Origin of the sequence: Micromonospora sp. WMMD1219, from assembly GCF_049315215.1 — a bacterium.
GTDB classification, from domain to species: Bacteria; Actinomycetota; Actinomycetes; order Mycobacteriales; family Micromonosporaceae; genus Micromonospora; species Micromonospora tulbaghiae.
Genome location: NZ_CP186057.1, coordinates 4,438,914 through 4,496,584, shown reverse-complemented (window position 1 = coordinate 4,496,584; position 57,671 = coordinate 4,438,914). Strand labels below are relative to the sequence as shown.

Here is a 57,671-nt window from a genome sequence, read left to right as displayed (position 1 = left end):
CGCCGGAAGCCGTGGGAGCTTTCGTCCGCAAAGCCTTCGCCGGCATACCCGACGTGACCCTCCGAGTGCCCAGGTCCAACCTCACCGCACCCCCAGCCGGACAGCCCGAACAAGCCTCATACGACTTCCACACCACCAGCACTGCCCGACCGACCCTCACACCTATAGAGATTGACGCCACACTCCGAGGAGTAGGAGAGCCAGGACGCGTAAGCGAGACCCGCTTGGGCCGGGAGATGGTCGAGGAGGGCGATGTCATCTACATCTCCCCCCAGATGGGGCGGCCGCCCACTGCTGAGGCTCTGGCACCGCGGCCTGGTCAGGGCCGGACCGTTGTCGTCGACGGCCCGGTGTCCGACGTGCCGGAACTCCGGGACTTCCTGATCAAACTTGACAAGGCGCGTACGGTGTCAGCCGTCGAGTTGAGTCCGGGTCTGCCAGGCATCCCGCCGATCATCCTGCCCGCGTCCATGTTCATCGACCCCCCGGCCGAGCAGTCAGCCGATATTTCGTCCGAGCTCGGCACCAGCAACAACGCTCCAATGAATCCGCCGGAAGACGTCACGACGGTTCTTCCGGACGACGTCACGTCAAGGTCCCCACAGCCCGCCGTCGTGACGGCGGAAGGGCAGCTGCTCGATCCCAGGGTGCCCGATGAGCAGCTCGAGATGAGCCAGCTCAGCGACTCCGTGCTGACTGGTCTCGCGCCCGATACGCCCACGGCAGCGGACCAGGCGGCCGACACCCTGACCGCGGCCGGGCACCCTGAGATTCCCGAAGCCTTCCCCACTGAGCCGGCAGCAGCGCTCACCACCACCCCAACCGTCCCCACAATGCGCTTGACCCAGGAGATGGCCGAGGAGGGCGATGTCGTCTACATCTCCCCCCAGGACGCACGGCCGCCCACTCGAGCGGACCTGGCACCGCGACCCGGCCCAGGCCGGACCCTTGTCGTCGACGGCCCGGTGTCCGACATGGCGGAGCTCCGGGAATTCCTGATCGAGCTGAGCAAGTCGCGCCCCGTATCATCCGTCGAGTTGACCAACACCGATCTGATCACGCCGGAGGTGGCACGGGGTTACACGCGCTTGCTTGCTGACGTCCCCGGTAACCCGACCTTCAGCCTGTCCGAGACCACGATCACCGACGCCTCGGCCGGCCAGCCAGCCCAGGAATTGTGGCAACTCGACACCAGCAACAACGCTCCGACGAGTCTGCCCGAAGACGTCACGCCAAGGTCCCTACAGCCCGCCGTCGTGACGGCGGAAGGGCATCTGCTCGACCCCGGGGTGGCCGGTGAGCAGGTCGAGGTGAGCCAACTCAGCGGCTCCGAGCCGACCGGTCCCGCGGCCGATGCGCGCACGGCAGCGGACGAGGCGGCCGACATCCTGGCCGCAGCCGGGCACGCTGAGATCCCCGAGGCCTTCCTCACCGAGCCCGACCCGGCCCGCCGGACCGAGCTGCTCATCGGGTTGCTCGACCGAGGCGACGCGGTGCTGAGCGCCCTGCCCGCGCTACACACCGCGCTGCCGGCCGCGACTGCTTCGGACAAGGCAATCGCCCAGATGCTGGGATACGCCTACGGTGCCGCCCAGGGTGAATCGCTGCCGGTCGCCAAGGTGCGCGCCGCGGCAAAGGATCTGCGCCCCGAGACGAAGCTGATACTCATAGACAATCTGAGCCTGTTGGCCGTCGCCGACCCGGGGTGGAGGCCGGTGGTTGAAAACCTTGGCCCGTTGATCCTGGACTGTTGAACCTAGCGCAACCACCAGCAGGACACGTGGGACAACTTGGTCCAGCAACTGCCCAACCCGGTCTTCGATGCGGACCGCGACGGCTCTTCCGGCTTCGGGCAAAGCGCCATCGTGTTGCGCTGTGCTTACCAGGGCCGAGGCAGCGCCAATTGCGTTCCGGGCCACGCAGCCGGTCGTCGTGGCCGGTGTGGCCTGGGTGGCCCGTCTTTGGCCCGCCGGCCAACCCGGTTACCGGTGCGTCGAGCCCTGGCAGGTACGTCCGCACGCCGTCGCAGCGCCACGTCCACCAGGGCGCCCTTGCACCGCTCAGGCCGGTGGTGATGACCGTACGGCGGTACTGCGCGGGCGTGGACCGTCAGATCCGGCGGGTGGGCTCGCGGGACCTCCGGCAGGCCACCAGACAGGTACGCCCCGAGCAGCCGTCGGCCATCCGCGCCCGGGCGAGCCCGGCCAGAGACAGCGCACGCTCAACCCGCGGCCCCGGCGCCAGCGCCAGCCGTGCTCGCCCAAGCAACTCGTGGGGAACGCCCACGGCATGCAGCAGCCCCCGGTGCAGTTACGCACCGGGGGCGGGGCAAAGTCCACGGCGGCATGCCGCCGGCTCCTTGTTCTCCAACCGGCTACTGCTGGATCGACGACTGGAAGATCTCGTTAAGCGAGCCCATCCGGCGCTCGGTCATCTCACGCAGTTGTTCGCCGGCATCCCGCAGGGCGGTGAGCATCAACTCCTCCAGCTCCTCCGGGTCGGTATCGGCGATGAGATGTGGATCCAGGCGTACGGCGGTGAAGGTGCCGGCGGCGGTCATGGAGACCCGTACTGCACCGCTAGCAGCCGTGCCGGTGACTTCAGTGGCCGACAATCGGTCGCGCATGTCGGCCATCTGGTCCTGTAACGCCTGCGCCTGTTCCAGCATCCGGTCCAAGTCCGACACGGGGTTCTCCATCAGGGCCTCCAAGTGCGCACGTTAGCCCATTCGCCCTCCATGTAATTGTTCCACGAAAGGTTCAGCGCCGACGCGATCACGCCGAGTACGCCAGTTTCGCCGAACAAACCGTTAGCGGCGATATTCCACTCGCCTTGCAGACCGCTGTAGTAGGACTGGGCCGAGCCCTGCCAACCGTCGGCTGCGGCGGCGGCGTCGTATTTCGCGCTTGCGGCTTCGTCCAGCAGCGGCGACAGCGTACGGATCAGTGTGTCGAGCTGCTCGACGATCACTTCCGCTTTGTTGTTGAGCGTCTGCCCGGCCAACTCCAACTCCGCCGGGACACGCAGGTTGCTGCCGCTCGGATCTACCATTGATCTCCCCTGTCTCGCCGGGACGCCCTAGAGGTGCGCGCCAGGAATGTCCTGGTTCACTGCAATGAGGCTGTTGATGTTGGCGGTCTCAGACTCGACATAGTTGACGTAGTTCGTACGCAGGCCGGAGCCGATGTCCGTAAGAGCGTCGTTCAACATGTTGCCGAACGTATCGAAGTCGTGCATGAGCTGCTCGAACTGCCTGGCCGCGACGCCATGCCACGTCGCTTGCAGACCCACCACATAGTTACGCAGGTCTGCCAGGTCACTCTGAACCGCCGACGCGGTGGCGTCGCAGCTGGCTGCGCCACTATTGAGCATTTCCGGTGTTACGAGAATGTGGTCCATCGCAACTTCTTCCTTCCGACTTCCGTCGGCAGCTGCACTGCCCTGACCAGCATGATGCTGCCGACGCGGACAACGCGAGTGACCTCTTTGCAGGACATCGCGACCGTCCCCGGGTTCAGAGCAGCTTCTCGCGCTCGTCAGGGAGCAGCTTCATGCGCTCGTGAGGGAGCAGTTTCTTCATGCGCCTCTCAGCGAGCATGCTCTTGACGTTCGCGCCCTCGGCCGCGACGTAGTTGTCGTACGACTTCTGCATTGCCCTGATGGCGTCATCGAGCAGGCTGCTGGTGTCGGTGGTGAGCTTCTTGAGGTCGGTGCTGAGTTGTTCGTATTTCGCCCCCGCCGGGCTGTTCCACGCATCGCGGATCAACCCCAGGTGGCTGGCCATCGCTTCGAGGTTGCTGCCGATCGAGTCCCGCTGAGTGCGCACCTTGCTGATCGACTCGCCCAACAGCGCGATCTGCACAGCGTAGTCGTAGCGTTTGCCGTCCACGATGACGGCGACCGGGTTGCCCTTACTGTCGGTGACCAACCCGTTCTTGGGGTCGTACATCATGGTGGTTAGCCCGTCAGCCCCGTATGCGATGGTGACGGTCTGGCCATCCTTGGTCCCGCGCGTGGGGCGGCCCTGATCGTCGAACGCATCGTATATCCACCCGTTCGCCTGCATCAGGACGACGTCCCCGTCGGCGTTGCGGTTGACGGTCGCGCCGTCCTGGTACGTCCACACACTTGAGCCGTCGTCGGAGTACTTGATGTCGACGGCGTTGTTCTTGCCGTCCTCGGTGCCGTGCGTAGGGCGGCCCTGGTCGTCGAACCTGTCGAACGTCCATCCCCCGGCTTGCATCCCCGTGACAGTTCCCGCCGGGTCCCGCCGGATGGTCGTCCCGTCGCCGTACTTCCACGCGCTCGATCCGTCCGGGGCGTACGTGATGTTTACCTGCTGGGCCGGCTCCCCGCTCTTACCCGCCGGCACGGTGCCATGCGTGGGGTTACCGTTCTCGTCGAACCGGTCGAAGACGGTGCCGTCCTTCAACTCCTGCCGGGTGACGTCGCCCTCGGCGTTACGGTAAACCTTGGTGCCGTCGCCCTGGTAGTCCCAGACACTCGACCCGTCGGCGTGGTAGACGATATCGACCTGCTGCGCCGACCCGCCGTCCCGGCCGGGAATCGTCCCGTGGATGGGCCTGCCGTCGGCGTTGAACGCGTCGTAGACCACGCCCTCGGGGGTGACCTGCCGAACCACCGCACCATCAGGGTTCCGGTCGACCTTGGTGCCGTCGGCGTAGGTCCAGGTACTACTGCCGTTACCGCCGTAGGAGATCGTTACTTCCTGCGTGGGCTGACCGTCGACACCAGGGGTGGTGCCGTGCGTCGGCCTTCCCTCACCATCAAACCGATCAAACACCGCACCATCGGCCGTCACCTGACGGGTGACATCCCCGTCGGCGTTGCGCTGCACCGTCGTGCCATCGCCGTAGGTCCACGTGCTCGACCCATCACCGCCGTAGGAGATCGTCACGTCCTGCGCGGGCTGACCATCAACACCAAGGGTGGTGCCGTGCGTCGGCCTTCCCTCACCATCAAACCGATCAAACACCGCACCATCAGCCGTCACCTGACGAGTCACATCCCCGTCGGCGTCACGCTGCACCCGAGTGCCATCGCCGTAGGTCCACGTACTCGACCCATCACCGCCATAGGAGATGGACACGTCCTGCACCGGCTGACCATCAACACCGGGAATAGTGCCGTGCGAGGGCTTCCCATCAGCGGTGAACCGGTCGAACACCGCACCCTCAGCCGTCACCTGACGACTGACATCCCCGTCAGCGTCACGCTGCACCCTCGTGCCATCGCCATACGACCACGTACTCGACCCATCACCGCCATAGGAGATGGACACGTCCTGCACCGGCTGACCATCAACACCAGGAATGCGGCCATGCTCCGGCTTCCCATCAGCCGTGAACCGATCAAACACCGCACCATCGGCCGTCACCTGACGGGTGATGTCCCCGTCCACATCACGCTGCACCCGAGTGCCATCGCCGTAGGTCCAAGTGCTCGACCCGTCGCCGCCGTAGGAGATCGTCACGTCCTGCGCGGGCTGACCGTCGACACCAGGGGTGGTGCCGTGCTCCGGCTTCCCGTCAGCGGTGAACCGGTCGAACACCGCACCCTCAGCCGTCACCTGACGAGTCACGTCCCCGTCGGCGTCACGCTGCACCGTCGTGCCATCGCCGTAGGTCCACGTGCTCGACCCATCACCGCCATAGGAGATCGTCACGTCCTGCGTCGGCTGACCGTCGACACCAGGGGTGGTGCCGTGCGTCGGCCTTCCCTCACCATCAAACCGGTCGAACACCGCACCATCGGCCGTCACCTGACGGGTGATGTCCCCGTCCACATCACGCTGCACCCGAGTGCCATCGCCGTAGGTCCAAGTGCTCGACCCATCACCGCCATAGGAGATCGTCACGTCCTGCGCCGGCTGACCATCAACACCAGGGGTAGTGCCCTGCGTCGGCCTTCCCTCACCATCAAACCGATCAAACACCGCACCATCGGCCGTCACCTGACGGGTGATGTCCCCGTCGGCGTTGCGCTGCACCGTCGTGCCATCGCCGTAGGTCCAAGTGCTCGACCCGTCGCCGCCGTAGGAGATCGTCACGTCCTGCGCGGGCTGACCGTCGACACCAGGGGTGGTGCCGTGCGTCGGCCTTCCCTCACCATCAAACCGGTCGAACACCGCACCATCAGCCGTCACCTGACGACTGACATCCCCGTCAGCATCACGCTGCACCCGAGTGCCATCGCCGTAGGTCCAGGTGCTCGACCCGTCGCCGCCGTAGGAGATCGTCACGTCCTGCGCGGGCTGACCATCAACACCAGGAATGCGGCCATGCTCCGGCTTCCCATCAGCCGTGAACCGATCAAACACCGCACCCTCAGCCGTCACCTGACGACTGACATCCCCGTCGGCGTCACGCTGCACCCGAGTGCCATCACCATACGACCACGTACTCGACCCATCACCGCCGTAGGAGATGGACACGTCCTGCGTCGGCTGCCCGCCAGCGCCGGGAATGGTGCCGTGCGAGGGTTTCCCGTCACCATCGAACCGGTCGAACACCGCACCCTCAGCGGTCACCTGACGAGTCACATCCCCGTCAGCGTCACGCTGCACCCTCGTGCCATCGGTGTAGGTCCACGTACTACCACCGTCACCGCCATAGGTGATGGACACGTCCTGCGCCGGCTGACCATCAACACCGGGAATAGTGCCGTGCGAGGGCTTCCCGTCAGCCGTGAACCGATCGAACACCGCACCCTCAGCCGTCACCTGACGAGTCACATCCCCGTCAGCATCACGCTGCACCCTCGTGCCATCGCCGTAGGTCCAGGTGCTCGACCCGTCGCCGCCGTAGGAGATCGTCACGTCCTGCGCGGGCTGACCATCAACACCAGGAATGCGGCCATGCTCCGGCTTCCCATCAGCCGTGAACCGATCAAACACCGCACCATCAGCCGTCACCTGACGGGTGACATCCCCGTCGGCGTTGCGCTGCACCGTCGTGCCATCGCCGTAGGTCCAAGTGCTCGACCCGTCACCGCCATAGGAGATGGACACGTCCTGCGTCGGCTGACCGTCGACACCAGGGGTGGTGCCGTGCGTCGGCCTTCCCTCACCATCAAACCGATCAAACACCGCACCGTCAGCCGTCACCTGACGACTGACATCCCCGTCCACATCACGCTGCACCCGAGTGCCATCACCGTAGGTCCAGGTGCTCGACCCGTCGCCGCCGTAGGAGATCGTCACGTCCTGCGCGGGCTGACCGTCGACACCAGGGGTGGTGCCGTGCTCCGGCTTCCCGTCAGCGGTGAACCGGTCGAACACCGCACCCTCAGCCGTCACCTGACGAGTCACATCCCCGTCAGCGTCACGCTGCACCCGAGTGCCATCACCATACGACCACGTACTCGACCCATCACCGCCATAGGAGATGGACACGTCCTGCGCCGGCTGCCCGCCAGCGCCGGGAATGGTGCCGTGCGAGGGCTTCCCGTCACCATCGAACCGGTCGAACACCGCACCCTCAGCCGTCACCTGACGAGTCACATCCCCGTCAGCGTCACGCTGCACCCGAGTGCCATCACCATACGACCACGTACTCGACCCATCACCGCCATAGGAGATCGTCACGTCCTGCGCGGGCTGACCGTCGACACCAGGGGTGGTGCCGTGCTCCGGCTTCCCGTCAGCGGTGAACCGGTCGAACACCGCACCCTCAGCCGTCACCTGACGAGTCACATCCCCGTCAGCGTCACGCTGCACCCGAGTGCCATCACCATACGACCACGTACTCGACCCATCACCGCCATAGGAGATGGACACGTCCTGCGTCGGCTGCCCGCCAGCGCCGGGAATGGTGCCGTGCGAGGGCTTCCCGTCACCATCGAACCGGTCGAACACCGCACCCTCAGCCGTCACCTGACGAGTCACATCCCCGTCAGCGTCACGCTGCACCCGAGTGCCATCACCGTAGGTCCAGGTGCTCGACCCATCACCGCCGTAGGAGATCGTCACGTCCTGCGTCGGCTGACCGTCGACACCAGGGGTAGTGCCGTGCGTCGGCCTTCCCTCACCATCAAACCGATCAAACACCGCACCATCAGCCGTCACCTGACGACTGACATCCCCGTCCACATCACGCTGCACCCGAGTGCCATCACCATACGACCACGTACTACTGCCATCACCGCCATAGGAGATGGACACGTCCTGCGCCGGCTGACCATCAACACCAGGGACGGTGCCGTGCTCCGGCTTCCCATCAGCCGTGAACCGATCAAACACCGCACCATCAGCCGTCACCTGACGAGTCACATCCCCGTCAGCATCACGCTGCACCCTCGTGCCATCGCCGTAGGTCCACGTACTACTGCCATCACCGCCATAGGAAATCGTTACTTCCTGATCTCCCGGGAGAGTCACGTGGGTCGGCTTACCGTCGGCATTGAAGCGATCAAAGACGGTTCCGTCGGGGAGCTGCTGGCGCACGGGACGGCCGTTGCTGTCATAGTCGACGACGGTGCCGTCGGCGCTGGTCTCGGTGGGCACGTCGGTCTCCTGGACTGGCGGCAGGGATGCGCTTCGAGCCTAGGAGCGACGACAGAGCAGACGGCAAGACACCCGTTCGGGGACGTCTGGGGCTGTTCTTGCGAGGAACTTTGCCACCTCCTCGAACCCGCACGCGCTTCCGCCCGTTCTATGGCGGAACCTGGTGTGGGAGGTAGCAATGTTCGAGGTCGCTGTCGTCGCGGATCAGCCGATTTGGCGAGCCGGCTTGGAGAAGCTGGCCGGCGATGATCCGGATCTGCTGGTGCTCGCGGCGGTGGCTACGCTGGCGGATCTGCCGGCCGGCGCGACGTACGACCTGGTGGTTCTGGATGCGGCGGAGCCGGATGCGTCAACGCTGGGGCTGGTCCGCGACGCCACGCCGATCGGGCATCTGCTCGTCAGCGCCGACTGGACGGGCCGTCCGGGGCTGATGGCCGCGATCCGGGCGGGCGCACGCGGCTGTGTGAGTCGGCGCGCGGAGCAGGAGGCGGTGCGGGAGGCCATGCGGGTGACCGCGCAGGGTGGCTTCTATCTGTGCCCGCGGCTGGCGGACCGGTTCCCGGCCGAGTTGCCGGGTTCTCCCGGGAACGAGCAGGGCGGGCTCGCACCGCGGGAGGTGGAGACGTTGCGGTGGATCGCGTCCGGCTTCACGCACTCGCAGATCGCCACACGGATGGGACTGTCCCAGGCGACGGTCAACACGTACGCGAAGCGCATCCGAGCGAAGCTGAACGCCAACAACAAGGCCGAGCTGACCCGCCGCGCGATCGAGCTCGGCCACCTGACGTCTGCGCAGCGCTGAAGCGCTAGAAGATCGTGCGTCCAATCATCATCAGGTGGCCGAAGACGCCGAAGACGCCCATGGTCAGCGGCGCGATGACGATGGCCGCGAGGACGCCGAGTGTTTCGGTGCGGCTGCGGCGGATCGGCGGCGTGGGGCCGGGTCCGTGTGGCTTGGCCGGCGGAATGAACACGCTCATCCCGACTCCGATCGCGACGACGAGCAGCCCCGCCCCGAGCAGGATGAACGCTGCCGTACCGCCGGAGGTGGCGAAGGCGCCCGCTGCCACGACCAGCAGCCCGAAGATACCGACGGTTGCCGCACCGCCCAGCAGGTAGAGTTCGGCGGTGAACGCCGCTCCGCGTGCCCGGGCGGCGACGGCGATGCAGACGAAGACGGCGAGGACCACGGCGAACCCACGTCCGGAGAGCGCCAGCACGGGCAGGGCCACGGCGAGGGTGAGGGCTGGGCCGGCCAGCACGATGGGCAGGATCCGGGCCGAGGTGTGCACGAGTTCGGGGATGGGCCGCAGCGGCGTCCAGGCCGTGATGAGGGCGGCGATACGGCGGCTCAGGGCAAGCATGCCAGTGGCGACCGCTGCGGCGATCGCGGCGGATTCGACGCCGTCTGCTTCCAGGCCGGCGGCGAGTGCGATGGTCAGACCGCCTGCGAGCAGGCCGACCTCGACCGCAACGAAGACCATTTCGGGCATTAGGGCGATCGCCATGAGCATTGCGGTGTTGGCGCCGATGGCGGCGCCGCCCCAGGCCCAGTTGCTGCCGCCGAGGCCGTGAGCGATGAGCAGACCGGCGCAGGCGAAGCCGGGTACGGCGGTGAGCGCGATGGTCAGCACGAGGCCGACCGGTACCGCGGTCTGCCGCTGGCGCAACCCCCAAGCGGTGCCGAGCAGAGCCATGCTGGCGACGGTAAGCCCCGCGGCCGCACCGGTGTCGGTGCGATAGAGCAGCGAGAGCAGGACGGCTGCGGCCATCAGCAGGGCGACGCCGAGGACGAGCAAGACGGGACCGGGATGGACGGTGTCCCGGCGTAGCTGCTCGGTTTCGTCGGCCACTGTCTCGTCGATGTCCTTGAGGTCGGGCACGTCGATCGGGTTCGCCGCGACGTCGTACAGGTAGAGCACCTCGCCGTCGACGACGCCGGCCTGCAGCAGTCCGGTATCGAGGGCGAGCGGCCCGGTGCCACCGCGTGTCAGTGACCAGACGGGCGGCAGCTGGTCGGAGCCTTCCTGGCCGCACAGTTCGGCGAGGCGGGGGGTGTACTCACCCAGCGGACTGAGCGACGGCAGGGCGATGTCGACGCTGCGGTAGGTGCCGACCACAGTGACACGGGTGTGTTCGTTCGCCATGCGGCGGCCTTTCAGTTGACGGGTTCGAGCGCCGGCACGGGAACGGCGGTCTGGATGAGCTGCCTGGGATGGCCGCGCCGGACCAGGACGCCACGGCCGGGCGGGCGCTGGGCAGCGCGTTCGTCGCCGATGATGACTCCTTCCCGATGATCGCCGGAGAGCACGAGGCCACCGCAGCCCATGTCGCGGATGCGGCTGGCGAGCTGGTCGGACGCACCGGCGCGGATCATGCCGGTGACCCGACGGGCGAGGACGAGGTGCAGGCCGACCTCGCGGGACTGCGGGACGAACGGTATGAGGGGGGTAAGGACGGCCTGCGGACCGCCGGAGAGCAGGTCATAGTCGTCGACGACGACGTAGATCTCCGTGCCTTCCCACCAGTCGCGGGCTTTGAGCTGGGCGGGGGTGATGCCGGGCGGAGGGATGCGCTCCTTGAGTTTGTCGACGACGCTCTGGACGTAGACCCGCGCGCTGTCGACGTCACCGGCGTACGCGCCGAGGTGTTCGGGTCCGACGGCGTCCATGAGTGAGTGGCGGTAGTCGAAGAGGACCACCCGCATGTCGTACGCGGAGATGCGTTCGGTGAGCCCAGTCAGCCACGTACGCAAGAAGGTGCTCTTGCCGGACCCGGCGTCGCCGTAGATGAGGAAGTGCGGGTCGCCGGTGGTGAGGTCGAGCCCGACGGTGCTCAGGTCGTTCTCGGCGATGCCGATCGGCACCGCCGTGGGGGTGGCGGCCAGGGCCGGCAACTCGGTGATGGTGATGCGCTGTGGCAGCAGCCGGATCGGGGGTGCCGGCGGACCGTTCCAGTGCTCGGCGATCTGGGCGATGGTCGCCTCCTGGGCTTCGCGCAGCCCGTGTGGGGAGTCGACGCCGTCGAGGCGGGGCAGCACGAGCTGGAAGTAGATGCCCGGTGCGCTGACGCCGCGGCCCGGCACCCCGGCGGGCACGCGGGCAGCGATCCGGCGGTTGACGTCGGATTCGCTGGGGTCGTTGAGGCGCAGCTCGATGCGGGTGCCGATGCTGTCGCGCAGGGCGGGCCGGATGTCGTTCCAGCGTCCGGAGGTGAGCACCAGGTGCACTCCGGAGCCCAGGCCGCGCGCGGCGATCTCGTTGACCGCGGCTTCGGCGCCCTCGAACTCGCTGCGCAGCGCACCCCAGTTGTCGATCATCAGGAAGACGTGCGGCACGTCGAGGTCGGCGATGGTTTCGACGCCCTTGGCGCGCATGGTGCGTTCTCGTTCGACGATCAGTGCACGCATCTCGGCGAAGGTGCGGCCGACCAGTTCGGGTTCGGCGCGACCGGCGACCGTGCCGACATGCGGTGCCGCCGCGTACGGGTGAAGCGTCCCGCCGCCGAAGTCGATGCAGTAGAACCGCATCTCCTCGGGGGTGTGGGTGAGCATTCCGGCGAGCATGATCGTGCGCAGCAGTGAGCTGCGCCCGGTCCGCGGCGCGCCGACGGCGGCGAGGTGCCCGTGCGGGCCGGCGAAGTCCATGACCAGTGTTTCCTGGTCCTGTTTGAGCGGCAGGTCGAGCAGGCCGATCGGCACGGCGAGGCGCCCGGACAGCGGCCAGACGCGGGCGCAGTAGCCGCGTTCCTCCTGGACGGAGGGCTGGCCGATCAGGTGGTCGAGGGCGAGCGCGGCGGGCAGAGGCGGCAGCCACACCTGGTGTGCGGGGCTGCTGACCGAGGTCAGCCGGTTCACCACGATCTTCAGCTCGGTCGGGCCGGGCTGGGTGACGAGCGGCGGTTCCTCGGGCTGCTGCACGATCGCGGTGTGGCTGCGCAGGTCGAACGGCAGCAACGTGCCGTCACCGCGGGCGGTGCTGAACCGTTCCTCCGCGCTGACGTAGGGCGCGGAGACGTGCGCGACGCGGAATCGCTGGTAGATCGACTCGTCCACTTTCAGATAGGCCGAGCCGGGAATCGGGGGCAGCTTGTACGCGTCGGTGGTGCCGATAACTGTTCGGCTCTCGGCGGCGCTGAAGGTGCGCAGGCAGATTCGGTAGGACAGGTGCGAGTCCAGTCCACGCAGCTTGCCCTCTTCGAGCCGTTGGGTGGCCATGAGCAGGTGCATGCCGAGGCTGCGGCCGACCCGGCCGATCTGGACGAAAAGTTCGGCGAACTCGGGGCGCCCGGAGAGCAGCTCGCCGAACTCGTCGACCACGATGAGCAGCGTGGGGAGCGGTTCGAGCGGAGTGCCGTCGACAGCCTTGACGCCCGCCGCGCGACGCATCTGGTATTCGCGGACGGTGTCGAGGTTTCCGGCGTCACGCAGGAGCCGCTGACGGCGTTGCTGTTCGCCCATCAGGGCGGCGTGTACCCGGTCGATCATGGCAGCGTCGTCGGCGAGGTTGGTGATCAGCCCGGAGACGTGGGGCAGGCCCTGCAGCGGTGCGAATGCCGCGCCACCCTTGAAGTCGATGAGGACGAAGCTGAGAAGCTCCGGCGAGTGGGTGAGCGCGAGGCCGGTGACCAGCGTACGCAGCAGTTCGCTCTTGCCGGAGCCGGTGGCTCCGACGACGAGGCCGTGCGGCCCGGAACCGCCCTGCCCGGATTCTTTGATGTCGAGCATGACGATCTGGCCGTCCCCGTCGACCCCGATCGGTGCACGCAGCATCCGCGGATCCCCGGCGTCGACCCATCGGCTGGTGATGTCGCCGCTGCCGGGATCGGTGCCGAGGATCATCTCGCTCAGCGACCGGGTGCGGGTGAGGACCTGTTCGCGTTCGTCGCTGAGCCGCAGCGGTGCGAGGTTGCGCGCGACGAGTTCGGCCAGCAACGGCGACATGTCGTCGGGCCAGCACCGCAACGCCCGGGTGCCGACCAGTTCGCCGCGTCCTTCCGTGACCACGTGCCCCGCGTCGTCGATGCGGATCCGCAGGTCGACCCGGCTGGGTTCGTCGAGCTCCCGGTCACCGCAGAAGATCAGGGTGAGGCCGAGCTGGGTTCCGGCTCCGGCGAGCAGTGCGGCCATGAGGTCGGAGCGGCCCCATTCGGAGAACGGCGCGAATCCGGTGAAGAGCACGACCAGCCGCCGCTGTCTGGCGGCGGGACGGTCACCGCTGAACGCGTTGCGCCGGGTGTTCTGAAGCTCGGTGCGCCGAGTGAGTTCGGCCTGGAGGAAACCGATCAGGACATCGGGGTCCTCGGCGACCAGCGACACCGATCCGCTGTCGCTGCGGGCGTCCGGCTCGAACGTGTGCGGCAGCCACTTGGTCCATTCCCAGTGTTCGGCGCCGCCGGTCTCGACCACCATTGTGACGTCGTCGGGGGCGTGCAGCACGGCGATCTGGCACAGCAGGCCCCGGGTGAGCAGGTCGGTGCGGGCCCGTTCGCCGACGACGCTGATGACTCCGGCGTTGCCCACGTCGATGATCACCGGCTGGTTGTCGAGGTAGCCCATCCGGTCGATCAGCCGATGTGCCGCCTGCAGGGAGTCCCAGTCGTATTCGCCGAGCGGGTCCATCTTGGGGTCGAGCTCGATCGGCGTGGCGAGCCGTACCAGACCGTGTCCGATCCGTACGCGCAGGAAGTCGGCGTCTTCCTGGCGTCGTTCCCACACCCGGTGCCGGTTGATGCTGATCGACCACAGCCGCATCGGGTCGGGGTCGGCGAGTGCCGCGACGGTCCGCTGGGCCTGGGCGACCTCGCGGGCCTGGTCGCGGGCCAGCGCGAGGTGCCGGCGGTAGCGGATGCGCTGCTTACGTGCGGTGCGGTTGTTGCTGCTGCGGTTCTGCATCCGCATCGCGACGACCGCGCCGGCGGAGGTCAGGAAGAACAGCACACCGATGATGATCATCGCGGGCTTGCCAAAAGTGATCATGTATGCGGCCATGCCGACGCTGCTCAGCAGCGGCAGAACCAACGTCCATGCGGAGTTCGCCGCGTTGTCCTTGGGCGGTTCGGGCGGGCTGGGCAGGGTCACCGTCTGCGCCGGCAGCTGCGGCAGCAGCATCCGGGCGGGCCGGTGGAAGGCCAGGCGGCTCATCAGGCTCCTCAGCCTCGGACGTCGAAGTCGACGTCGGTCAGGTCCACGGCTTCCAGCGTGCTGAGCTGTTCGTCGGTGGGATCGTCGAGGGCGCTGATGCGCCCGGCGTGCTGTTCGGTCATCGCCTGGAAGACCTTGCGCGCGTATCGACCGTTGCCGAAGCCATCGCCGCGGTCGACGGTGGCGAAGAACTCGGCCAGTCGGTCCTGAGCACCGTCGGAGAGCCGGTAGTCGTGGTCCTTGGCCTGCTTGCCGACGATCTGGACCATGTCGGCCTCGGAGTAGTCGTCGAAGGTCAGGGTGCGTGAGAACCGGGACGACAGGCCCGGGTTGGCGGCGATGAAATGGCGCATCTCGTCGGGGTAGCCGGCCACGATGACGACGACCTCCTCGCGGTGGTCCTCCATGAGCTTGACCAGCGTGGCGATCGCCTCGCGGCCGAAGTCGGCGCCCTGCCCCTCGGGCACCAGCGCGTAGGCCTCGTCGATGAACAGCACGCCGCCCAGGGCGCGCTCGAACGCGGCCTGGGTCTTGGGTGCGGTGTGCCCGACGTACTCGCCGACGAGCATGCCGCGGTCGACCTCGACGAGGTGGCCGCTGCTGAGCATGCCCAGCGCGGCCAGCAGCTGGCCGTAGAGCCGGGCGACTGTCGTCTTGCCGGTGCCGGGGTTGCCCGCGAACACCAGGTGCCGGGACATCGGCGGCGGTGCCAGACCGGCCTCGCGACGCCGTTTCACCAGGTGCATCAGCTTGACCATCGTCCCGACGTCCTGCTTGACCCGGGTCAACCCGATCAGCTCGTCGAGCTGGTCGAGCAGCGGCTGGAGCTTGTCGCCGCCCGCCTGGAGCGCGGGGCCGGCAGCCGGGGTCGCGACCGGCGCCGGGGCAGCGCCCTGTGCCGCAACCGCGGCCGAGGGCCAGCGCGCCGCACCGACCCCCGAGCTGTGACATTCGGTGAAGGTCGCCGACGCCCTGTCCCCCTGGCTGACGTCCTCGTCCGTATCGCGTACGGCGCACCTGTGGAACTCCGGGTCGGCGTCGTCGCCGACGTAGACGGCGGGATACCCGGTCCGGGAGAACGTCGAGTCGGTGACGCTGCCGTGCGCACCCGTTCCGAAGTAGATGCCGTTCTTCTTCGTGTCCGCGACCGTCAGCCGCCGCATGGACGGGCGGGCGCCGGTCCAGACGGCCACCCCGCTGCCTCCGATGCCGGTGACCTCGCATTCGTCGAGCGTCGGCTCGGCGTCGACGTCGATGAAGATGCCGGCGGCACCGCAGCCGCGTACGGCGGTCCGCGTGATCGCCGGTGCGGCACCGGCCCCGACCTCCACTCCGGTCTGGGCGATGTCGCTGATGACGCAGTCCTGCAGCAGCGGCCGGTGCGGGGTGTCGACCCGCACGCCGGTGGGGCATCCGGCCACTGTCAGCCCGCGAAGCTGGGCGTCGGCGGTCTCGTCGATCTGGATGCCGCCCATGGCGGCCCGCTCGACCCGGCCGCCGCGTACATGCAGGATCGCCGCACCGGAGGCGCGCACGCCCAGCTCGGAAGTGCCCTCGACGGTGACTCCGAGCAGGGTGACGGCCGCCGCCGCGGTCAGGTGCACGGCGGTGAACCCGCAGGTGGTCAGGGCGGCGTCGCGCATCAGCAGCCGGCTCGCGCCGACCGCGAAGACGCCGTTGGCCGCGGCGGTGCTCAGCGCGCCGCCGGTCCAGCGCACCTCGGCGTCGTCCCGCAGGGCGAGCGCGGTCTGCAGGCTGTCGGACACGGTGGAATCGCGTACGCCCAAGCGGCTCTGCTGTGCGGCCAGCACCCCGGCGGTGCCGGCCCGGACGATTGTGGTGTCCACCAGCAGCGTCCCGGAGGTGCCGCCGGTGACGAGCCCGGCCGCGCCGGTGCGGCTGATCTCGCAGTCACGGACGACCACGCCGGCGCCCACCGGCGGCTCGACGATCTCGTGTTCGTCGGCTCGTCCGGGTCGCACGGGCGACCACCAGGCGCCGTCGCCGGGCAGGTCACCGAGCACGCGTACGCCGTCGCGGCCGACGTCGTGCACCTGACTGCCGGACAGGCGCAGCACGCCGGCGTCGCGGACCTCGACACCGGCGTCGGCGGCTCCGCCGATGTCGCAGCCGGTGAGCACGGCCGAGGCGGTCCCGGCGAGGCGGACCGCGGTCCCCGGGCTGTCGGCGAGCACGGCGTCGATGAGGGTGAGCACGGCAGAACCGGTAGCGGCCACTGCGGCTCCGGTCACCCGCAGTCGTTCGGCATCGAGCCTGGCCCCGTCGGCCACGCCCACCGCGACGTCCTCGGCGCCGTCCACCGAGCAGCCGGTCAGCCGGGCCGTGGCCCGACCGGTGAGCAGCACCGACCCGCCGGCGACCCGGCTGTCCTCCAGGTTCAGGTGCCCGGAGGCCACCGTGACATCGCCGCGGATCATCAGGCCGCGTGCGGTGACCGTGCCCGCGCGTACCGTCACGGCCGGTCCTTCGGCCGCGACCAGCTCGACCAGACCGCTCTCGTTCTCGGCCATGACGGTGACGGTGCCGTCCAGCACCAGACACTCGCGGTAGGTGCCGGCCGCCACCGCCACGATCGTGCCCGGCTTGGCGGCGCGCACGGCCGCGCCGATCGTGCGGTGCCGGCTCCACGCCCGGGTGGAGACCCGTTCGACCTTCGCCGCCGCCACCTCAGGACGCACAGTTCACCCGCACCTGGGCCAGGACTATCTGTGCCTGCTCGACACCGGAGGCGTCCTTCGCGTCGAGCCGCACGGCGATCTCGTTGCGGTTCACCGGGAAGGTTCCGGCGTCGAACCAGGTACCGGCGGCCTTGTGCTGGTCGACTGTGAAGTTGGCGTACGGCGTGCCGGCGCCCCCGGCGGTGATCGTGTACTTGACCCGGTCGGCAAGTGTGGCTCCGGGTACCTCCGGCACATAGATCCCGACCTGGCAGGAGGTGGTGCGCTCGCCGGTGCTGAACGACCACGTCGACGTCTGCGCCGGGGTCCGTTGCCCGACGGGCAGGGGCAGCGTCGCGAACGTGCCACGGCAGCCGTCCTGCCGCCAGCCGCCGGTGCCGATCGTCCGCCACTGCCCGGTGCGACCCTGGGCTTCGAAGCCGCGGTCGGCACGCGCCTCACAGTCCCAGCCGGCGACCGCGTTGAAGGGCTCGGCCGGCCGTGGGGCCGAGCTAGCCGACGACTTGCCCTTGAACGCCGCCTTCTCGGCGGCGCTCATCGGCTTGACCAGGTTCCAGAACACTCCGACGACGACGGCACCCACCGCCACCAGCGCGGTGACGGTGATCAGGGTCGGCAGCCGGACGGTCGCCCGCTCACTCGCCGGGCGCGCGGCCGCGTGTTCGACGAAGGCCCGGACGAACTGGCTGCGCCGGCTGAGTGCCTCGGACGCCCGATGCTCGACGTCCGGCCCGGCCGGATGTTCGGTTTTCGTTGCCCCAGTCATGTTGCTCCGCGCTCGGCTCGCCGGTGTGTGGCTGCCCCGGATCATCGCGCGCACTGCGGGGACGCGGCCAAGCCCCGCGAACAGGGGACAGCCGCCCGGCCCTCACCTGGTCCGCGCGGTCACGGCGGCTCACGGGCAGGGGCCTCCCGCGCAGACGTCGATCACCTTGCCGGTGAGCAGGAACACCGCCTTCTGCCGCTGGGCGCCGGGCTGGGCACGCGGGAACTCGTGCGAGTCCTCGCCGTACTCCGGTCCGGCGGGTGCGAGGTTCGTCGGCGGCGGGGCGTACGCGGCACCGCTGTTCCAGACCACCATGGCCGAGCCGGCGTACGGGTACCTGCGGATCGGCGCGATGCCCCAGAACGGCCGCACGTCCGGCGACCAGCCGGGGGCGAGCGCCGGGGTGTGCAGGCGGGCGCCGATGGTGCGCGCCTGGACCTCCGCCGCGGCGGTCGAGACCTGCTGGTCGGCGAAGGCCACGTGCATCAGCACCCGGTGCGCCGGGGTCCTCGGCAGCGGCCGGTCCGTCATGTGCTGGGCGTACCCGTTGGCCTCGGACCGGTCCCACAGCATCTGGAGCAGACCGAAGACGATCTGCTGGTCGATCCGGTCCGGGTAGTAGCCGTCCAGGACGGTCTGGAACGGGGCGAAGTCGACGCTGCGTTGCAGCAGCGTGGAGTAGTTCATCGCGGGCACGCCGAGCACCGAGCGGGTCCAGTCCTGGGCGATGGCGGTGAGCGCGCCGCCGTTGATGCCGCCCTGGCTGTTGCCGTCGTAGTGCAGTCCGCCCTTCACGTCGATCAGCGGCCGCCCGGCGGCGTCGCGGAACGCCGGGTGGGCGGCGAACCCGTTGCGGTGGATCATCGCCCGGCCCAGGAACAGGAAGTTCAGGAAGCTCTGCTGGAGCCGGTCGGCCACCGCCGGGAAGGCGCTGAGGTCGGTGAAGGCGCCCGCCACGTACGGGACGTCCGCCGCGGCCATGCCGATCCAGCTCGTCGCGCAGAACGTGAAGTCGTACGTCTGCGACATGGTCTTGACGTTGCCGGCGTTGACCTCGGTGGGCCGGCCGAGCAGGCCGTGGCCGTAGAGCGAGAGGTGGGCCGGTCGCGCGGCGGACGCGCTGCGCGGGATGTTGCAGACGAAGTCGGCCGCCACTGTCGTGCCGGACGGTGTGGGCAGGGCGCTCGGCCCCGGCGGGGTGCCGTCGCCGCCGGGCGGCCCGTAGTGCAGGCGGGAGCCCGGCCCGCCGTCACCGGTCAGGTAGGACGGTACGGCGACGGTGCCGGTCACCTGCCGGGCGATCAGCGGATCCTGCTCCGGCGTGTAGTCGGTGACCTGGCTGACGGTGAACGAGGGCGCGCGGCGGCCGAGCGCGGCGAAGGCGCCGTCCCGGACCGCCAGCATCCGCCCGGTCAGCCCCTGCCGGCTGGCGACCGTGAAGTCCCAGGCGAGGTAGAGGCTGTGCCGCTTGACCCCGGCCCGGCTCAGGTCGGCGAGGATCCGCTTCATCTGCGGCGCGCGCGGGTCACGCCGGTCCACGCCGGCGCCGGTGACGTACGCGCGGAACGCCTTCGGCGCCGGGATCAGCGCGCCGTCGCCGTCGCGCATACCGCGCAGGCCGACGACGTAGCGGGCGCCCTCGGTCAGCGCTACCGCCGGCCGGATGATCAGCGCCTGCCGGTCCGGGCTGCCGGTCGCGTGCGCGTCCAGTTCCGCCCAGTACGGCGTACGCCGGCCGGTGCGGGCGTCGAGCAGCACGATCGGCGCGTCCGGCGCCAGGGAGCGGCCGACGTCGGTGACCGGCGCGATCCGCGTCCGCGCGGCGTCGAGGCCGGGTACGCGCGCCAGGATCGGCGAGCCGGGGCTGAAGCCGTCCTGCCGGTTCCACTCGGCCGGGTCGATCGGCACGCCGAGCACGTTGGCGGGCATCGCGGAGGCCGCGAACCGGACCCGCTTGCCGGTCGGGGTGCTGCGGTCCGGGACGGTGAAGTAGTCGTTCGGGAACGGCAGCAGGCAGGCCGCCGGGTCGATCGGGTCGCAGGACCGCTGTCCGGGCGGCGCGGGAGGCGCGGACGGCGCCGCGGCGGCGCCGGAGCCGAGCAGCACGGCCGATGCGGTCACCAACGCGGACACGGCGAGACGGAGCCGTCTGGGGGTGGGCACGCGTGTCTCCTTCGACATCGGACGGTGGTGTTCTTCCTACGCTCGTGAACGGATCTCGGCAAGGGCCCGCACATCGACACTGCCGGATCAACGACGAAGAATCCGCAGGTCAGGCGCATAGCCCTACGGTGGGTCGCGAAGCATTCACGTCCAGTGGAGGACGTCATGACCACTCCCGCCCCCACACCACCGCCTCAGCTCCAGGTCGCCCTCGGCACCGCCGCCGATCCCGGTTCCGTGCACGCCGTCACCGGCACCGGCACGGCGTTGCTCGTCACCCACTACCCCGCGTCCGGCGCCGGCCGGCTGCACGTGCTCGACCCCCGTACCCTCGCCCCGGTCCGCCCGTCGCTGCCGGTCGGCCACGAGCCCCGCGCGGTGGCCTGGCACCCCGGACGCGGGCAGGCGTACGTGATGAACCGGGGCGTGCAGAGCTACAGCGTCTCCCGGTGCGACCTGGCCACCGGCACGGTCACCGACATCCCGATCGGCTTCGGGCTGATCGCGATCGCCGTGGATCCGGTGGCCGACCTGCTCTACACCGCCGACTGGGCGCACAGGCGCCTGCACGTGATCGAACTGGCGGACCCCACGCAGCGGCGCGTCGTGCCGCTGCCGTCGGCGCCGAACCGGCTCGCGGTGGCCCCGGACGGCACCGTCTACGCCACGCTGTACGTCAAGGGGCTCGTGCCGGCCGACGACGCGCTCGCCGTGCTGCGTCCGGACGGGACGCTCACCGTGGCGCCGATCGAGCCCGCCCACCTCCAGCCGGGCGGGGTGGCGGTCGCGCACGACGGGATGATCTACGTCGGCTCGCTCGGCGGCGGGACCGTGCACCCGCTGTTCGGCGTGCACGACCCGGACAGCGGCCTGCGGCTCGGCGCGGTGCCGAGCGCGGCGGGCGTCCGCGACCTCGCGGCCGTGCCGGGATTGTCCCGGGCCTGGCTGGCGACGGACAAGGGCGTCCAGCTCGTCGACACCACCAACCCGTACGCGCCGCGCACGCTCGATCCGATCACCACCGGCCACGCCCCGTACGCGGTGGCGGTCACCGCCGACGGCACCGCGTACGTGGGCGACGTGGTGGACGGCACGGTGTCGCTGATCCGGCCGGACGTGGCGAACCTGCCCCTGGACGCGGTCGCCACGCTGCTCACCGAGGCGGGCTTCGCCCCCACCACCGGGCTCGGCGCGGCGATCCGGGCGTACCAGACGTTCCACGAGCTGCCGGTGACCGGACGGCCCGACGCCGTCACCGCCGCCCACCTGACCGCACCGGGCTGCGGCACCCCGGACCGGACGACCACCACCGGTTTCGTCCTCCAGGGTGGACACTTCCGGCACACGAACCTGACCTACCACCTCGGTGACATGACGATGCCGTACGCCCGGGACGAGTTCACCGACGCGCTGAAGCACGAGCTGATCCAGGTGTCGTTCGACGTGTGGCGCGAGGTGCTGGGCGAGAACTGGTACGGGCCGTTCGAGTTCACCCGCGTCTTCGACCCGGCGCAGGCGGACATCGTCTTCTCCGTCGGCGACGACCCGGTGTTCCACGACACCGGCTGGTTCCGGACCGTCTACGCGGTGACCAAGTGGGGGGCCGCTCCGGGCTGGCCCGACACGGGCGGCCAGCTTCCGGTCATCTTCAACCGGAAGATCAACTGGGACGCGCACGGGTACTTCGACGTCGACCTCCACGGCCCCGACTTCCGGCACGTCGCCACGCACGAGATCGGCCACGCGTTCGGGCTCAACCACGGCAAGAGCGGCAACGTGATGCACCGCAACGCGAGCTGGTACCGGGTGCCGAAGTCCGACGACCGCAACGGCTTCTTCGCCATGTACGGGCGGCTGCCGTTCACCGACGGCGTCGGCATCCGGGTGCTGCCGGACGTCGACCACGTCGCCTACTCCGACTGCGAGCGGCACCTGGTGGTGCACTACCCCGAAGGCGACGGGTGGACGTGGACGAGGCTCACCGCGGACGTGGGCGCGCCCCGGATGGCCCGCGGCACCTCCCCGTCGCCGTTCTTCGCCCACGACGGCGTGCCGTCGTACGTCTACGCCGGGGACGGCGGCCACGTCCTCCAGATCTGGTACGACCAGGGCCAGTGGTGGTGGGGTGACCTGACGCAGGACAGCGGCGGCCCGCCCGCCGTGCGGTACGGCCCGCACGCCTACCGCAACGGCGACACCCAGCGGGTCGTGTACAGCGCCACGGACGGCCGGACCATCCGGCTGTCCCAGGCGCCCGGCGAGGGCTGGGTCTGGCAGGACGTGTCGGTGGAGGGCGCGGTCGCCGCCGACGGCACCCCCTACGGGTACGTCGACGGCGTCACCGGCCTCGACGTCATCGTCTACCGGGACGCCGAGGAGCACCTGCGGATGCTGTGGGAGGGCCCCGAGGGCTGGGGGCAGATCTCGCTGACCTGGGCCACCCAGGCGGAGAACCCGCTGCCGCTGACCATGATGCCGGTGTGGGGCGAGCACCGCGCCGGCGAACGGCACCGGGTGTTCGGCCTCGACCACCGGCAGGACATCCGGATGTACGCCGTCGGCGACGACGGCGCCTGGCACACCCGGTCGCTGACCGCGGAACTCGGCCTGCCGGAGTGCAGCGCGTCGGCGGTGCAGCGGCTGCCCGGCGTGGACGGCGCGCCCGACGGCTGGCTGCTGGTCTTCGCCGACTTCGACGGCGGGCTGTGGGAGCTGACCGGCGACGGCGACACGTGGCAGGCCGAGCGGGTGCAGATCGACGGGATGCCGCCGGTGGGGCGCAGCGTGCTGTCGGTGTGGCTGGGCGGCGGCCGGCTCCAGATCACGTACACGGCGGCGAACGGCAACATCCAGTTGCTGTCCCGCGCCCTCGGCGACCACGACTGGCAGCGCACCAACCTGACCCGGGTGTCCGACGTGGTGTGAGAGGGCGAGGCCTCCCGCCGTCCGCCTCCTCCCGGTGGCGGACGGCGGGAGGACCGGGCTAGCCGACGACCACGACGCGACCCTGGTTCAGCGGTTGCAGGTGCGCCGGGTCGAGATCGTCCGGTGCGCCCCGGCCGCTGTCGTAGACGACGCGCCCCCCGTCGCTCTCCCAGATCCGGATCCGGAACCGGTCCACGTCACGCCCGTCCGGTGCGTCGGAGACGGTGAGCTGGTACGCGTACCCCGGCCGGCCGTCCACCGTGCCCTCGCCCTGGTACCGGCCCACCGATCCGGCGACGGTCAGGCGCTCGTGCGTGATGCCGGCGAACGTGAACCCACGGTCCGGCAGCCGGAAGGTGGTCGTGCCGAACGGCGTGGGCGAACCCTTCACCAGGCCCGCGACGAAGGCGAACTCCCCCGGCCCGGTGGCGGCCACGTCCGCGCTGAGCGCCCCAGCCGGTGAGACGATCGCGCCCGAGCCGGCCACAGTGACGTCCGACGGGTCGTAGACCACGATCCGTACCTGCTGCCGCCCGGTGCCGCCGTCGTCGCCGGTCACGGTGAGGCGCGCGACGTGCACACCGGGCCGCAGCTCACCGCCGGCCACGCAGACGCCCTCGTTGCGCTCCCCGGTGACCACCCCGGGCGTGGCCGGGGCCGGACCGTCGCCGTCCCAGTCGACAGCGCACCGGTGCGTGTCCGGCACACCCGGGTCGGTGAACGTGGCCCGCACGGTGACCGGTCCGGCCACCCGCAGCTCCTCGTCGAGCGCGATCGGGCTCACCTCGATCGGCCGGTTCGCCACGGTGACGGTCACCGTGTCGGTGGTGGTGCCGTGGCGGGCGTCGGTGGCGGTGAGTTCCAGCCGGTACGTGCCCGCCCGGTCGGCGCGGAACGACGGCGTGCGGGCCGGGCCCTCCAGCCGCAGGCCGCCGCCGAGCCCGCCACCGTCCGGCTGGGCGAGCACCGCCCAGGACAGGGTCACCGGGTCGCCGTCCGGGTCGGTGGTCCGGGTCGCGTCGAGGGTGACGGTGTCACCCTCGACGGCGGCCCGGTCGGGCCCGGCGTCGGCGGTGGGCGGACCACCGGCCGGCAGGACCCGGCCCACAGTCACCTCGGTACGCGCGGTGGCCCGCAGGCCGTCGGCGTCGGTGGCGGTGACGGTGACGACGTGCCGTCCCTCGCTGAGCTGACCCGGGGTACGGGTGGCGCCGGCGCCGAGGTCGCCGTCGCGGTCGGAGGTCCAGCGCACCGCCGCCCCGTCCAGGTCGCCCTGTTCCGGGTCGGTGACGGACGCGGCGAGCGTGACGGTCTGCCCGGTGGCGAAGAACGTGCCGCCCATCGGAGCGGTGATCCGTACCGAAGGGTTCTTGCCGACGACGGTGAGCGGGCCGCTCGTCGCGTCGGCGGTGTTCACCCCGTCGGTGACCCGCACCCGCAGCCGGCCGGTGGCCGCGCCGCCGGTGCCCGCGAGCTGCGCGGCGTCCACCGTGTACGACGTCCCGGTGAGCCCGGCGGCGAGCACCCGCCAGTCGTCGGTGCCGTCCGGGCTGTACAGGACGCTCGCGGTGACCGGGCCGCCGTCGGTGTCGCCGGCGTTCCAGCCCACCGTGACCGGCCCGGTGGCCGGTACCGACGCGGGTGGCGCCTCGCCCGCCAGCGCCACGACGGGCGGGTTCGCCGACACCGCGAGGGTGGCGAGGTTCCGCCCGGCACGGGTGTCCACGAGCGTCACCCGGCGGGTGCCGGGGGCGAAGTCGACGACCTCGTGGAAGGGACGTGTCGCGGCGTGCTCGGTGGCCGCCCCCGGGGTGAACGGGTGCTCGGCGAGCGTCGCCCCGGTGGCGTCGAGCAGTCGCAGCGCGTACGGGCCGGGGGTGGTGGCCGGGCGCTCGGTGGTACGGGTCAGCCGCTGCCCGGTGAGGGTGGCGTCACCGTCGCCGACGGCGCCGGACAGTGCCAGCAGGTCACCGGTCGCGCCCTGCTGGGCGGGCGGGTTCTGGACGCGGTTGCGCCACAGCCGCCACAGGTCGTCGGAGATCCACTTGTTCCGGCAGTAGCTCATCATGTCGGCGACCGGCGGGCTGGTGTCCGGTGCCCAGACGACCCGGCGCGGAGCCCCGACCGAGTAGTCGCCGTAGTCGTAGCCGGCGAAGCGGGGATTCGCCAGGTCGGGCCCGCCGATGGTGCCGCGCGGGTACGGGTAGGTTCGCCGCCCGGTCTCGTCGTCGGGGTCGTCGGTGCACTCCACGTGCTGCGCGCCGAGCAGGTGCCCCAGCTCGTGCAGGATGATGGTGGGATCGTGCGATCCGCCGACCGCCACCCATCCGGGGATGTTCTCGGCGATGCCGCCCATCTGGTTCCGGTTCACCATGACGAGGTGGTGAACACCGGGCTCCCGCGTCCCTGCCGTCGCCTGCCGGTAGCGGTCGAGCACCGAACGCGCGTCCTGCGCGTCGCGGTAGTAGCTGTCGTCGCCGATCCAGCGGAACGGGTGGTCGTCGCGGTGGTCGGCGCGGGTGACCTCCAGCCGGCTCGTCGGAAGCGTGCGCCGCAGCAGCGACTCGGCCCGGTCCAGGTCGGACTCGGGAGGTAGCACGGTCTGCCCGTCGCGCTGGTAACCGAACCGGATCAGCTTGACGCGTACCGGTTCGGACGCCTGGAAGCGCACCGTGCGCTCGGCCACGTTGTCCAGGTGGTCGGGCTCGGTCACGCGGCGGTCCGGGTTGATCTCGACCCGCAGTGTGACCGCTCCCTCGCTCGTCCACTGGGTGGGCAGCTCGAACAGGAAACCGCCGCCCAGTTGTCCGCGCCGTACCGTCGGGTCCGGCACCAGCAGGCGGCCCGGGTTGGCCGGGGCGAGCGGCGGGCCCAGCGACGTGCCGTCGGGCCGGAACCCGTGCAGGGCGGCCGTCACCGCGGGCGTCGCCGCGTCGGTGCCGACGTACGCCCGCACGACAGTGCGGCGGTCGGCGACCAGGTCGACGGAGTTGCCCAGGTCCTGGATGACCTGGGTGGCCTCCACCCCGTTCACCGTCAGGTTCGGCCCGGGTGCGGTGCAGGTGTTCAGGTAGACGCGCAGGGTGTTGTCGACCTCGTCCAGGACTGCCACGTCGAGGGACTGGTTGTTGTCGAACCGGCCCACCGCCGCCTGCACCGGCCGGCTGCCCGCCGCGAGCACCGCCGGGCTGCCGAACGTGCCGTCACCGTTGCCGGGGAAGACGTAGACGGCGCGGCTGGCGTAGCCGACCACCACCAGGTCCGGCCGGCCGTCCCGGTTGACGTCGGCGACGTCCACGTCGTGCGGGCCCTCGCGTCCCGGGGTCTGCGGCCCCAGGTCCAGCGACGGCAACTCCCGGGGTGCCGGCGGGAAGCCGCCGGACGGCGGGTCGCGGAAGTCGCTCCACAACCGGATCCGGTCCTCGCCGAGGATCGCCACGGCCGCGTCGAGCCGGCCGTCGAGGTCGAAGTCGGCGATCGCAGGCTGCAACGCCTCGCCCAGCCCTTCGATCCGGGGCGCGGGGCTGTTCCTGCCGTCACGGATCACCGAGACCGTGCCCTGCTCGTAGCTGCTCAGCAGCACGTCGGGCACGCCGTTGCCGGTCAGGTCGCCGGCGGCGAGCCGGTAGGGGCGGACGTACGACGGCTGGTCGCCGAGGAGGAACCGGTCGTCGAGGCTGCCGTTGAGGTTGCGGATCACCACCACCCGGTCGTCGTCCGGCTCGGACTGGATCCGGGGGTCGACGGCGGCGAGGTCGGGCCGCAGGTCACCGTTGAAGTCGGCCACCGCGACGTCCGCCACGCTACGACCGTCCAGCAGGAGTCCGCCCGGCCCGAACCTCGGGTCGGTACCGACGTTGCCGTACCACATGCCCACCCCCTCGGTGGTGGCGGCGGCGAAGTCCGGTTTGGCGTCCCGGTTGAAGTAGCCGACGGCGATGCGGCGCGGCGTGCCCGAAACGGGATAGACCTCGGGCCGGCCACCGGGCGTCGTCGACGTGCGGAACGTGCCGTTGCCGACGGCGATGAGCTGGTGCACGTCGCCGTCACCGCTCGCCGACGCGACGAGCAGGTCGTCGAAGCCGTTCTGGTTGGTGTCGACCGCCTCGACGTCACGGGGAGCGGCGATCCCGGCGACCGCCGGCATGGCCGTGAACCCGAACGTCTCGCAGCCGGCGACGAGGCCAGCTCCCGGCGGGCCGGCGGCCCGGACCGGTGCCGCCGCGCCGGGCACGCCCGTCCCGGGGCCGAGCAACGCCACGGCCAGAGCGGCCGCGATCGCGCCGGCCCACAGGCCGGATCTTCCTGATCGCATCACTGTCACCTTTCCGTGCGCACCGGCCGGAGGGCACGGCTGCGCACAGTCGTCGGAGGAGATGAGAGGTCTCGATGGGTCGACGGGAGACGATGGCGCCGCCGTCGGTCGTGCCCGCCCGTGTCCGGACGGCGAGCCGGTCACCGGGCGGGTGCCGCCTCCGGCCTTTCCGAGCGCGGCTCGCCCGGCTGTTCGGGCGGTGCGCCGAGGGCGGCCGACAGGTCCCGGGCGGCGTGCTCGACGCCGCCGGGCCGCACCAGCGCGAACACGAACCGGTCCGGCCGCAGCACCACCAGGTCGGCGCCGTGCCGCCGCAGCCACCCACCGAGCACGCCGTCGGCGTCCACGACGTCGACCCGGCCCGGCCGGCCGTCCCCGGACGAGTCCGGCAGGCCGGCGAGCGGCGTGCCGGGCGGGTGGACCGCGACGAACCGCACCGGCAGCCGCTGCCACAGCGGTCCGGGCGGGCTGTCCACGCCGGCGCGGCCCAGCACGACGAAGCCGTCGCCGAGCGCCTCGTCGAGCAGGCGCTCGCCGGGCGCACCCGGGACGAGGACGCGCGGCTGGGGGAACATCGTCCCGACCACGCCGTCGCGCCGCCCGCCGGCCATCAGGCCCCGCCGGTACGCCGGGACCGGCTTGAACTCGAAGCGCTCCACGAACCGCCGTACCCGGGGAATCGTCTGGACCGCCCGCAGCGCGGTGTCGCGCAGCCCCGCGGTGATCCGGTTGCGGGCCAGGAAGACGTGTCCCAGCCGGACGCTCGTCCGCGCCATCTCCACCGTGTGCGGGCGCCGCTCGGTCTCGTACGTGTCGAGCACGGCGGGGTCGGCGACGCCGGACAGCACCAGCGACAGTTTCCACGACAGGTTCGCCGCGTCGCGCAGGCCGCTGCACAGGCCCTGGCCCATGAACGGGGGCATCTGGTGCGCCGCGTCGCCGAGCAGGAACACGCGCCCCTCCCGCCACCGCTGCGCGACGAGGTGGTGGAAGGTGTAGACCACCGCCCGGGTGACTGTGAACCGGTCCGGGTCGACGTACGGGGAGACGAGCGCGGCGATGCTCTCCGGCCGCTGCACCTCGTCCTCGGTCTCGCCCGGGCGCAGCATGAACTCCATCCGGTAGCTGCCGGCCGCGCCCGGAGAGACGAACGCCGGGCGCCGCCAGTCGCAGACGAACGTGGTGTCCGGCACCCGTACCGCGCCGGGCGGCACGTCGCCGGAGACCGCGAGCCACGGTTCGGCGTAGCTCGCCCCGGACAGCGGGATCCGGACGGCGGCGCGGGTGGCGCTGCGGGCGCCGTCGCAGCCGAGCACGTACCGGGCGCGGACCGCCCGCCGCTGCCCGGTGGCCACGTCGGACAGCAGCACGGTCACGCCGTCCTCGTCCTGGGTGAGGCCGACCAGCTCGGTGCCGAGCGCGAGCCGGACGTGCGGGAAACGGTCCAGCCCGGCGCGCAGCGTGCGTTCCAGTCGCGGTTGGTCGAAGAAGCGCAGCGGCGCGTGCCCGTACCCGAAGTCCGTCTCGGACAGCCTCATCCGGGCGAAGACCCGGCCCCCGCCGTTGACGTACTCGACCAGCGGCGGCGCGACCATCTCGTCGCGTACCTCGTCGAGCAGGCCGGCCTGCTGGTAGATGCGCAGCGCCTCGTCGTCGCAGGAGAACGCCCGCGGCTGGCCGTGCGGGGCCGCGCTGCGTTCGACGACGAGCGTGGTGACGCCGCGGGCGCCGAGCAGGTTGGCGGTGAGCGCGCCCACCGGCCCGCAGCCGATGACGGCGACCTCGACCTCCTGGACCTCCTGGTGAGCCGGCGGCTGAACTGATCCCATCGTGGCGCCCCTTCGAAAACGTGGTCCCGGACGGCTCTCCGCCGCCCGGCACCGGTCAGGGCACCAGCCCGCTGTGGAAGGGGTGTGGAGACGGCGTGGAGGCGGGCCTCCACACCGGTCAGAAGGAGGCGAACCGGGGCAGCAGCAGAGCCGCTCCCTGGTCGGCGGCGATCTGCGCGCCGAGGTCCCACTCCGCGCGGTCGCGCCGGGCCGCGCCGCGGATCCGGTGCAGCTCCGCGACGAAGACGCGCTCGCCCACCCGGTCCGCCAGCGCCAGCGCCTCCTCGGCCAGCGTCGCCGCGGTGTCCGGACGGCCGCCGGTCAGGTACGCCTCGGCCATCGCGCAGAGCGTGATGGTCCGGGTGGACCGCAGCCCGGGGCGGTAGAACTCCTCGGCGGCGGCGCGCATCGCGTCGAGCCGGCCGGGGTCGCCGCCGCGCGCGGCCGCCCACTCCAGGAAGTACGCGCCGGTCGCCGTCATGTGCGGCAGGCCGGTGGCCCGGCCGATGTCCCGGCACCGTCGCCCCGCCGCGTCGGCCGCGGCGACGTCGTGTTCCTGCATCGCCAGCCAGGCGGCGTAGAGCGCCGCGTTGGCCCGGCCGTACGGGTCGTCGAGTTCCTCGGCGAGGGCCTCGGCGGCGGCGATGTCCGCCCACGCGCCGGCCGGGTCGCCGCGCATCGAGCGCACGAGCGCCCGGAAGTTGTGGCAGGCCAGCACGGGACGCCGCCCGACCTCGCGGCGCAGCAGCGCCCGGTCGACGGTACGCAGCCGGTCGATGCCCGCGGTGAGCCGCCGCTCGCCCTCGGCCTGCCGTCCGGTGAAGTAGCCGATCGCGCCGAGCAGGTACTCACCGGCCACGGCGATCAGCCCGCTGCCGTCGTCTTGCGCCCGGACGAGCCGCCCGGCGAGGTCGGCGCAGATCGCGAACTCGGCCCGGTTGGCGGCGAGTTCGCCGAGCGCCCAGAGCGCGTGGCGGATGTCGGCGTCCGGCCCCACGAGCGTCAGCAGTTCGCGGGCCCGGGCGCAGACCCGGTCCACCGCGTCGCTGCCGACGCCCACAGTCATCTGGAGCAGGGCCGCGCGGTGCAACTGGACGGTCAGCTCGGTGACCGCCGCGGCGGGCGTGGCCCGCGCGGCCGGGGCCAGCCGGAGCGCGGCGCGTTCCAGGTGACCGAGCGCGTCCTCGTAGGCGACCCGGCGGGTGGCGTCGTCGGCGGCGCGCAGCGACCACCGCAGGTGGTCCTCGCCGTGGCCCAGCCCGACCGCCTCGCCGTAGTGGTGGGCCAGCTCCGCCGGGGAGGTGCCGGCCGACTGCTCGTACGCGGCGGCCAGCCGGGCGTGCAGCGCGGCCCGGCGCGGCGGGACCAGCTCGGCGTAGGTGACCTCGGCGATCAGCGGATGGCGGAACGCGAGCGCGCCCGGCCCGGTCTCGACCACCAGCGCGGCCGGGTAGGCCGGGGCGAGGTCATCGGCGACCGCCTCGGGGGTGCTGTCCAGTGCCGCCGCCAGCACCGCCAGGTCCAGGTCGTGTCCGGCCACGCCGAGCAGGTCGAGGCACCGCCGGGTGGGGCCGGGCAGTCCGGCGAGCCGCAGCCGCACCGTGTCCCGGATGCTCGGCGGCAGCTCCGCGCCGGCGCCCGGGCCGGTCCGGGACCGCAGCAGTTCGGTGAGGAAGAACGGGTTCCCCCCGGTCCGGGTGACCAGCCGGGTCACCACCGGCTCCGGTGGCGCCTCGCCGGTGCGGTCCCGGACCAGGTCGGCGACCGCCGAGGCGTCCAGCCCGGCGAGCCGGACCTGACCGAAGCCGCTCCCGCGCGCCAGCTCGGCGACGGTCGCCACCAGAGCCGGGTCGTCGTCGTACGGCCGGAGCGTGGCGACCACCAGCGCCCGGGACGCGGGCAGGGCGGCGGCGAGGAACCGCAGCAACAGCAGCGAGTCCGGGTCGGCGGCGTGCAGGTCGTCCAGGACCACGAGCAGGCCACGTTCCCGGGCCGCCGCGTGCACCAGTTCGGCCACCGCCTCGTACACCTGGAACCGCGCCGTGGGGTCCAGACCGCGACCGTCCGCCGGCCCGGTCGGCGCGCCGGCGGCGAACCCGCCCAGCCGGCCCGCCGAGCCGGTGGCGCCGGTCTGCGGCATCGCCACCAGCGCGCGTACCACCTGGCTCCACAGCCAGAACGGCGGCGCCTGCCCGACGTCCGGGCACCGGCCCCAGACCACCGGGACGCCGGTCGCGGCGGCCCGCGCGCCGAGCGCCGCGGCGAGGCTGGTCTTGCCGATACCGGCCTCCCCCACCAGCGTCAGCACCCGCCCGCCGTGCCCGGTCGCCGCGTCCAGCGTCTCCCGCAGCCGCTCCAGCTCCGCGTCCCGGCCCACGAGCGGTCCGCCGTCACGCTCCGGCGGGGCCGGGCGTCCGGCCGCCGCCGGGCCGGCGACCTCCGCCGGGCTGCTCCGGTCCGGCGGTACGGCCTGCTCCAGGATCAGCCGGTGCACCGCGCGGATCTGCTCACCGGGGTCGAGCCCGTACTCGCCGGCCAGGATCCGGCGCCCCTCGTCGAAGACGGCGAGCGCCTCGGTCTGCCGCCCCGAGCGGTACAGCGCCAGCATCAACTGCGCCCGGGCGCCCTCACGCAGCGGGTTCGCCGACACGAACCGGCGCAGCTCCGGCAGCAGCGTCGCGTGCCGTCCGGCGGCGACGGCGGCGGTCAACCGCCCCTCCTCAGCGCTCAACCGCAGCTCGGCCAGCCGGGCCGCCTCCGGGCGCACCGCGGCCAGCTCGGCCACGCCCGCCAGCGGCTCGCCGCGCCACAACGCCAGCGCCTCGGTGTACGTCCGCTCGGCGGCCGCCGCCTGCCCGGCCGCGAGCGCGTCCGCCGCCCGGTCCACCAGGCCGGCGAACCGGATCGCGTCCACCGCGTCGGAGTCGACCCGCAGCTCGTACCCCCGCGGGTGGCTGCGCAGGACGCGCGCCGGCTCGCGGTGGGACCGTTGCGGCTCCACGGCCCGGCGCAGCCCGGCGACGTACGTGCGCAGCGTGGTCGGCGCGCTGGCCGGCGGTCGCGCGTCCCAGAGCGCGTCGACCAGCCAGTCGGCGGCGACGAACCGGTTCGGCCGCAGCAGGAACAGGGCCAGCAGCGCCTGCTGCTTCGGCCCGCCGAGGGGCACGACCCGCCCGTTCCGGACGACCTCCGGCGGGCCCAGCACACGGAACTGCACAGTCACGTCGACGACGACCCCATCGTGCCGAGTATGGCAGCGCCCGGTCCACTCCGGACACCGACGATCGGTCAGGGCACGGTCAGCGGGCTGCCTGCCCTCCGCACCTCCCCCATGAAGTGCAGGATCTCCTCGTGGTTCGTCGACATCACAGCGGTCATGGCGCCGGTGCGGTAGTAGATGTCGACCCGGACCGGGTCCGGCTCCAGTGAGACCGGCTCGTCGGCGCGCATCCGCGCGAGGACGCCCGGCACGTCGTACGCCAGGGTCACGTCCGGGCGGTGGAAGTACTCGACACCGCCGATCTCGACGACGGGGAGCTCGTCCGGATCGCAGACCGGCTGGGTCAGCAGGTCGTAGCGGTACACCTCGTCGAGGAACGGGCGGACGTCGTCCGCGAGCTGCCGCGAGACCACCTCCTGCCACCACAGCTCCAGCGCCCGCCGCCCGTCCGCCTCGGTGAAGAGGTAGCCGATGGCGGCCGCGTACGCCGGCGCGCCGCCGCCGTGCCCCCGCATCGCGGCCTCCCGCAACGGGATCGCCTCCCGCGCCGAGGTGGTGTCCGCCCAGTCGGCGAGGCTGTTGAGGACCCGGGACTGCTCCCACCCGGCCAGCCGCCGCAGCGGCAGCCAGCAGTGACGCAGGACGGCGTTCTCGGCCATCACCCGGGCCCAGAACAGGAACCGCTGCATCACGGCGTTGTCCTCGAACGTCATGGTGCGGTGGGCGAGCACGTACTCGAAGTCGTCGTTGTCGCCGCGCAGCGCGACGATGCCGTACAGCTCCTTGTTCTCCGCGTACTCGGTGTTCGGCAACAGCATGATCGGGTAGACGGCGATGCGGGACACGTGCTGGGCGAGTTCGTCGTACCCGGCCAGGAACGACTCGACGGTGTCGCCCGGCGCACCCCAGATCAGCTCGGCGTAGCAGTCCAGCCCTTCCCGGTTGAGCCACCGCACCAGGTCACGCCAGTCGTTGACCTTCATGTTCCGCCGGCGCATCAGCGTCAGGGCGTCCGGGTTGAGCGACTGGAGGGCCAGGGTGAAGGAGCTGCGCAGCCCGGCCTCCTTCATCCGCCGCACGATCTCGTAGAACACCTTCGACTTGTTCTTGGCCCACGAGCTCTCGAAGGCCAGCGGGAAGCCGTGCCGCCGTTTGATGTCGATGAGGTCGTCGACGAGTTCCAGATCGATCGGCAGCATGCCGAAGTTGGCGTCGCAGGCGACCACCGTGTGCACGCCGCACCGGGCGAACAGCTCCAGCTCGGCGCGCAGCCGTTCCCGGGAGAACGCGCGTACCCGCTGGCCGACCGCGCCGCCCCAGTAGCAGAACGAGCACTTGTACGGGCAGCCGCGGTTGGTCTCGAACAGCGCGACGTCGTAGCGGAACCGGCCGTCGGCGTCGAGCAGTTCGACGGCTCCGGTGAGGAACGGCGACGGGATGACGTCGAGGTCCTCGATCCGGGGCCGGTCCGGGTTGGTGACCACGCTGCCGTCGGAGCGGTGCCAGGAGATGCCCAGCACCTCGCCGAGGTCGTCCGCGGGCACGCCGGCCAGCCGGGCGCGGAGCAGGTCGAGGAAGGTCAGCTCACCCTCGCCGTTGACCACGACGTCGATCTCCGGGTAGAGCCGGAACACGCGGTCGGCCTGCGCGCTGACGTGGGTGCCGCCGAAGAGCACCCACCCCTGCGGGTTGAGCTGCTTGTAGGTGGCGGCCAGCGCGCCGAAGGCGCGCTGGTTCCAGCCGAAGACGGAGAACCCGATCACGTCGGGCAGGGGGCCGGCGAACAGCCGGGCGGCCATCTCCCCGTGCGTCACCCGCCCCCGGAAGTTGCAGATCTCCACCGACACCCGGGCGTCCAGCTCGGCGTCGCCGGACACCATCGCCTTGAGGTACGCCGAGGCGAGCGGCAGCGACTCCAGCGGCATGTCCCAGACGCCCTGCTGCACCAGGACCACCCGAAGGCGCCGGTCAGCGTCGCCGGCGCTCGTCTGGCTGTGCTCCACCGATCCGCCGCCCTACTTGCGGTAGACGGTGATGTGCCGCTCGTCGGAGTCGCGCAGTGGTCGTCCGTCCCAGTGGCCCCAGCGCGACTCCATGGTGAGCCCGCCGAGGCGGGCCATCAGGTCCATCTCGGACGGCATGACGGTGCGGATGCGCATCGGGAAGAACCGGATGCCGTCGGGCCGCAGGACCGCGAACTGGATCGACGAGCACTGGGAGATCCGCTCGCGCCGGGTGAACGTCATCACGACGTGGTCCTTCTCCACCCGTACGGTCTGGGTGCGCTGGTTGCGGTCGTACCGCGCCGGGTCGGGGATGGACGTCTGGATCACGAACCGCCCGCCCGGCTCCAGAACGTCGGCGACCTTCTGGAAGCAGCGGATCTGCTCCTCCTGGTCGGTGATGAACGGCAGGGTGTCGAAGACCGCGTACGCCAGGGAGAACTTGTACGGCAGCGTGAAGTCGGTGAAGTCCTGCACGTGCACGTGCACCAGCTCGCCGCCGGGTTTGTCGCGCAACTGCGTCAGCATCCCCTCCGACGCGTCGATGCCGTGCACCTCGATGCCCCTGCGGGCCAGCGGGACGGCGACCCGGCCGGTGCCGACGCCGAGTTCGAGGACGGGCCCGCCGCCGGAGTTCTCGGCGAGCCACTCGATCGTCTCCTCGGTGTCGCCCGGGTCACCGGCCCATCCTGTCCCGTCGAAGACGTCGGCGACGGCGTCCCCGTAGGTGAAGATCTCGAAGCCTTCCACCGTGTTCTCCTCCACGCCGGTCATTGGGGTACCGGCGAATCGTGGCGGACGAGTGCGCTCGACGCTGCGCTGTTCTGAGCACGAAGTGAGAGCAACTCGATTGGCGTGACGGTGGCGCCGCCGGCGGTTGCCCCGGTATGCTGCGGAACCTTCGGCGTGTGCTGTCCATTCGCAACCGTCTAATGAGCAGGGCGGCCGCGACACACCCGGTAACCGTGGCGTGGACGACGGCGGATTGCTAGGCTCGGGCCACGCTTTCGATCGGACGACAATCTCCAGGAGACGTGAATGGCTGTCGGTCGCTTGGCGGCGGTAACACTGGATTGTTCCGAAATCGCCCCGCTGGTGGCCTTCTACCGGGAAGCAGCCGGCCTCGAGCCGGTGCACGAGTCGGAGTCGGGCGCGTTCCTCCGCAACGGTGACGGCGTCGCCGTGGCGTTGCAGCGGGTGGAGAACTACCGGCGTCCGGAGTGGCCCGGGCAGACGGTTCCCCAGCAACTGCACCTCGACCTGGCCGTCGACGACATCGAGACGGCCGAGACCGAGTTGCTGCGCCTGGGTGCGACGAAACCCGCCGACCAGCCCGGCGACGCGAAGTGGCGGGTCTTCCTCGACCCCGCCGGTCACCCGTTCTGCGCCTCGGTTTGGGACTGAAAAAGAACCACGGAAGGAATGAGACAAGGTGAGCACCGCGACCGCTTCATTTACGCTCGACTCCTGGGACGAAGACGAGTGGCAGGAGACCCCCGACGGCATGAAATTCTCGCGGGCCTCGGTCACCAAGACGTATTCCGGTGAACTCGAGGGCACCAGCCGCGCGCAGTTCCTGTTCGCCTATGGCAAGGGCGGCGCCGGATACGTCGGTCACGAGGTGATCGAAGTGTCGATCGGCGGTTCCAAGGGCAGTTTCATGCTCCAGCACCAGGCCGTCGGATTGATGAGCGACGAGGAGGGCGGCGCCGAGTGGCACATCGTGCCGGGGACCGGCACCGAGGGGCTCGCCGGCATCCAGGGCACCGCCACCATGCGCAAGCTGGAGGACGGCAGCCACACCTTCACGCTGAACTACGAGCTCCTCGACGAACTCGTCTGACGCCCTGATACCGAGACGGAGGGCCGCTACCGGGAAACCGGGAGCGGCCCTCCGTCTCGGGCGCTCACGGCACGTCCGCCGCCGCCGTGACGGGCCGCGCGGCGTCCAGCAGCATCCTGCTCGCCTCGTGGCGCGGGTTGCCGAACACCTGCTCGACAGTCCCCTCCTCGACGATCCGCCCACCGCTGAGCACGGCGACCCGGTCCGCGTTGCGGGCGATCACACCGAGGTCGTGCGTCACGATGAGCACCGCCAGGCCCAGGGTCCGCCGCAGCGAGTCGAGCAGCGCCAGGACCGAGGCCGCCACCTGGGCGTCGAGGCTCGACGTGATCTCGTCGCAGACGAGCACGTCGGCCCCGGCGGCGAGCGCGCGGGCGATGGCGACGCGTTGCCGCTGCCCGCCGGACAGCTCCCGCGGCAGCCGCGACGCCAGCTCCCCCGGCAGGCCGACGAGCCCCATCAGCCGTCGGGTCTCCGCCGCGGCCGCCTCGGCCGTCATCCCGCCGGCCAGGCGGACCACCCGGCCGATCGCCGCGCCCACCGGCCGCCGCGGGTTCAGCGACCCGCCGGAGTCCTGCGGGATGAGCTGCAAGCGGCGTCGCTGGTGCACCGGCCGGCGCCCGAGCGTCGGCTCCAGGACCTCGCCGGACAGCGTCACCCGGCCCGAGCTGGGGCGCAGCGTTCCGACGACGGCCCGGGCGAGCGTCGTCTTGCCGCAGCCCGACGTGCCCAGCAGGGCCAGCGCCTCGCCGGCGCGCAACCGCAGGGACACGTCGTCCAGGACGACCCGGCCACCCCGCGGCACCGTCAGCCCGGACACGGTCAGGACCTCCGCGCCCCGCTGCGGCGTGGCGGCGCGACGGCGCATCTCCGCCGGCAGGTCCGGCACCGCGGCGAGCAGGTCCCGGGTGTACGCGGCGGCCGGCCGGGTGAGCACCTGCGCGGTCGGTCCCTGCTCCACCACGACGCCGCCCCGCAGCACGATCAGGCGATCGGTCATCCGGGCCGCCGCCGCGAGGTCGTGGGTGACGAGCACGACCGCCAGCCCGCGATCCGCGGAGAGCCGGTCCAACTGGTCGAGCACCTGTTTGCGCACCAGCCCGTCGAGGCCCGTGGTCGGCTCGTCGAGCACCAGGCCGCGCGGGTCGCCGGCCAGCAGCCGGGCCAGCGCCAGGCGTTGCTGCTGACCGCCCGAGAGCTGGTGCGGGTACCGGCGCAGGAAGGCCCGGTCGCCGGGCAGGCCCACCTCGACCAGCCCACGGCTCACGGCCGCGTCGGACCGGTCCGCGGCCAGCTCGCGGATCTGCGCCCGCACCCGCAACGTCGGGCTCAGCGCCGACGGCGGATCCTGCGGGAGGTACGCCAGCACCCGCCGCCGGACCCGCCGCACCTCGGCCCCGGAGGCCGTCAGCACGTCGTGCCCGTCGACCACGACCGTGCCTCCGGCCACCCGTAGTCCGCGCCGTACCGCCCCGACGAGGGCCATCGCCAGCGTCGTCTTGCCCGCCCCGGACTCGCCGACGACGGCGACCCGCTCGCCCTCGGCGACGCGCAACGACAGGTTCTCCAGGACGGCCCGCCCGGCGGCGTCCTCGACCCGCAGCCCACTGATCTCGATCATCGCAGCACCCGCCCGACGATCCGGTCGATGCCGAGGTTCGCGGCGACGGTGAGCACACCGAGCAGGACCGCCGGCACCGCGACGCCCCACGGGGTGAGCTGGATGCCCTCGACGTTCTGGCTGATCATGGCCCCCCAGTTCGGGCCGCTGGAGCCGAAGCCGAGGAACGCCGCCGCCGCCGTCAGCGTGACCGCGATGGCGAGGCGGGTGCCGAAGTCGGCGAGCACCGGCCGGACGATGTTCGGCAGGATCTCCCGGACGATCACCGACAGGTGCGAGTCGCCGCCGGCGTAGGCGGCCACCACGTAACCGTCCTCGACCGCGCGGAGCGTCTCGGCCCGGGTCACCCGGGAGACGAACGGCGTGCCGGTCAGCACCACCACGATGATCATCGTGGTGGCGCTGTACCCCCAGCCGTGCAGCAGCACCAGCAGGATCAGCACCGGCGGCAGGCCCAGCAGCAGGTAGTCCAGCCGGGACACCACGGCGTCGGTGATCCCGGCGAAGTAGCCGCCGAGCAGGCCCAGCACCAGGCCGAGCACGGTTGCCAGGATCGTCGCCACCACCGGCACGGCCACCAGCGGCCGGCCGCCGGCCAGCACCCGGTCCAGCACGTCCCGTCCGGCGCTGTCGGTGCCCAGCGGGCTGCCCGCCGTCGGCGCGCTGTAGGGCAGCCCGACGATCCGCTCCGGCTCGCCGGCGAACAGCGGGCCGAACAACGCGACGCCCAGCACGAGCAGCACCACGGCCGCTGCCGTCCCGGCGAGCAGCCACCGCGCGGCCCTCATCGGGCGGCCACCCGCAGCCGGGGGTCGACCGCGAGGACGAGCAGGTCGGCCACGATGAACGAGACGAGGATGATCGCGGCGAGGAGCAGCCCGACCCCCTCCAGGACGGCGGTGTCGTGGTTGCGGACCGCCGCCACCAGCGTCTGCGACAGGCCCGGGTAGTTGAACACCACCTCGACCACAGTGGTGCCGCCGAACAGCCCGGACAGCAGCCACGCGAACGTCTGCGCGCACGGCGGCGCCGCCGCGGGCAGCAGGTGCCGCGCCACGACCACCCGCTCGGGCAGCCCGGCCAGCCGGGCCGCCTCGACGTGGGGCATCGCGTCCGCGTCGATGACCGTGGCCCGCACGATCCGGCTCGCCCACGCCGCGCCGAACAGCGTCAGCGCGGCCACCGGCAGCACCAGGATCTCCGGCCGGTCCAGCGGTCCACCGCCCAGCGGCGGGAGCGAGATCGCCGGCAGCAGCGGCCACAGGTCGGCGAAGACCAGCACGAGCAGGCCGGCGGTGACGAACTGCGGGATCGACACCGCCACCACCGCGACCGCCGACACCGCCCGGTCCACCCGGCCGCCCGGCCGCAGCCCGGTGAGCAGCCCCAGTCCCATCGCCAGCGGCACCGTCACCGCCGCGGTGAGGCCGACCAGGAGGCCGGTGGCGGCCAGCGGCTCGGCGACGACGTCGACCACCGGCCGGTGCATCGAGGTGCTGGTGCCCAGGTCGAGGCGCAGCGCCGCGGTCCCCCACTCGACGAACCGCACCGGCCAGGGCCGGTCGACGCCGAGTTCGGCCCGGCGCTGCGCGACCTCCTCGATGGTGGCGTCGGGCCCGAGTGACGCCGACGCGGCGTCACCCGGGAGCACCTCCGAGCCGGCGAAGAGCACCACCGCCACCGCGAACAGCGTGGCCACCGTCGCCAGCAGCCGTCGGGCCAGGAACCCGAGCGCGGTCACGCCGGCCCGGTCGCCCGGTCGAACAGCTGGATCGACTGCATCGTGCGGACCCCGCTGATCCCCTTACGGGCGGCGTCGAGCTGCTCCTGGAAGCCCCACAGCAGGTCGCCGCCCTCCTTGTAGAACTCCTCCTGCAACGCCTTGAACGCCTCCGCGCGGGCGTTGTCGTCGACTGTCGCCTGGGCCTTCGCCAGCCGCTCCTGGTAGGCGGCCGACGTGCCGGTGACGTTGAACGGCGCCTTGCCGTGGGTGACCGCCGACAGGTGCACGGCGGCCGGCCGGTTCACGTAGTAGAACGCCTGGAACGGGTGCGTGGCCAGCGTGGTGAGGTCGGCGTAGTAGGCGTCGGGCGAGATCTCCTGGAGCGTCAGCTCGACGCCCGCCTCCTTGAGCTGCTGGGCCAGCAGCCGGCTGGCGTTGAGCATGCCGGGGACGAGCTCGCCGGTCCGCAGCGTCAGCTTGGTGATCCCGGCCTCGGCGAACAGCCGCTTCGCCTGCTCCAGGTCGCGGGCGCGGGCCGGCAGGTCGGCGTATCCGGGCAGGCTCTTGCCGACCACGTCGTCGGCGGTCGAGCCGAGCCCGAGCAGCGCGTTGTCGACCAGCGCCTGCCGGTCCACCGCCAGCCGGACCGCCTGACGGACCCGGGCGTCGTCGAACGGCGCGAGCTTCTGGTTCATCGCGAACGACAGCGCGTTGGCGTTCGCCGGGCCGCCCCGGACGACCGTGAGTTCGCTGTTCGCCGCCTCGGTCTTCGCGCCGGTGGAGCTGATGCTGACGGCGTAGTCGACCTGCCCCGCCTTCAGCGCCGACAGCCGGGCGCCGGCGTCGAGGATGCCGACCACCTGGAGTTCGGCGACGCTCGGCTTGCCGCCCCAGTACTGCTCGTTGGCGACCAGCCGGGTCGTGGTGCCGTTGCGCTCGGCCAGCCGGTACGGGCCCGACCCGATCGGCTTGCTGAACTCGGTCATGCCGGCCGGGAAGACCGGCGAGAAGACGACGAGGACGGCTTCCTTGAAGTCGCCGCGCGGGGTCAGCAGCGGCACGGTGACCGTGCGGTCGTCGACGGCCGTCACCTTGGCGAGGTCGACGTTGGCGTAGACGGAGGCCCGGTTGCTGGGCTTGGCGCCGAGCGTACGGATGCTGTGCACCACGTCGGCGGCGGTGACCGGCTTGCCGTCGTGGAACGTCACCCCGGAACGCAGGTTGATCGTCCACACGCTGCCGTCGGCGTTGGGCTGAACCGACTCGGCGAGCTGGTACTTGTACTCGCCGTTGTCGAGCACCATCAGCGAGTCGTACACGTGCCGCATGACGATGAGCGTCGCGCCGATGCTGGTCAGCAGCGGGTTGCCGGCCTCGGCGTCGGTGACCGCGTTCGGCGCGCCCACCTTCAGCACCGCCAGCGACCCCCCGCCGGCCGCCGCCGGCGACGGCTCCTCGTCGTCGCCGCAGGCCGACAGCAGCGGCACGCCGGCCACCGCGGCGCCCGCGACGAGGCCCATCCGGAGCAGCGCGCGGCGATTGAACGGCGAGTCGTACGGGGTGGGCGACATGGTTCCTCCACAAAAAGTCGTGCCGGTGAAATCGGATCGCAAGACGTCTGCGGATCTGACGGTCGCCGATCATCGGCACGGGTGTCTGCTCAATAGGGCGCGGTGTCAGGTGGCCGTCGGGGCGGACATCAGCGCCATCAGTTCCGGGGTGTACAGCTCCCGCAGCGAGACGATCCCGGCCACCGCGTCGAAGTAGCGGGTGGTCAGCTCGGGGCTGCTGCCGACGGCGCGCAGCAGCGCGCGGCGCTTGTCCCGCGCCTCGGCCTGGGCCACCAGCAGGGTCGCCTGGTAGTTCTCCATCAGCCGCTGCTCGCGTTCCCGGTCGTAGTCGGCCAGCGCGGCGTCGAGCCGTGTCCGGTCGGCCAGGTGCCCGCCCACCGTCTCGGCGAGCAGGTCGGCCTGCATGAACGCGTCGGAGATGCCGCGCGCGGTCAGTGAGTCCTTGTGGTGGCCGGCGTCGCCGGCGAGCGCCCAGCCGGGGCCGTGCGCGCGGCGGAAGAAGTTCTGCTGGTCGCCGGTGCCGTGGACGGCCCCGATCTGCCGGCCGCGCTCCATCTGCTCGTACAGCCGCGGCGCGTTGGTCCGCACGTTGTCCAGGTAGGCCGCCTGCGCGTCGTGCCGGACCTCGTCGAAGCGCTGCTGCGGGTAGTAGGCGGCGATGAGCACGGCGCCGTCGTTCGTCGGCACCGCCGACACCCAGCCGGTGTCGCCCTCGTACATCTCGAAGTGCGTCTTCGGCCCGTCCCAGAACGCGTAGTACGCGCAGGTCAGCGGCGGGTGGGCGGTCGTCGTCGGCGCGTTCACGAGCCCGGCGACCGTGGAGCGCATCCCGTCGGCGCCGACGACCAGCGCGGCCCGCTCGTCGCCGCGGTCGGTGCGCACCCCGACGACCCGGTCGTCCTCCCACAGCAGGCCGGTGACCCGGCAGTCGTCGCGGAACTCGGCGCCCGCGTCGACCGCGGCGCCGGCCAGCAGCGGGTCCAGGATCGAGCGGCGGGGCGCGTACGCCGCGCGGATGCCGTCGATGCCGCTGCAGCAGCCCTCGACGCGTACGTCACCCAGCTCGTAGACGACGTGGTCCAGCGGCGGGCAGCCGGTGGCCCGCAGCGCGTCCAGCAGGCCCCAGCGGGCCAGCCGCGCGACGCCCGGCTGCTGGATGTAGAGCGTGGAGAGCTTGTCGGCCGGGAAGCCGCTGCGGTCCAGCAGCAGCACCCGGTGGCCCTGGCGGGCCAGGAGCATGGCGGTCGGCGCGCCCGCGCAGCGGGCCCCGACGACGACGACGTCGTACATGATCGTTCAACCTCCATCGGCGGTACGGGCGAGGACCACGGCCGTGTTGACGCCCCCGAAGCCGAAGCCGGTGGACAGCGCGTACCGCAGCCGGGCGGGCTCGGGCCCGGGGCCGGCGAACCGGATCCGGGCGTCGATCGGTCGGGCCAGGTTCGGGTTGGGGTGCACGAAGCCGCCGGTGAGCTGCGCGACTGTGGCGACGGCCTCGACCACCCCGGCCGACCCGAGGCAGTGACCGGTCAGCGCCTTGGTGGCGTTCACCCACGGCCGGCCGGCGGCGGCGCCGAGCACGTCGTGCAGCGACGCGAGTTCCGTCTCGTCGCCCAGCCGGGAACCGGTGGCGTGGGCGTTGACGTAGTCCACCTCGTGCGGGGCCAGTCCCGCGGCGGCCAGGGCGGCCCGGATCACGCGGGCCTGCCCGGCCGCGTCGGGGTCGGCGAGCCGGTTGGCGTCCAGGCCGAGCGCGTACCCGGGCACCGTCGCCAGGATCTCCGCACCGCGCCGGGCCGCGGCGGCGGGGCGTTCCAGCACCAGCGCCGCGGCGGCCTCGCCGGGCACGAAACCGCGCCGGTCCTGGTCGAACGGCCGGCAGGCGGCGGCCGGGTCGCCGCCCGGCTCGGCGAGCGCGCCGAGCACGGCGAAGCCCCGGTGATGCATCGGTGTCAGCTCGGTGACCGCGCCGACCAGGACGCAGCAGTCCACCGCGCCGGCGGCGACCAGCCGGGCGGCGTGCACGATGCCGACGTTGCCGCTGGCCGACGCCCCGCCGACGGTGAACCCCTCGCCGGTCGCGGACAGCACCTCGCTGAGCGTGCCGACGTGGTCGGTGTCCTGGACGTGCAGGGCGAACCGCGCAGGCAGGTACGCCGGCCGTTCCTGCCAGGTCCGGTACAGCTCGTGCGTGTAGCGCGCGGTCAGGTTGTGCCCGGCCACCACGATGCCGACCCGGTCGCCGGGGATCCGGGCGCCGGGCAGGCCGGCCCCGGTCCACGCCTGCAGCGCCGCCGCGACGGCGGCCCGCACCGGCCGCGGCGCCCGGGCCGCGGCCCGGACCGCCCGGCGGCGCAGCGGTTCGGGCGCGCCGGCCACCGCGTCCTCGAAGGACCACCCGGTGATCGGCGCGGCCAGGCCGTCAGCGGTGCCGACGACACCGCTGCGGCCCGCCCGCAGCGCCGTGGTGAACGACGGGACGTCCGCCCCGATCGCGCAGACGATCCCGGTGCCGGTCACCGCGACCGTGCTCACATGTGTGTCCGCAGCAGCTCGACGATCCGGTCGAGGTCGTTGACGTCGCGGAACTCGGAGATCGGCACCACGATGCCGAGCCGCTCCATGGCCAGCGTCACGACCTCGGCCCGGTCGATGCTCGTGCAGCCGAGGTCGCTCAGCGTGCGCCCGGCGGTGACACTCGCCGGGTCGACGTCCGGGACGACCTCGACGAGGCTCGCCTTCACGACCTCGAAGACGGTCATGCCGGTGACACCCGCGCCCCGGAGCGGTCCCGCCGGGTGAACCGGTGACCCCGCGTGGTCTCGGTCGCCATCCGGTTGTGCGGGTTGCCGTTGTGTCCCGCGACGAGCACCGAGCCCCAGCGGTCAAGCGACACGGCGCCGCCGTACTCCTCGATGACGTCGGTGTCCGGGTAGACGTCCACCGACACCGGCACGTACCGGCCGGCGAAGCCGAGCCGCATCTCCTCGGTCCGCCCGGCGTGCGGCAGCGACGCGTGCATCAGCGTGGACCAGAACATGATCGCCTCGCCGGGCCGCATCACCATCGACACCGCCTTGGACTCGTCGGGCTTCCAGTCCGGGTCGATCTGCAGCTCGCGGTAGTCGTAGCCGAAGAAGCCACGGCGTACGCCGTCCTTGTCGGTGCTGTTGATGGAGGACGGGTCGTAGTGCATGCGCTTGGTCTCGTCGTAGAACATCGTCCGGTGGGTGCCCGGGATGAACTGGAGGCACCCGGTCTCCTCGTTGGCCTCGGTGAAGGCCGTCCAGACGGTGATCGTGCCGCCGAAGTCCTTCGCGTCGCCGGGCCAGAGGATCTGCGGCTTGCCGGAGGCGTTGGCGAACGTGTCGGCCTGGTGCCAGTCGGTGCCCTCGTCGCCGGGGTACTTGGGGAAGAACTCCGACCGCCAGCACTGCACGTCCGGGCCGAGCACGCTGACGACGCGGTCGACGATGCGCGGGTGGCAGATGTGGTCGGCCAGGAACTCGTTGTCCAGGTGCCGGTCGTAGTTGGAGATGTTGGTGTTGCCGGAGAGCGCGGCCTCGTCCTGGTAGACCGCGTGCGAGCGGTCCAGCAGGCGCAGCCGTTCCCGCCGCCACCGCCGCTGCATCTCCTCGACCTCGTACACCGGGAACGGGCCGAAGTACCCGTTGCGGTGGAAGCCGGCCAGCTCCTCGTCGGTGAGCGTGTAGTCGTCCTCCATGTCATCCTCCTACCTGTTGCAGGGAATGGTGGCGTCGGGACGCGTCCACCACCTCGGCGAGGCACCCGACCGTGGGTTCCTCCATCTCGGCGCCGGTCAGCGCGATGCCGAACCGGTCGTTCACCATGGCCACGATCCGGGTGAGGGCCAGTGACGTGGCGCCGAGGTCGAACAGGTCGCCGTCCACCGGCACGTCGCGGCGCAGCACCTCGTCGGCGATCGCCTTCACCCCGGACACGGCGTCGTCGCCGGCCGGTTCGGCCAGGCGGTCCAGGACCGCCACGTCGGCCTTGCCCTGCACGGTGAGCGGGATGTCGGCTACCACGTGGAAGCGGGACGGCCGCAGGTAGCCGGGCAGGTCCGCCACGGTCGCGGCGAGGTCCGCCTCGGTGAGCGTGTCCGGGTCCGCGCCGGGCGGGGGCGTGACGTAGGCGACCAGGCGTACGTCGCCCTCGCCGAAGTCCTGGGCGGTCACCAGCGCGGTGCCGACGCCGGGATGGGCCAGGACCGCCGCCTCCACCTCGCCCGGCTCGATCCGGTAGCCGCGGACCTTCAACTGCCTGTCGACCCGGCCGAGGTAGACCAGGTCGCCGTCGGTCCGCACGGCCCGGTCCCCGGAGCGGTACCAGCGCTCACCGCCGGAGGTGACGAACCGCTCGGCGGTCAGCTCCGGCTGGTGCAGGTATCCCCGCGCCAGCCCGGCGCCCGCCACGTACAGCTCCCCCGGTGTGCCGTCGGGCACCACCGCGCCGGTCTCGTCGCGCAGCTCGATCCGGACGCCGGGCAGGGGCCGGCCGATCGGGCTCACCGACGGCCGGTCGAGGTCCGCCGCGACGATCCGGCGGGCGGTGGCGTGCACAGTCACCTCGGTGATGCCGTACATGTTGACCAGCTCCGGCCGGTCGTCGCCGCGCCGGGCGATCCACGGCGCCAGCACCCCGACGTCGAGCCGCTCGCCGCCGAACACCACCAGGCGCAGCTCGTCCGGGCCCTCGTCGGCCAGGTAGGCGGCGGCGAACTGGCGGAACGCCGACGGGGTCTGGTTGAGCACGGTGACCTGTTCGCGCCGCACCAGGTCCAGCATCAGCGCCGGGGTCCGGGCCACGCGCCCCGGTACGACGACGAGCCGGCCGCCGGACAGCAGCGCGCCCCACAGCTCCCAGACGGAGAAGTCGAAGCCGATCGAGTGGAACAGCGTCCACGTGTCGTCGCTGCCGAAGCCGAACCGTCCGGCGCCGTGCTCCAGCAGCGCCACGACACTGCGGTGGGTCACCTCCACGCCCTTCGGCGCCCCGGTTGAACCCGACGTGTGGATGACGTACGCGGGGTCGTCCGGCCCGGCCTCGGCGGCGGGCTCCCGCACGGCGCCGGTGCCGCCGGCCCGCTCCGCCGTGCCGCCGGCGGCCGTGACCTCGACCGCCGTGACCTCGCCCTGCGGGTCCTCGCCGTCGGTGTCCTCGTCGTCGGCGGCGTCGTCGTCCTCGCTGTCGTCGGCCCACAGCACCGGGCCCGACCACTCCGCGAGCGAGTCGGCGGTCCGGGTCACCGCCACCGTCACCGGAACCCGGCTGCCGGCCAGCACCGCCGCGACCCGCGCGGCCGGATGCTCGGCGTCCACCGGCACGTACGCGCCACCCGCCTTGACCACCGCCAGGACGGACACGACCAGGTCGACCGAGCGGTCGACGCACACTCCGACGTGGACGCCGGGGCGCACCCCGTACCCGCGCAGCCGCTCGGCCAGCTCACCGGAGAGCCGGTCCAGCTCGCTGTACGACAGCCGGTGGTCGCCGCAGGTCACCGCGATCCGGTGCGGCTGTTCCGCCGCCCGCCGGGCGAAGATCGTGTGCAGGCAGTCAGTCACGGGCATCGGTCACCGCTCCGTCTTGGTGGCGTACATGCCCCAGTGCTGGGGCGTGAGCGACAGGTCGGACAGGCTGGACTGGACGAACATCCGTTCCCAGCCCCCGCCGCCCTTCTCCTCCGGGATCCACTGGCGGGTGAACACCTCGCGGGTGGCGGGGTCGCTCATCGCGCGGACGCCCATCAGCGTGTAGTACGAGCTGAGCGACTTCAGGTGGATGAAGTGGTGGATGCGGTCGGACCGGCCGAACGCCTCCTCGTACAGGTAGATGGTGGCGTGGCCGGTCAGCGCCCGGTTCCAGCTCTCGCACAGCGCCCGGGCGAACGCGCGCCCCTCGGCGCGGAACTCGTAGCGCAGTTCGCCGGTGCGGTGCATGAGGATGCCGCAGGTGGCGGAGTTGAGCTGGTCCTCGACCGGCACGTCGGTCTGGAGCTGCGCGGTGGGCACGGTGAACGTGGCCGCGCCGTCGGTGGTCCGCACCGAGTCCGGCGTCTCGTCCGACGTGCCGTACATGCCGAAGGCCGACGGGATGAGCACCGTCTCGTGCAGGTCGCCGTCGAGGAACATCCGGTCCCACGTGCCGCCGCCGCGCGCGGGGTCGATGCGCTGGCGCATGATGATGTCCCGCCACCCGGCGTCGCGGCTGCCCATCTCGATCAGCGTCTCGTACGCGTGCAGCGACTTCAGGTGCATCAGCCAGTGGAGGCGGTCCTTCGTGCCGAAGGTCTCCTCGTAGACGAACACCGTGATGATGCCGGCGTAGTTGGTGTTGAGGTACTCCGACAGCTCCCGGGCGAACTGCCGGGCCTCGGAGCGGAACTCGGCACGCAACTGACCGACCCGTTCGACGATCACGCCGGCGTTGCCCGAGTGCAGGATCGCGGCCCGGTCGATCGAGGTCTGGGCCTGGGCGGTCGGCAACACGAACGGCGGACTCGATGTGGTGGTCATCGGAGACTCCTTCGCTTCGGCTGGTTCGGTGGGCGCCCGGACACGCTAGTCAGCATCGGAGCAGCCGCTCTGCTCACTACTGGCCACCGGCGGACAGTGCCGGCGCAGGACGTCGGCCGCCCCGCGCATCAGCAGTTCGGCGATGACGTCCACGTGCCGCAGCCGCCAGTCGGCCAGTTCGGTGCCGCGCACGTACCTGTTGAAGGCGCCCATCGCCGGTCCGGTGTGGACCTGGAAGTTCGCCCGTTCGGTGGTGTCGCCGCGCAGCGCCACGTCGGTGGCGTGGGCGAAGTACCACTTGAACGCCAGTGCCATCCGCCGGCGCGGGTCGGCCCGTTCCACCTCCGCGGCCCGGCCGGTGGCCCGGTAGTGCCGCTCGGTCTCCCGCCACACCTGCGCGAACGGCCGGCGGAAGGTGGTCCGTTCCACGGCGTCGCGGATCGCGGCGGGCACCTCGTCCCAGGTGTCGTAGCGGTGGTAGAGCTGGAGCAGCTGGGTGGCCCGCGCCGCGAACATCGTGCCGCGGCGCAGCACCTGCACGCGGGAGCCGAACTCGAACGTGTCGCCGGCCGGCGCGTACGCCGTGTCCTGGATCCCGGCGCGCGCCAGCAGGTCCTTGACCTCGGGTGACGTCCCGGCCTCGGGCGTGGCCTGGTTGATCGACCCGGTGACCACGAAGTCGGCGCCGAGCACGAACGCCGCGGCGACCGCCTCCGGGGTGCCCAGCCCGCCCGCGGCGCCCACCCGGATCCGCTCCGGGTAGCGGTGCCGGAGCATCTCCGCGTCACGCAGCAGGACGAGGTCCGGCACGAGCGTCAGCGCGGACCGCGCGTCGGTGTGCCCGGCCGAGTCGGCCTCGGCGCACAGGTCGCCGCTGACCGGCAGCCGCGCCGCAGCCGCGGCCTCCCCGGCGGACAGCGCGCCCTCGGCCACGAGAGCGGCGAGCACGGACGCCGGCGGCGGTGCCAGGAACGCGGCCGCGACCTCGGGCCGGGACACCTTCGCCACGACGTGCCGGACGGCGACCGGGGTGCCGTCGGCGCTCAGGTGCGCGCCGGCGAACCGGAACCGCACCAGCGCCGCGGTGACGCCGGTGTACCCGGCCGCCTCGACGTAGCGGACGTCGTGCCGGACGTACAGCTCCGCCAGCGCCGACTCCAGCGCCGGGTTGTCCGGCATCGCCAGCAGGTTCATGCCGAAGCGGCCCGGACCGGGATCCGCGGTGAGCGAGCGCAGGACCGCCTCGACCTCGTCGCGGTCGAAGCCACCCGCGCCGAAGAAGCCGAGCAGGCCCGCCTTGCCCAGGCGGGCGACCATCGCCACCGAGCTGATCCCGCGGTACATCGAGCCGGCGAGGTAGGCCCACGTGACGCCGTAGTCGGCGCGGAACCGCTGACAGCCGAGCGCCGCCGGTCCCCGGTCGCCGCCGTCCGGCACGGCCGGCGCCGCCGCGAGCACCGGGCGGAACAGGTCCGTCAGCACCCGGCCCGGACCCAGCTCACGCACCGTGCGCACGCCGCGGCCGACCAGGTACGCCATCGTCTCGCGCCACCGCACCGGGCGGCGCAGCTGCACGGCGAGCAGGTCGGGCAGCAGCAGCGGGTCGTGCGGCCGGGCGGTCACGTTGGAGATCACCGGCACCCGCGGCGGCGCGAACCGGACCTCCGACAGCACGTCGGCGAACTCGGCCGCGGCGGCCCGCATGTACCGCGAGTGGAACGCGGCGGCCACCGGAAGCGGGACGCAGCGGCCCAGACCGGCGGCGGTGACCGCCCGCGCCGCGGCCGACAGCGACTCGCGCGGGCCGGAGAGCGTCACCTGGCCGTCGGCGTTGTCGTTGGCCACGTCCACGTCGTCGACGCCGGCGTCGGCGAGCACCCCGGGCAGCCGGTCCAGCCGTTCGCCGAGCACGGCAAGCATGCCGCCGCCGGCCGCCCGCGCCATGATCTCGCCGCGGCGGCACACCAGGCGCAGCGCGTCCTCGAAGTCCAGGCAGCCGGCCGCGAACAGCGCCGCGTACTCGCCGAGGCTGTGCCCGGCGAGGTAGTCCGGCGGCGGCTCCTCGTCGCGCGCCGCCAGGTAGGCGAGCGCGCCGACCACGAACAGCGCCGGCTGCGCGTACCGGGTGTCGCCGAGCAGGGCGTCGTCGCGGCACAGCCGGGCCACCGGTACGCCGATGATCCGGTCGGCGACGGCGCACTCGGCCGGGAAGCGGTCGAACAGGTCACCGCCCATGCCCCGGCGCTGCGCGCCCTGCCCCGGGAACACCCAGGCGGACTTCGGTCTGGTGGACACGACTTGGACTGTCCGGCCCGCCGGACGCACTGGCTGCCCAGAGTTGAGCAGCACGCCCGGTCCGGCGCCGCTTAGGTTGCGGCGACAGGGCCGGCCTTCGGAGCGGGGAGCGCATGAACGAGCAGACCGCCATCCCGGACCGCGTGGAGATCGTCCTGGACGTCCTGTCGGGCGTGCTGCCCGCCGCAGTCACGGCGGACGCCGACACGGACCTGGGCGACCTGGGACTCGGTTCCCTCGCCGCCGCGCGGGTGCTGCTGGAGGTCGGCGCCGCGTTCGGCACCGAGCTGCCGACCGACGCGCTGCGCCGCTGCGCCACCGCCCGGGAACTGGCCGAGCTGGCCGCCCGGGCCGCGCCCGCCGGTGCGGGGCTGCGTCCCGACGTACGCCCCGAGCCCGGGCGGCGGCACGAGCCGTTCCCGCTCACCCCGCTCCAGGAGGGCTACCTGCTGGCCAAGGCGACCGGCGGGCCCGGCTGCCACCTTTACCGCGAGTACGACGTCGCCGACCTGGACGTGGACCGCCTGCGCGCGGCGTGGGGGCGGCTGGTCGGGCACCACGAGGCGCTGCGGCTCGTGCTGACCCCCGACGGGCGTCAGCGGGTGGCCGAGCGGCCGCCGGACTGGACCATGCCGGTCGGCGCCGACGCCGAGGAGGTACGCCGTCGCCTCTCCCACCACTCCTACGGCCCGGCCGACGAGCCGCTGTGGACGGTCGAGGTGACCCGGGCCCCGGACGGCGGCGGTGTGCTGCACCTCAGCGTCGACGCGGCGATCGTCGACGGCGCCGGGCTGGAGCTGCTCGTCGACCAGCTCCGGGCGCTCTACGACGACCCCGGCCACGAGCTGCCCGCCCCCGGCGCCTCGCTGCGGGACCTCGGCGTGGCGCTCGCCGCCCACCGCGACGGCGACGGGTACCGCGCCGGCCTGGAGTACTGGGCCGACGCGCTGCGTGACCTGCCGCCCGGACCCGCGCTGCCCACCTCCGGCGCCGAGCCCGGCCCGGTCCGGGTGCCGTACACGGCGGCGCTGACCCGGCGCGAGTGGGCCGCGGTGACCGCGTACGCGGGCGATCTCGGCGTCTCCCCGACCGCTGTGGTGCTCACCGCCTTCACCGAGGCGTTGCGGCGGGCCGGCGCCGACGCGGCGTTCTCGCTCGTGCTCACCACCAACAGCCGGCTGTGGCTGCCCGCCGACGCGGCCGGTGTGCCCGGGCCGTTCACCTCGACCACCGTGTTCGTCGCCGAGCCGACGACCGGGCGGCCGTTCGCCGAGGCCGCCCGGGCGGTCCACGACCGGCTGCGCCGCGACCTCGAACACGCCGACGTGCCCGGTGTGGCCGCGCTCCGTGAGCTGCGGTCGCGCCGGCTGCCGGTCCCGGCGGGGCTGCCGGTGGTGTTCACCAGCCTGCTCGACGTGGGCGGGACCGGCGCCGACGGCCGGTACGCGGTCAGCCAGACCACTGGTGTCACGCTCGACGCGCAGATCGGCGAGCGCGACGGGGAGCTGCGCGTGCGGTGGGACGTCGCGGAGGACGCCTTCGCCCCGGGCGTGGTCGCCGCGACCTTCGCCTGGTTCGTCAACACGCTGCGCTGGCTGCGGCCCGTCCCCGACGACGCCGGCCGTCCCCTCAACGACCTCCAGCAGGCGTACTTCGTGGCCCGGACCACGGGCGGCACCGGGCCGTGGAGCGGCTGCCAGGTGGTGCACGCCTTCGCCGTCGACCGGCTCGACCTGTCCCGGCTGGAGTCGGCGTGGCTGGGCCTGCTCGCCGCGCACGAGCCGCTGCGGACCGCCGTCACCCCGGACGGCCGGCTGGTCACCCGCGACGACGTGCCGGACCGGTGGCACATCCCGGTGACCGGGCCCGGCGGGCCGTCGTCCGACGCGGTGCAGCGGGACATGGTGGGGCGGGCCTTCCCGCTCGGCCGGCTCCCCCAGGGCGAGCTGCGCGTCCAGGTGGACGAGGCCGGCGCGGCGACCGTGCACGTGGCGCTGGACCTGCTGGTGGCCGACGGCCGCAGCATCCACCTGCTGCTGCGCGAGCTGATGCGCCGCTACGCCGACCCGGGCACGCCGGTGGCCGGGCCGCCCCGCGCGCCGCAGGCGTCGCCGGACCCGCACGCCCGCCGGTACTGGCAGGACCGCCTGGCCGACCTTCCGCCCGGCCCGCCGATCGAGGCGCACGCCGGGCCGCGGCGGCGGCGTACCGCCCGGGTGGCGGGCTGGACACGGATCCGGCGGCTGGCCCGGGAACGCGGCCTCGCGCTCGACGCGCTGCTCATGGCCGCGCTCACCACCGCGCTCGGCACCTGCCACCACGACCGCTTCGCGGTGCCGCTGGTGCGGTGGACGCCGCGGTCCGAGCCGTTCCGGCCCGCCGAGCTGACCGCGCTGAGCTGGCTGGCCGCGGGCGAGCCGGGCGAGGGCCTGCTCGACCTCGCCGAGCGCTACGACCGGCAGATCACCGCCGACGCGGCGGCGGACGGCGCGTCGGGCCTGGCCGAGCTGCGGCGGCTGGTGCTGCGGCGGATGCGCGACGGCGGCGCCGGCTACCCGGTCGTGTGCACCGGGCTGCTCGAACTCGGCGACGTGCCGCTGCCGGACGGGGTGACAGCCGGCCCGTGGCTGACGTGCACACCCGACGTGGCGCTGGACTGCATCGCGATCGACGAGGGCGACGACACGCTGCGGCTGTTCTGGGACGCCACCGAGGGCGCGATCGGCGACGACGACCTGGACCGGATCTTCGACGCGTACCGGTCGGCGCTGGCCGAGCTGGCGGACCTCGGCGACGTCCTGTACGGGTGGAACGACACCGCCGTGGAGTTCCCGCACGCCGGGCCGGTGCACCTGCTGTTCGAGGCCCAGGCCCGGGCCCGGCCCGAGGCGGTCGCCGTACGCGGGCGCGGCGGGACCACGTCCTTCGGTGAACTGAACGCGGTGGCGAACCGGATCGCGGTCCGGCTGCGCGCCGCGGGCGTCGGCGCCGGATCGGTGGTCGGGATCAGCGTCGCCCGGGGGCCGCTCATGGTCGCCGCCGTGTACGGCGTGCTCAAGGCCGGTGGCGCCTACCTGCCGGTGGAGCCGTCACTGCCGCCGGCGCGGGCCGCGCTGATGCTCGCCGACGCGGGCGCGATCGCGCTCGTCACGACCGGTGACCTGGACCTGCCCGCGCCGGGCCGGCCGGACGGGATCGCCGTGGTCCACGCCGACCGGGTCGGTTCGGCCGCCGTACCGGACCCGGAGCCGTGCACCGGCGAGGACGACCTCGCGTACGTCATCTTCACCTCCGGCAGCACCGGCCGGCCCAAGGGGGTCGCGGTCACCCACCGGGCCGTGCACAACCTCCTGCACTGGGCGCGCCGGACGTTCCGCTTCGGACCGGAGGACACCGGGCTGTGCGTGACGTCGCTCGGCTTCGACCTGTCCGTGTTCGACATCCTCGGGCTGCTCGGCTACGGCGCCTCGATCTACGTGGCCGACTCCGAGCAGCAGAAGGACCCGGCGCTGCTGCTGGACGTCCTGCTGCGGGAGCCGGTCACGTTCTGGAACTCCGCGCCGACCACCCTGGCGCACGTCGTACCGCTGACCGCCGCGCACCGCGGCGGGCCCGGCACCACCGACCTGCGGCTGGTGTTCCTCAGCGGGGACCACACGCCGCTGTCCCTGCCCGACGAGCTGCGGGCCTGTTTCACCGCCGCCGAGATCGTCAACCTCGGCGGGGCGACCGAGGCCACCGTGTGGTCGAACTTCTACCGGGTCGGGACGGTCGACCCCGGGTGGCGCAGCATCCCGTACGGCCGGCCGATCGACAACGCCCGCTACTACGTCCTGGACGACGACCGGCGCCCGTGCCGGCCCGGCGTCGAGGGAGACCTCTACATCGCCGGGGAGGTGCTCGCCGTCGGTTACCACAACCGCCCGGACCTCACCGAGGACCGGTTCGTGCCGTGCCCGTTCGGGCCGCCCGGCGACCGGATGTACCGCACCGGCGACCGGGCGGCGTTCCTGCCGGACGGCAACCTGACCTTCCTGGGCCGCGCCGACCACCAGGTGAAGATCCGCGGGTTCCGGGTGGAACTCGGCGAGATCGAGCACCGGCTGCGCGGCCATCCGGGCGTCAAGGACGCGGTGGTGGTCGCCCGAGAGGAGGGCGGCGAGCGCAAGCTGGTGGCGTACCTGCTGTCCTCCGGCGGCACCGCCCCGGCCGTACGCGACCTGCGGGCCTTCGCCGCCGAGACGCTGCCCGACTACATGGTGCCGAGCCACCTGGCCGTGCTGGAGCAGTTCCCCGCCACCGACAACGGCAAGCTGGACCGCGCCGCCCTGCCGTGGCCGCTGCCGCCGGTCACGCCGCCCGCGCCGGACGCCGCACAGATACCGGTCGCGCCGCCGGAACCGGCGGACACCCCGCACGCGCCGGGCGTCCGTCAGGTGCTCACGGAACTGTTCGCCGACCTGCTCGGCGAGACCGTCGACCCGGCGGCCGACCTGTGGGACCAGGGCGCCACGTCGTTCACCATGGTCCAGGTCTCGGCCCGGCTGCACGAGCGTCTCGGCACCCGGGTGCCGGTGGCGGCGCTGCTGGAGAACCCGACGATCGACGGCATCGCCGCGCACCTGTCGCCCGGCCCGCCGGCACCCGTACCCGCGGACCCGCCCCCGGCCGCCGCGGCGCCGCCGCGGACGGTCGACGTGCTCTCCCCCACCGAGCGGTCCGCCTTCGCCGCGGCCCGGCTGGACCTGCGCGACGACGGCGAGGCGGTGCCCCTGTCCGGGGAGCCCCCCGCGCGGCGGCGGTACCGGCGGCGGGCCTCGCGCCGCGACTTCCTCGACCGGCCCGTGCCGCTGTCCACGGTGGCGGGTCTGCTGGGCCCGCTGCGCCCGCTGCCCGACGGCGACCGGGCGCGGCGGCTGTACCCGTCGGCCGGCGACACCTACGGCGTGCAGGTCTACGTCCACGTGCCCGGCGACCGGGTCACCGGGCTGCCGGCCGGCGTCTACTACCACCACCCCGACGAGCACACGCTGCGCCGCATCGGCGACGGCGCGGCCCTGGACCGCACCGCCCACTTCGTCTACAACCGGCCGGTGTACGACCGGGCGGCGTTCCAGATCCTCCTCGTCGGGCAGACGCGGGCGATCCGCCCGCTCTACGGCGACGACGCCGAGCGGTACCTCGCCCTGGAGGCCGGTTACCTCGGCCAGGTGCTGATGGGCGCCCAGGCCGACCACGGTCTCGGGCTGTGCCCGGTCGGCGCGGTCGCCGAGGCGCCGGTGCGCGCCGCGTTGCGGCTGGACGACGGCCACGTGTTCCAGCAGGCGTTCCTGTGCGGTCCGGTGACGCGCGACGACGAGACCGAGACGCCCGCCGCCGGTCCACCGCCCGCCGCGGGGCCGCACGAGATCGCCGTCGTCGGGGTGGCCGGCCGCTACCCCGGCGCGGACGACGTGGGGACGCTCTGGCGCAACCTCGACGCCGGCCACTGCGCGATCACGCCACCCCCGCCCGGGCGGGGCGCCGGACCGGCCGGCGGCTACCTGTCCGGCCTGGAGACGTTCGACAGCATGGTCTTCGGGATCGCACCGGCCGAGGCGGCCGTCCTCGACCCGCAGGTACGCGTCCTGCTCGAAGTGGTGTGGGCGTGCCTGGAGGACGCCGGCCACACCCCGGCGTCCCTCGGCCGGGTCGGTGTCTTCGTCGGGGTGATGTGGCACGACCACCGCCTCGCCGGCACCGACCGGTGGCGCGACGGCGACCCGGCCCGGATCTCCGGCACCGGCTCGGAGATCGCCAACCGGATCTCCCACACCTTCGACTTCCGCGGCCCGAGCGTCGCCGTGGACACCTCCTGTTCCTCGGCGCTGACCGCGTTGCGCCAGGCGGCCGAGAGCCTCGACCGGGGCGACTGCGACGCCGCCGTGGTCGGCGCGGTGAACCTGCTGGCGCATCCGTACCACGTGGCGGTGCTGCGCGGGCTGGGCCTGGTCGCCGAGACGCCGCACCGGGCGCTGGACGCCGCCGCCGGCGGCTGGTCGCCCGGCGAGGGCGCCGGCGCGCTGCTGCTGCGCCGGCTCGGCGACGCGCGCCGGGACCGCGACCGCGTCGACGCCGTGGTGGAGAGCACCTGGGTGGGGCACAGCGGCGCGACGAGCCGGTTCGGCACGCCCGACGCGGCCACACTGGCCGGCTCGCTCACCGAGGCGGTGGGCCGGGCCGGGCTCACCCCCGCCGACATCGGGTACGTCGAGTGCGCGGCCTCCGGGGCCGCCCTGTCCGACGCCGCCGAGATCGAGGCCGTGGGCCGGTTCCTGGCCGCGGCCGCGCCCGGTCCCGAGGGGGTACGCGTGCCGATCGGCACCCTCAAGCCGAACCTGGGCCACGCGGAGGCCGCGTCCGGGCTCGCGCAGCTGACCAAGGTGCTCCTCCAGCTGCGGCACCGCCGGCTCGTACCGACCCTGGTGGCGGAGACGCCCCACCCGCTCGTCGACCTCGGCGCGCTGCCGGTGCGGTTCGTCCGCCGGTCCGAGCCGTGGACCGGCGTCCCGCTGCGCGCGCTCGTCACGGCGGTCGGCGCGACCGGCACCGTGGGGCACGTGGTGCTGCGGTCCGACGAGGAGGAACGATGAGCAACCGGTGGATCAAGGGCCCGGCCGACCCGGACGCCCCGATGCTGCTGTACTGCGTCCCGCACGCCGGGGGCGGCGGCTCGTTCTTCCGGCCGTGGCGCGCCGCGCTGGAGCCGTACCTGGGCGTCTGCCCGGTCGTGCTGCCCGGCCGGGAGTCCCGGCTGTCGGAGCCGCCGTACACCAGCATCGAGCACGTCGTGCCGCCGCTGGCCGCCGCGATCGCCGCGCACGCGGACCGCCCGTACGCGTTGTTCGGCCACAGCATGGGCGCGGTGGTCGCGTACGAGACCGCCCGGCGGCTGTCCGCCGGGCCGAACGGTCCGGCGCGGCTGTTCGTCTCCGGCCGGCGCGCGCCGCACCTGCCCGCCCGCCGGCCGGACCGGCACACGCTCGGCGCGGACGAGTTCCTGCCGGCCGTCGCGGCGCTGGGCGGCACGCCGGACGAGGTGCTGCGGCGGCACGACCTGATGGCGTTGTTCCTGCCGGGGCTGCGCGCCGACTTCGCTGTGAACGAGACGTACCGGCAGTTGCCCGGCCCACCGCTGCGCTGTCCCGTGTCGGCGTTCACCGGCGACGCCGATCCGGAGGTCGACGTGACGGAGATGCGCTCCTGGGCCGAGGTCACGTCGGCCGGCTTCAGCCTGCGGGTGTTCAGCGGCGGTCACTTCTATCTGGCCGGCCCGCCCGCCGAGCTGGCCGAGGCGCTCCTGGCCGATCTCGCCGTGCGGTCCTGAGCCGGTCCTGAGCCGGTCCTGGAGACGACGGAACGGGACGGGCCCGCGCCCGTCCCGTTCCCGTTCTCCCGCGCTCAGGCGGACAGCGAGGCCACGACCTCCTGCGTCGCCTGGAGCAGGATCCGCG

33 protein-coding genes (2 of these 33 cut by a window edge) are annotated in these 57,671 nt (G+C 72.5%); 7 read left to right on the top strand and 26 right to left on the bottom strand.

Annotated features, from left to right (window positions below):
- On the top strand, positions 1–1,754 hold the 3' end of the coding sequence (locus tag ACN27C_RS21050) for a hypothetical protein (protein WP_422747581.1). It extends 6,691 nt beyond the left edge of the window; 1,754 of the gene's 8,445 nt are visible here — the last part of the coding sequence; the start codon falls outside the window, past its left edge; it ends in the stop codon at positions 1,752–1,754.
- 620 nt (positions 1,755–2,374) lie between these two features.
- Here the strand turns inward: ACN27C_RS21050 and ACN27C_RS21045 are convergent.
- The 4 genes from ACN27C_RS21045 to ACN27C_RS21030 all read right to left on the bottom strand — a co-directional run bounded on the left by ACN27C_RS21045 (position 2,375) and on the right by ACN27C_RS21030 (position 8,524).
- Complete coding sequence (locus ACN27C_RS21045; protein WP_422747579.1) at positions 2,375–2,698, bottom strand: YbaB/EbfC family nucleoid-associated protein; 324 nt, start codon at positions 2,696–2,698, stop codon at positions 2,375–2,377.
- The gene (locus ACN27C_RS21040) at positions 2,698–3,051 is read right to left on the bottom strand and encodes a WXG100 family type VII secretion target (RefSeq protein ID WP_422747577.1); all 354 of its coding nucleotides are present in this window, start codon (positions 3,049–3,051) and stop codon (positions 2,698–2,700) included. The genes ACN27C_RS21045 and ACN27C_RS21040 overlap by 1 nt, the downstream gene beginning before the upstream one ends.
- A gap of 27 nt (positions 3,052–3,078) precedes the next feature.
- Positions 3,079–3,399, bottom strand: a complete 321-nt coding sequence (locus ACN27C_RS21035) for a WXG100 family type VII secretion target (protein ID WP_422747575.1) — start codon at positions 3,397–3,399, stop codon at positions 3,079–3,081.
- Positions 3,400–3,514: 115 nt separating this feature from the next.
- Positions 3,515–8,524 carry an RHS repeat domain-containing protein gene (locus ACN27C_RS21030; RefSeq protein ID WP_422747573.1) on the bottom strand — a complete coding sequence of 1,670 codons (5,010 nt, stop codon included), beginning with the start codon at positions 8,522–8,524 and terminating at the stop codon, positions 3,515–3,517.
- Between the two features lie 178 nt (positions 8,525–8,702).
- Between ACN27C_RS21030 and ACN27C_RS21025 the strand changes: the two genes are divergently transcribed.
- Positions 8,703–9,326: a LuxR C-terminal-related transcriptional regulator gene (locus ACN27C_RS21025; protein ID WP_422747571.1), complete on the top strand. Its 624-nt coding sequence runs from the start codon at positions 8,703–8,705 to the stop codon at positions 9,324–9,326.
- 4 nt (positions 9,327–9,330) lie between these two features.
- On the opposite strand, the gene ACN27C_RS21020 is transcribed toward ACN27C_RS21025, so the two are convergent.
- The 5 genes from ACN27C_RS21020 to ACN27C_RS21000 all read right to left on the bottom strand — a co-directional run bounded on the left by ACN27C_RS21020 (position 9,331) and on the right by ACN27C_RS21000 (position 20,294).
- On the bottom strand, positions 9,331–10,671 hold the full coding sequence (locus tag ACN27C_RS21020) for an EsaB/YukD family protein (protein ID WP_422747569.1): 1,341 nt from the start codon (positions 10,669–10,671) through the stop codon (positions 9,331–9,333).
- An 11-nt stretch (positions 10,672–10,682) separates the two neighbouring features.
- Positions 10,683–14,666 carry a type VII secretion protein EccCa gene (gene eccCa, locus ACN27C_RS21015; protein ID WP_422747567.1) on the bottom strand — a complete coding sequence of 1,328 codons (3,984 nt, stop codon included), beginning with the start codon at positions 14,664–14,666 and terminating at the stop codon, positions 10,683–10,685.
- An 8-nt stretch (positions 14,667–14,674) separates the two neighbouring features.
- Positions 14,675–17,365 (bottom strand): right-handed parallel beta-helix repeat-containing protein, encoded by a 2,691-nt coding sequence (locus ACN27C_RS21010; RefSeq protein ID WP_422747565.1) that lies wholly within the window; start codon positions 17,363–17,365, stop codon positions 14,675–14,677.
- Positions 17,355–18,131 carry a hypothetical protein gene (locus ACN27C_RS21005; RefSeq protein WP_422747563.1) on the bottom strand — a complete coding sequence of 259 codons (777 nt, stop codon included), beginning with the start codon at positions 18,129–18,131 and terminating at the stop codon, positions 17,355–17,357. The genes ACN27C_RS21010 and ACN27C_RS21005 overlap by 11 nt, the downstream gene beginning before the upstream one ends.
- Positions 18,132–18,260: 129 nt before the next feature.
- Positions 18,261–20,294 (bottom strand): hypothetical protein, encoded by a 2,034-nt coding sequence (locus ACN27C_RS21000; RefSeq protein ID WP_422747561.1) that lies wholly within the window; start codon positions 20,292–20,294, stop codon positions 18,261–18,263.
- Positions 20,295–20,459: 165 nt separating this feature from the next.
- On the opposite strand from ACN27C_RS21000, the gene ACN27C_RS20995 reads away from it, so the two are divergent.
- The gene (locus ACN27C_RS20995; protein WP_422747559.1) at positions 20,460–23,219 is read left to right on the top strand and encodes a matrixin family metalloprotease; all 2,760 of its coding nucleotides are present in this window, start codon (positions 20,460–20,462) and stop codon (positions 23,217–23,219) included.
- Between the two features lie 58 nt (positions 23,220–23,277).
- Here ACN27C_RS20995 and ACN27C_RS20990 read toward each other — a convergent pair whose 3' ends face one another.
- From ACN27C_RS20990 to ACN27C_RS20970, 5 genes are all read right to left on the bottom strand, one after another.
- Complete coding sequence (locus tag ACN27C_RS20990; RefSeq protein WP_422747556.1) at positions 23,278–27,534, bottom strand: FG-GAP-like repeat-containing protein; 4,257 nt, start codon at positions 27,532–27,534, stop codon at positions 23,278–23,280.
- A gap of 140 nt (positions 27,535–27,674) precedes the next feature.
- Positions 27,675–29,363, bottom strand: a complete 1,689-nt coding sequence (locus ACN27C_RS20985) for a bifunctional 3-(3-hydroxy-phenyl)propionate/3-hydroxycinnamic acid hydroxylase (RefSeq protein WP_422747554.1) — start codon at positions 29,361–29,363, stop codon at positions 27,675–27,677.
- Positions 29,364–29,481: 118 nt separating this feature from the next.
- Complete coding sequence (locus ACN27C_RS20980; protein WP_422747552.1) at positions 29,482–32,586, bottom strand: BTAD domain-containing putative transcriptional regulator; 3,105 nt, start codon at positions 32,584–32,586, stop codon at positions 29,482–29,484.
- A 65-nt stretch (positions 32,587–32,651) separates the two neighbouring features.
- Positions 32,652–34,586 carry a KedN5 family methylcobalamin-dependent radical SAM C-methyltransferase gene (locus tag ACN27C_RS20975; protein WP_422747550.1) on the bottom strand — a complete coding sequence of 645 codons (1,935 nt, stop codon included), beginning with the start codon at positions 34,584–34,586 and terminating at the stop codon, positions 32,652–32,654.
- Between the two features lie 12 nt (positions 34,587–34,598).
- Positions 34,599–35,336 (bottom strand): class I SAM-dependent DNA methyltransferase, encoded by a 738-nt coding sequence (locus ACN27C_RS20970; RefSeq protein WP_120573732.1) that lies wholly within the window; start codon positions 35,334–35,336, stop codon positions 34,599–34,601.
- A gap of 288 nt (positions 35,337–35,624) precedes the next feature.
- On the opposite strand from ACN27C_RS20970, the gene ACN27C_RS20965 reads away from it, so the two are divergent.
- Together ACN27C_RS20965 and ACN27C_RS20960 are read left to right on the top strand one after the other, a co-directional pair.
- Positions 35,625–35,990 (top strand): VOC family protein, encoded by a 366-nt coding sequence (locus ACN27C_RS20965; RefSeq protein WP_114920719.1) that lies wholly within the window; start codon positions 35,625–35,627, stop codon positions 35,988–35,990.
- A 28-nt stretch (positions 35,991–36,018) separates the two neighbouring features.
- Positions 36,019–36,429, top strand: coding sequence for a DUF3224 domain-containing protein (locus ACN27C_RS20960; protein ID WP_013287019.1), 411 nt, complete (start codon positions 36,019–36,021; stop codon positions 36,427–36,429).
- Positions 36,430–36,493: 64 nt separating this feature from the next.
- Here the strand turns inward: ACN27C_RS20960 and ACN27C_RS20955 are convergent, their stop codons facing one another.
- From ACN27C_RS20955 to fabD, 11 genes are all read right to left on the bottom strand, one after another.
- A complete protein-coding gene (locus tag ACN27C_RS20955) occupies positions 36,494–38,050 on the bottom strand; it encodes an ABC transporter ATP-binding protein (RefSeq protein WP_422747547.1) in 1,557 nt (518 codons plus the stop codon).
- Positions 38,047–38,838, bottom strand: a complete 792-nt coding sequence (locus tag ACN27C_RS20950) for an ABC transporter permease (RefSeq protein ID WP_120569416.1) — start codon at positions 38,836–38,838, stop codon at positions 38,047–38,049. Before ACN27C_RS20950 ends, ACN27C_RS20955 begins: the two co-directional genes overlap by 4 nt.
- Complete coding sequence (locus ACN27C_RS20945) at positions 38,835–39,791, bottom strand: ABC transporter permease (RefSeq protein WP_121684474.1); 957 nt, start codon at positions 39,789–39,791, stop codon at positions 38,835–38,837. The genes ACN27C_RS20950 and ACN27C_RS20945 overlap by 4 nt, the downstream gene beginning before the upstream one ends.
- On the bottom strand, positions 39,788–41,344 hold the full coding sequence (locus ACN27C_RS20940; protein WP_120569414.1) for an ABC transporter substrate-binding protein: 1,557 nt from the start codon (positions 41,342–41,344) through the stop codon (positions 39,788–39,790). Before ACN27C_RS20940 ends, ACN27C_RS20945 begins: the two co-directional genes overlap by 4 nt.
- Positions 41,345–41,449: 105 nt before the next feature.
- Positions 41,450–42,634, bottom strand: a complete 1,185-nt coding sequence (locus ACN27C_RS20935) for an NAD(P)/FAD-dependent oxidoreductase (protein WP_120569413.1) — start codon at positions 42,632–42,634, stop codon at positions 41,450–41,452.
- A 6-nt stretch (positions 42,635–42,640) separates the two neighbouring features.
- Entirely contained in the window at positions 42,641–43,879 is a 1,239-nt protein-coding gene (locus ACN27C_RS20930; protein ID WP_422747542.1) for a beta-ketoacyl synthase N-terminal-like domain-containing protein, read from the bottom strand.
- Entirely contained in the window at positions 43,876–44,106 is a 231-nt protein-coding gene (locus tag ACN27C_RS20925; RefSeq protein WP_013287026.1) for a phosphopantetheine-binding protein, read from the bottom strand. Before ACN27C_RS20925 ends, ACN27C_RS20930 begins: the two co-directional genes overlap by 4 nt.
- Positions 44,103–45,068 (bottom strand): chlorinating enzyme, encoded by a 966-nt coding sequence (locus tag ACN27C_RS20920; RefSeq protein WP_120569411.1) that lies wholly within the window; start codon positions 45,066–45,068, stop codon positions 44,103–44,105. The genes ACN27C_RS20925 and ACN27C_RS20920 overlap by 4 nt, the downstream gene beginning before the upstream one ends.
- 1 nt (position 45,069) lies before the next feature.
- Positions 45,070–46,938, bottom strand: a complete 1,869-nt coding sequence (locus tag ACN27C_RS20915; RefSeq protein ID WP_422747539.1) for an amino acid adenylation domain-containing protein — start codon at positions 46,936–46,938, stop codon at positions 45,070–45,072.
- Positions 46,939–46,941: 3 nt separating this feature from the next.
- Positions 46,942–47,883: a DUF6039 family protein gene (locus tag ACN27C_RS20910; RefSeq protein WP_422747537.1), complete on the bottom strand. Its 942-nt coding sequence runs from the start codon at positions 47,881–47,883 to the stop codon at positions 46,942–46,944.
- 45 nt (positions 47,884–47,928) lie between these two features.
- Complete coding sequence (fabD, locus tag ACN27C_RS20905) at positions 47,929–50,178, bottom strand: ACP S-malonyltransferase (RefSeq protein ID WP_422747535.1); 2,250 nt, start codon at positions 50,176–50,178, stop codon at positions 47,929–47,931.
- Positions 50,179–50,291: 113 nt separating this feature from the next.
- Between fabD and ACN27C_RS20900 the strand changes: the two genes are divergently transcribed.
- Together ACN27C_RS20900 and ACN27C_RS20895 are read left to right on the top strand one after the other, a co-directional pair.
- Positions 50,292–56,810, top strand: coding sequence for an amino acid adenylation domain-containing protein (locus ACN27C_RS20900; protein ID WP_422747533.1), 6,519 nt, complete (start codon positions 50,292–50,294; stop codon positions 56,808–56,810).
- A complete protein-coding gene (locus tag ACN27C_RS20895) occupies positions 56,807–57,544 on the top strand; it encodes a thioesterase II family protein (RefSeq protein ID WP_121684468.1) in 738 nt (245 codons plus the stop codon). Before ACN27C_RS20900 ends, ACN27C_RS20895 begins: the two co-directional genes overlap by 4 nt.
- A gap of 74 nt (positions 57,545–57,618) precedes the next feature.
- Here the strand turns inward: ACN27C_RS20895 and bioA are convergent, their stop codons facing one another.
- On the bottom strand, positions 57,619–57,671 hold the 3' portion of the coding sequence (bioA, locus tag ACN27C_RS20890) for an adenosylmethionine--8-amino-7-oxononanoate transaminase (protein ID WP_120569405.1). 1,309 nt of this gene lie beyond the right edge of the window; the window shows 53 of its 1,362 coding nt (coding positions 1,310–1,362); the start codon falls outside the window, past its right edge — the gene reads right to left on this strand; its stop codon occupies positions 57,619–57,621.

Coding starts and splice junctions, on each gene's coding strand:
- ACN27C_RS21045 (WP_422747579.1), bottom strand. CDS start 2,698: ATGGAGAACCCCGTGTCGGACTTGGACCGGATGCTGGAACAGGCGCAG.
- ACN27C_RS21040 (WP_422747577.1), bottom strand. CDS start 3,051: ATGGTAGATCCGAGCGGCAGCAACCTGCGTGTCCCGGCGGAGTTGGAG.
- ACN27C_RS21035 (WP_422747575.1), bottom strand. CDS start 3,399: ATGGACCACATTCTCGTAACACCGGAAATGCTCAATAGTGGCGCAGCC.
- ACN27C_RS21025 (WP_422747571.1), top strand. CDS start 8,703: ATGTTCGAGGTCGCTGTCGTCGCGGATCAGCCGATTTGGCGAGCCGGC.
- ACN27C_RS21020 (WP_422747569.1), bottom strand. CDS start 10,671: ATGGCGAACGAACACACCCGTGTCACTGTGGTCGGCACCTACCGCAGC.
- eccCa (WP_422747567.1), bottom strand. CDS start 14,666: ATGAGCCGCCTGGCCTTCCACCGGCCCGCCCGGATGCTGCTGCCGCAG.
- ACN27C_RS21005 (WP_422747563.1), bottom strand. CDS start 18,131: ATGACTGGGGCAACGAAAACCGAACATCCGGCCGGGCCGGACGTCGAG.
- ACN27C_RS20995 (WP_422747559.1), top strand. CDS start 20,460: ATGACCACTCCCGCCCCCACACCACCGCCTCAGCTCCAGGTCGCCCTC.
- ACN27C_RS20990 (WP_422747556.1), bottom strand. CDS start 27,534: ATGCGATCAGGAAGATCCGGCCTGTGGGCCGGCGCGATCGCGGCCGCT.
- ACN27C_RS20985 (WP_422747554.1), bottom strand. CDS start 29,363: ATGGGATCAGTTCAGCCGCCGGCTCACCAGGAGGTCCAGGAGGTCGAG.
- ACN27C_RS20965 (WP_114920719.1), top strand. CDS start 35,625: ATGGCTGTCGGTCGCTTGGCGGCGGTAACACTGGATTGTTCCGAAATC.
- ACN27C_RS20955 (WP_422747547.1), bottom strand. CDS start 38,050: ATGATCGAGATCAGTGGGCTGCGGGTCGAGGACGCCGCCGGGCGGGCC.
- ACN27C_RS20950 (WP_120569416.1), bottom strand. CDS start 38,838: ATGAGGGCCGCGCGGTGGCTGCTCGCCGGGACGGCAGCGGCCGTGGTG.
- ACN27C_RS20940 (WP_120569414.1), bottom strand. CDS start 41,344: ATGTCGCCCACCCCGTACGACTCGCCGTTCAATCGCCGCGCGCTGCTC.
- ACN27C_RS20935 (WP_120569413.1), bottom strand. CDS start 42,634: ATGTACGACGTCGTCGTCGTCGGGGCCCGCTGCGCGGGCGCGCCGACC.
- ACN27C_RS20925 (WP_013287026.1), bottom strand. CDS start 44,106: ATGACCGTCTTCGAGGTCGTGAAGGCGAGCCTCGTCGAGGTCGTCCCG.
- ACN27C_RS20920 (WP_120569411.1), bottom strand. CDS start 45,068: ATGGAGGACGACTACACGCTCACCGACGAGGAGCTGGCCGGCTTCCAC.
- ACN27C_RS20915 (WP_422747539.1), bottom strand. CDS start 46,938: ATGCCCGTGACTGACTGCCTGCACACGATCTTCGCCCGGCGGGCGGCG.
- ACN27C_RS20910 (WP_422747537.1), bottom strand. CDS start 47,883: ATGACCACCACATCGAGTCCGCCGTTCGTGTTGCCGACCGCCCAGGCC.
- ACN27C_RS20900 (WP_422747533.1), top strand. CDS start 50,292: ATGAACGAGCAGACCGCCATCCCGGACCGCGTGGAGATCGTCCTGGAC.
- ACN27C_RS20895 (WP_121684468.1), top strand. CDS start 56,807: ATGAGCAACCGGTGGATCAAGGGCCCGGCCGACCCGGACGCCCCGATG.